Origin of the sequence: Thalassococcus profundi, from assembly GCF_003344785.1 — a bacterium.
Lineage (GTDB): Bacteria > Pseudomonadota > Alphaproteobacteria > Rhodobacterales > Rhodobacteraceae > Puniceibacterium > Puniceibacterium profundi.
On the sequence record NZ_QPMK01000013.1, the window covers coordinates 57,672 to 112,526 of the forward strand.

At 67.4% G+C, this 54,855-nt stretch carries 56 protein-coding genes (2 of these 56 running past the window's edge); 27 read left to right on the top strand and 29 right to left on the bottom strand.

Features of this window, described 5'->3' with window-relative positions; translation table 11 throughout:
- The 8 genes from xdhA to DU478_RS15520 all read left to right on the top strand — a co-directional run.
- On the top strand, positions 1-756 hold the 3' portion of the coding sequence (gene xdhA, locus DU478_RS15485; protein ID WP_114511877.1) for a xanthine dehydrogenase small subunit. Its footprint begins 606 nt before the window's first position; the window shows 756 of its 1,362 coding nt (coding positions 607-1,362); its start codon lies off the left edge, out of view; it ends in the stop codon at positions 754-756.
- Complete coding sequence (gene xdhB, locus DU478_RS15490; protein WP_114511878.1) at positions 753-3,173, top strand: xanthine dehydrogenase molybdopterin binding subunit; 2,421 nt, start codon at positions 753-755, stop codon at positions 3,171-3,173. The genes xdhA and xdhB overlap by 4 nt, the downstream gene beginning before the upstream one ends.
- Positions 3,174-3,293: 120 nt before the next feature.
- On the top strand, positions 3,294-4,235 hold the full coding sequence (gene xdhC, locus DU478_RS15495) for a xanthine dehydrogenase accessory protein XdhC (protein ID WP_114511879.1): 942 nt from the start codon (positions 3,294-3,296) through the stop codon (positions 4,233-4,235).
- Positions 4,202-5,725: an ABC transporter ATP-binding protein gene (locus DU478_RS15500; protein WP_114511880.1), complete on the top strand. Its 1,524-nt coding sequence runs from the start codon at positions 4,202-4,204 to the stop codon at positions 5,723-5,725. The genes xdhC and DU478_RS15500 overlap by 34 nt, the downstream gene beginning before the upstream one ends.
- Positions 5,726-5,812: 87 nt before the next feature.
- Positions 5,813-6,898: an ABC transporter permease gene (locus tag DU478_RS15505; protein ID WP_114511881.1), complete on the top strand. Its 1,086-nt coding sequence runs from the start codon at positions 5,813-5,815 to the stop codon at positions 6,896-6,898.
- Between the two features lie 91 nt (positions 6,899-6,989).
- Entirely contained in the window at positions 6,990-7,913 is a 924-nt protein-coding gene (locus DU478_RS15510) for an ABC transporter permease (RefSeq protein ID WP_199488357.1), read from the top strand.
- 34 nt (positions 7,914-7,947) lie between these two features.
- Complete coding sequence (locus tag DU478_RS15515) at positions 7,948-9,030, top strand: BMP family ABC transporter substrate-binding protein (RefSeq protein WP_114511882.1); 1,083 nt, start codon at positions 7,948-7,950, stop codon at positions 9,028-9,030.
- Positions 9,031-9,282: 252 nt separating this feature from the next.
- Entirely contained in the window at positions 9,283-10,221 is a 939-nt protein-coding gene (locus DU478_RS15520) for an aldo/keto reductase (protein WP_114511883.1), read from the top strand.
- 6 nt (positions 10,222-10,227) lie between these two features.
- Here DU478_RS15520 and DU478_RS15525 read toward each other — a convergent pair whose 3' ends face one another.
- Positions 10,228-10,899 (bottom strand): nitroreductase, encoded by a 672-nt coding sequence (locus DU478_RS15525; RefSeq protein ID WP_114511950.1) that lies wholly within the window; start codon positions 10,897-10,899, stop codon positions 10,228-10,230.
- Positions 10,896-11,978, bottom strand: coding sequence for a CaiB/BaiF CoA transferase family protein (locus DU478_RS15530; protein WP_114511884.1), 1,083 nt, complete (start codon positions 11,976-11,978; stop codon positions 10,896-10,898). The genes DU478_RS15525 and DU478_RS15530 overlap by 4 nt, the downstream gene beginning before the upstream one ends.
- 306 nt (positions 11,979-12,284) lie before the next feature.
- Here DU478_RS15530 and DU478_RS15535 point away from each other — a divergent pair, with 306 nt between their 5' ends.
- A complete protein-coding gene (locus tag DU478_RS15535; protein WP_114511951.1) occupies positions 12,285-14,729 on the top strand; it encodes a ligase-associated DNA damage response DEXH box helicase in 2,445 nt (814 codons plus the stop codon).
- 49 nt (positions 14,730-14,778) lie between these two features.
- On the opposite strand, the gene pheS is transcribed toward DU478_RS15535, so the two are convergent.
- Positions 14,779-15,852, bottom strand: coding sequence for a phenylalanine--tRNA ligase subunit alpha (pheS, locus tag DU478_RS15540; RefSeq protein WP_114511885.1), 1,074 nt, complete (start codon positions 15,850-15,852; stop codon positions 14,779-14,781).
- A 177-nt stretch (positions 15,853-16,029) separates the two neighbouring features.
- Between pheS and DU478_RS15545 the strand changes: the two genes are divergently transcribed.
- Positions 16,030-16,704, top strand: a complete 675-nt coding sequence (locus DU478_RS15545; RefSeq protein WP_114511886.1) for an SGNH/GDSL hydrolase family protein — start codon at positions 16,030-16,032, stop codon at positions 16,702-16,704.
- 250 nt (positions 16,705-16,954) lie between these two features.
- On the opposite strand, the gene rplT is transcribed toward DU478_RS15545, so the two are convergent.
- The 4 genes from rplT to pyk form a co-directional block, all read right to left on the bottom strand.
- A complete protein-coding gene (gene rplT, locus DU478_RS15550) occupies positions 16,955-17,320 on the bottom strand; it encodes a 50S ribosomal protein L20 (RefSeq protein ID WP_114511887.1) in 366 nt (121 codons plus the stop codon).
- 29 nt (positions 17,321-17,349) lie between these two features.
- Positions 17,350-17,550: a 50S ribosomal protein L35 gene (rpmI, locus tag DU478_RS15555; RefSeq protein WP_005981143.1), complete on the bottom strand. Its 201-nt coding sequence runs from the start codon at positions 17,548-17,550 to the stop codon at positions 17,350-17,352.
- A 141-nt stretch (positions 17,551-17,691) separates the two neighbouring features.
- A complete protein-coding gene (locus DU478_RS15560; RefSeq protein ID WP_114511888.1) occupies positions 17,692-17,916 on the bottom strand; it encodes a hypothetical protein in 225 nt (74 codons plus the stop codon).
- A gap of 57 nt (positions 17,917-17,973) precedes the next feature.
- Positions 17,974-19,419, bottom strand: a complete 1,446-nt coding sequence (gene pyk / locus DU478_RS15565) for a pyruvate kinase (protein WP_114511889.1) — start codon at positions 19,417-19,419, stop codon at positions 17,974-17,976.
- 151 nt (positions 19,420-19,570) lie between these two features.
- Between pyk and DU478_RS15570 the strand changes: the two genes are divergently transcribed.
- The 3 genes from DU478_RS15570 (at position 19,571) to DU478_RS15580 (ending at position 21,589) form a co-directional block, all read left to right on the top strand.
- A complete protein-coding gene (locus DU478_RS15570) occupies positions 19,571-20,308 on the top strand; it encodes an N-formylglutamate amidohydrolase (protein WP_114511890.1) in 738 nt (245 codons plus the stop codon).
- A gap of 17 nt (positions 20,309-20,325) precedes the next feature.
- A complete protein-coding gene (locus tag DU478_RS15575; RefSeq protein WP_114511891.1) occupies positions 20,326-20,640 on the top strand; it encodes a DUF1244 domain-containing protein in 315 nt (104 codons plus the stop codon).
- An 85-nt stretch (positions 20,641-20,725) separates the two neighbouring features.
- Positions 20,726-21,589, top strand: coding sequence for an MBL fold metallo-hydrolase (locus DU478_RS15580; protein WP_114511892.1), 864 nt, complete (start codon positions 20,726-20,728; stop codon positions 21,587-21,589).
- Between the two features lie 5 nt (positions 21,590-21,594).
- Here DU478_RS15580 and DU478_RS15585 read toward each other — a convergent pair whose 3' ends face one another.
- The 3 genes from DU478_RS15585 to dgcN form a co-directional block, all read right to left on the bottom strand.
- Complete coding sequence (locus DU478_RS15585; protein ID WP_114511893.1) at positions 21,595-22,458, bottom strand: D-amino-acid transaminase; 864 nt, start codon at positions 22,456-22,458, stop codon at positions 21,595-21,597.
- Positions 22,459-22,475: 17 nt separating this feature from the next.
- Positions 22,476-23,441, bottom strand: a complete 966-nt coding sequence (gene dgcA, locus DU478_RS15590; protein WP_114511894.1) for an N-acetyl-D-Glu racemase DgcA — start codon at positions 23,439-23,441, stop codon at positions 22,476-22,478.
- 75 nt (positions 23,442-23,516) lie between these two features.
- The gene (gene dgcN / locus DU478_RS15595) at positions 23,517-24,518 is read right to left on the bottom strand and encodes an N-acetyltransferase DgcN (protein WP_114511895.1); all 1,002 of its coding nucleotides are present in this window, start codon (positions 24,516-24,518) and stop codon (positions 23,517-23,519) included.
- Positions 24,519-24,790: 272 nt separating this feature from the next.
- Here dgcN and DU478_RS15600 point away from each other — a divergent pair, with 272 nt between their 5' ends.
- The 3 genes from DU478_RS15600 to DU478_RS15605 all read left to right on the top strand — a co-directional run bounded on the left by DU478_RS15600 (position 24,791) and on the right by DU478_RS15605 (position 27,129).
- On the top strand, positions 24,791-25,747 hold the full coding sequence (locus DU478_RS15600; protein WP_114511896.1) for an L-malyl-CoA/beta-methylmalyl-CoA lyase: 957 nt from the start codon (positions 24,791-24,793) through the stop codon (positions 25,745-25,747).
- A gap of 247 nt (positions 25,748-25,994) precedes the next feature.
- Complete coding sequence (locus DU478_RS23155; RefSeq protein WP_199488358.1) at positions 25,995-26,132, top strand: hypothetical protein; 138 nt, start codon at positions 25,995-25,997, stop codon at positions 26,130-26,132.
- 211 nt (positions 26,133-26,343) lie between these two features.
- Positions 26,344-27,129, top strand: coding sequence for a Hint domain-containing protein (locus DU478_RS15605; protein WP_233501349.1), 786 nt, complete (start codon positions 26,344-26,346; stop codon positions 27,127-27,129).
- An 8-nt stretch (positions 27,130-27,137) separates the two neighbouring features.
- Here the strand turns inward: DU478_RS15605 and DU478_RS15610 are convergent, their stop codons facing one another.
- Positions 27,138-27,638, bottom strand: coding sequence for an Lrp/AsnC family transcriptional regulator (locus DU478_RS15610; protein ID WP_114511953.1), 501 nt, complete (start codon positions 27,636-27,638; stop codon positions 27,138-27,140).
- 213 nt (positions 27,639-27,851) lie between these two features.
- Between DU478_RS15610 and trxB the strand changes: the two genes are divergently transcribed.
- The 3 genes from trxB to DU478_RS15625 all read left to right on the top strand — a co-directional run bounded on the left by trxB (position 27,852) and on the right by DU478_RS15625 (position 31,470).
- Complete coding sequence (gene trxB / locus DU478_RS15615; RefSeq protein WP_114511897.1) at positions 27,852-28,841, top strand: thioredoxin-disulfide reductase; 990 nt, start codon at positions 27,852-27,854, stop codon at positions 28,839-28,841.
- A gap of 64 nt (positions 28,842-28,905) precedes the next feature.
- A complete protein-coding gene (locus tag DU478_RS15620; protein ID WP_114511898.1) occupies positions 28,906-29,238 on the top strand; it encodes a ribonuclease E inhibitor RraB in 333 nt (110 codons plus the stop codon).
- Between the two features lie 162 nt (positions 29,239-29,400).
- Positions 29,401-31,470 carry a bifunctional sulfate adenylyltransferase/adenylylsulfate kinase gene (locus tag DU478_RS15625; protein WP_114511899.1) on the top strand — a complete coding sequence of 690 codons (2,070 nt, stop codon included), beginning with the start codon at positions 29,401-29,403 and terminating at the stop codon, positions 31,468-31,470.
- A 116-nt stretch (positions 31,471-31,586) separates the two neighbouring features.
- On the opposite strand, the gene DU478_RS15630 is transcribed toward DU478_RS15625, so the two are convergent.
- Together DU478_RS15630 and DU478_RS15635 are read right to left on the bottom strand one after the other, a co-directional pair.
- Positions 31,587-31,814: a DUF1150 family protein gene (locus DU478_RS15630; RefSeq protein ID WP_114511900.1), complete on the bottom strand. Its 228-nt coding sequence runs from the start codon at positions 31,812-31,814 to the stop codon at positions 31,587-31,589.
- A gap of 4 nt (positions 31,815-31,818) precedes the next feature.
- Positions 31,819-32,232 (bottom strand): Hsp20 family protein, encoded by a 414-nt coding sequence (locus tag DU478_RS15635; protein WP_114511901.1) that lies wholly within the window; start codon positions 32,230-32,232, stop codon positions 31,819-31,821.
- Between the two features lie 158 nt (positions 32,233-32,390).
- Here DU478_RS15635 and DU478_RS15640 point away from each other — a divergent pair, with 158 nt between their 5' ends.
- The 3 genes from DU478_RS15640 to DU478_RS15650 all read left to right on the top strand — a co-directional run bounded on the left by DU478_RS15640 (position 32,391) and on the right by DU478_RS15650 (position 34,542).
- Complete coding sequence (locus DU478_RS15640; RefSeq protein WP_114511902.1) at positions 32,391-32,615, top strand: YdcH family protein; 225 nt, start codon at positions 32,391-32,393, stop codon at positions 32,613-32,615.
- A gap of 273 nt (positions 32,616-32,888) precedes the next feature.
- A complete protein-coding gene (gene purE / locus DU478_RS15645) occupies positions 32,889-33,383 on the top strand; it encodes a 5-(carboxyamino)imidazole ribonucleotide mutase (RefSeq protein WP_114511903.1) in 495 nt (164 codons plus the stop codon).
- Between the two features lie 79 nt (positions 33,384-33,462).
- Complete coding sequence (locus tag DU478_RS15650) at positions 33,463-34,542, top strand: 5-(carboxyamino)imidazole ribonucleotide synthase (RefSeq protein WP_114511904.1); 1,080 nt, start codon at positions 33,463-33,465, stop codon at positions 34,540-34,542.
- Positions 34,543-34,641: 99 nt separating this feature from the next.
- Here DU478_RS15650 and DU478_RS15655 read toward each other — a convergent pair whose 3' ends face one another.
- A complete protein-coding gene (locus DU478_RS15655; protein WP_114511905.1) occupies positions 34,642-35,787 on the bottom strand; it encodes an alpha-D-ribose 1-methylphosphonate 5-triphosphate diphosphatase in 1,146 nt (381 codons plus the stop codon).
- Positions 35,777-36,535 (bottom strand): alpha/beta fold hydrolase, encoded by a 759-nt coding sequence (locus tag DU478_RS15660; protein WP_114511906.1) that lies wholly within the window; start codon positions 36,533-36,535, stop codon positions 35,777-35,779. The genes DU478_RS15655 and DU478_RS15660 overlap by 11 nt, the downstream gene beginning before the upstream one ends.
- Positions 36,536-36,596: 61 nt before the next feature.
- On the opposite strand from DU478_RS15660, the gene DU478_RS15665 reads away from it, so the two are divergent.
- A complete protein-coding gene (locus tag DU478_RS15665; RefSeq protein WP_114511907.1) occupies positions 36,597-37,037 on the top strand; it encodes an NUDIX domain-containing protein in 441 nt (146 codons plus the stop codon).
- On the opposite strand, the gene DU478_RS15670 is transcribed toward DU478_RS15665, so the two are convergent.
- The 3 genes from DU478_RS15670 to DU478_RS15680 form a co-directional block, all read right to left on the bottom strand.
- Complete coding sequence (locus tag DU478_RS15670) at positions 37,034-37,879, bottom strand: DMT family transporter (protein ID WP_114511908.1); 846 nt, start codon at positions 37,877-37,879, stop codon at positions 37,034-37,036. The two genes, DU478_RS15665 and DU478_RS15670, sit on opposite strands and share 4 nt — an antisense overlap.
- Before the next feature lie 181 nt (positions 37,880-38,060).
- Entirely contained in the window at positions 38,061-39,704 is a 1,644-nt protein-coding gene (gene groL / locus DU478_RS15675; protein WP_114511909.1) for a chaperonin GroEL, read from the bottom strand.
- Positions 39,705-39,751: 47 nt separating this feature from the next.
- Positions 39,752-40,063: a co-chaperone GroES gene (locus DU478_RS15680; protein ID WP_114511910.1), complete on the bottom strand. Its 312-nt coding sequence runs from the start codon at positions 40,061-40,063 to the stop codon at positions 39,752-39,754.
- A 299-nt stretch (positions 40,064-40,362) separates the two neighbouring features.
- On the opposite strand from DU478_RS15680, the gene DU478_RS15685 reads away from it, so the two are divergent.
- Positions 40,363-40,653: a hypothetical protein gene (locus DU478_RS15685; protein ID WP_114511911.1), complete on the top strand. Its 291-nt coding sequence runs from the start codon at positions 40,363-40,365 to the stop codon at positions 40,651-40,653.
- 71 nt (positions 40,654-40,724) lie between these two features.
- On the opposite strand, the gene DU478_RS15690 is transcribed toward DU478_RS15685, so the two are convergent.
- Positions 40,725-41,405: a DUF2161 domain-containing phosphodiesterase gene (locus DU478_RS15690; RefSeq protein ID WP_114511912.1), complete on the bottom strand. Its 681-nt coding sequence runs from the start codon at positions 41,403-41,405 to the stop codon at positions 40,725-40,727.
- Between the two features lie 78 nt (positions 41,406-41,483).
- Between DU478_RS15690 and DU478_RS15695 the strand changes: the two genes are divergently transcribed.
- The gene (locus tag DU478_RS15695; protein ID WP_114511913.1) at positions 41,484-42,476 is read left to right on the top strand and encodes a TraB/GumN family protein; all 993 of its coding nucleotides are present in this window, start codon (positions 41,484-41,486) and stop codon (positions 42,474-42,476) included.
- Between the two features lie 48 nt (positions 42,477-42,524).
- Here the strand turns inward: DU478_RS15695 and DU478_RS15700 are convergent, their stop codons facing one another.
- The 6 genes from DU478_RS15700 to DU478_RS15725 all read right to left on the bottom strand — a co-directional run bounded on the left by DU478_RS15700 (position 42,525) and on the right by DU478_RS15725 (position 49,068).
- Positions 42,525-44,546, bottom strand: a complete 2,022-nt coding sequence (locus DU478_RS15700) for a M3 family metallopeptidase (RefSeq protein ID WP_114511914.1) — start codon at positions 44,544-44,546, stop codon at positions 42,525-42,527.
- A 54-nt stretch (positions 44,547-44,600) separates the two neighbouring features.
- The gene (locus DU478_RS15705) at positions 44,601-45,641 is read right to left on the bottom strand and encodes a HesA/MoeB/ThiF family protein (RefSeq protein WP_114511915.1); all 1,041 of its coding nucleotides are present in this window, start codon (positions 45,639-45,641) and stop codon (positions 44,601-44,603) included.
- Positions 45,641-46,078, bottom strand: coding sequence for a dUTP diphosphatase (dut, locus tag DU478_RS15710; protein WP_114511916.1), 438 nt, complete (start codon positions 46,076-46,078; stop codon positions 45,641-45,643). The genes DU478_RS15705 and dut overlap by 1 nt, the downstream gene beginning before the upstream one ends.
- Positions 46,079-46,144: 66 nt before the next feature.
- Positions 46,145-47,338 carry a bifunctional phosphopantothenoylcysteine decarboxylase/phosphopantothenate--cysteine ligase CoaBC gene (gene coaBC, locus DU478_RS15715; protein ID WP_114511917.1) on the bottom strand — a complete coding sequence of 398 codons (1,194 nt, stop codon included), beginning with the start codon at positions 47,336-47,338 and terminating at the stop codon, positions 46,145-46,147.
- 54 nt (positions 47,339-47,392) lie between these two features.
- Positions 47,393-48,196: a ChaN family lipoprotein gene (locus tag DU478_RS15720; protein WP_114511918.1), complete on the bottom strand. Its 804-nt coding sequence runs from the start codon at positions 48,194-48,196 to the stop codon at positions 47,393-47,395.
- A complete protein-coding gene (locus tag DU478_RS15725) occupies positions 48,193-49,068 on the bottom strand; it encodes an RNA polymerase factor sigma-32 (RefSeq protein ID WP_114511919.1) in 876 nt (291 codons plus the stop codon). The genes DU478_RS15720 and DU478_RS15725 overlap by 4 nt, the downstream gene beginning before the upstream one ends.
- Positions 49,069-49,297: 229 nt before the next feature.
- Here DU478_RS15725 and DU478_RS15730 point away from each other — a divergent pair, with 229 nt between their 5' ends.
- Together DU478_RS15730 and DU478_RS15735 are read left to right on the top strand one after the other, a co-directional pair.
- A complete protein-coding gene (locus DU478_RS15730) occupies positions 49,298-50,179 on the top strand; it encodes a glutathione S-transferase (protein ID WP_407703170.1) in 882 nt (293 codons plus the stop codon).
- Between the two features lie 197 nt (positions 50,180-50,376).
- On the top strand, positions 50,377-51,891 hold the full coding sequence (locus tag DU478_RS15735) for a YifB family Mg chelatase-like AAA ATPase (protein WP_114511921.1): 1,515 nt from the start codon (positions 50,377-50,379) through the stop codon (positions 51,889-51,891).
- Here the strand turns inward: DU478_RS15735 and DU478_RS15740 are convergent.
- The 4 genes from DU478_RS15740 to rsmI form a co-directional block, all read right to left on the bottom strand.
- Positions 51,861-52,760, bottom strand: coding sequence for an alpha/beta hydrolase fold domain-containing protein (locus tag DU478_RS15740; protein ID WP_114511922.1), 900 nt, complete (start codon positions 52,758-52,760; stop codon positions 51,861-51,863). The genes DU478_RS15735 and DU478_RS15740 overlap by 31 nt on opposite strands.
- Positions 52,757-53,692 carry a glutathione synthase gene (gene gshB / locus DU478_RS15745; RefSeq protein WP_114511923.1) on the bottom strand — a complete coding sequence of 312 codons (936 nt, stop codon included), beginning with the start codon at positions 53,690-53,692 and terminating at the stop codon, positions 52,757-52,759. The genes DU478_RS15740 and gshB overlap by 4 nt, the downstream gene beginning before the upstream one ends.
- A gap of 102 nt (positions 53,693-53,794) precedes the next feature.
- The gene (locus DU478_RS15750) at positions 53,795-54,223 is read right to left on the bottom strand and encodes a YraN family protein (protein ID WP_114511924.1); all 429 of its coding nucleotides are present in this window, start codon (positions 54,221-54,223) and stop codon (positions 53,795-53,797) included.
- A gap of 69 nt (positions 54,224-54,292) precedes the next feature.
- Positions 54,293-54,855: the 3' portion of a 16S rRNA (cytidine(1402)-2'-O)-methyltransferase gene (gene rsmI, locus DU478_RS15755; protein WP_114511925.1), read on the bottom strand. The gene runs 295 nt beyond the window's last position; the window shows 563 of its 858 coding nt (coding positions 296-858); its start codon lies beyond the right edge, outside the window; it ends in the stop codon at positions 54,293-54,295.

The following is a 54,855-nucleotide window of genomic DNA, read 5'->3' on the forward strand; positions in this document are numbered from 1 at the left end:
GTCACCAAGGGATTGCGCGACCTGCCCGCGCCGATCTTCCTCAACCGTTGCGCCGATCTGGCGCAGATCGAGGTGAGCGATGACACGATTTGCATCGGCGCCATGGTGACAATGGACCGGGTGCGGGAGCTGATGCAGGAGCATCATCCGGGCTACGCCGAGATGATCCGCCGCTATGGCTCGGCCCAGGTGCGCGCCGCCGCCACCATCGGCGGCAACATCGCCAACGGCTCGCCGATCGGCGACAATCCTCCGGCGCTCATCGCACTCGGCGCCACGCTGCACCTGCGCTTCCGCGAGACCCGCCGCGAAATGCCGCTCGAGGACTTCTTCCTCGCCTATGGCAAGCAGGACCGCCATCCCGGCGAATTCGTCGAGGCGGTCAGCATTCCGCGCCAGCCCGACCGCCTGCGCGTCTACAAGCTGTCGAAACGCTTCGACCAGGATATCTCGGCGGTGTGCGGGGCGTTCAACATCCGCACCGAAGACGACCGCGTGACCGAGGCGCGCATCGCCTTTGGCGGCATGGCCGCCACCCCGAAACGCGCCTTGTCGGTTGAAAAGGCACTAACCGGCAAGCCCTGGAGCGACGACACGCTCGCCGCTGCCTGGGACGCCTGGGAGGACGACTTCCAGCCCCTTTCGGACATGCGCGCCTCGGCCCGCTACCGGCTGACGGCAGCGCGCAACATGCTCAGCCGCTGCCTGCTGGACGATCTCGGCGCCGCCACCTCGGTGCTGGAGGTGATGCCATGACCGTCGCCAAACCTCTGCCCCACGACGCCGCCCGACTGCACGTCACCGGACAGGCGCGCTACGTCGACGATATCCCCACCCCCGCGAACACGCTGCACCTGGCCTTCGGCCTCGCCACCATCGCGGCGGGCCGGATCACCGGCATCGACCTCGCGCCCGTGCGCGCCGCCCCGGGTGTCGTCGCGGTGCTCGAAGCTGCCGACCTGCCCCATGCCAACGACGTATCGCCCTCGGCCCATGACGAACCGCTGCTCTCGGGCAACACGATCCACTACCACGGCCAGCCGGTGTTCCTGGTGGTCGCGCGGTCCCACCTCACCGCCCGCCGCGCGGCACGGCTGGCCGAGATCCGCTACCAGGAACGCGACGCGATCCTGAGCATCGAGGATGCGCTCGCCGCCGACAGCCGGTTCGAGGACGGCCCGCGGATCTGGACCAAGGGCGACGTGGACGAGGCGCTGGACGACGCCCCGCACATCGTCGAGGGCAGCCTCGAGATGGGCGGGCAGGAGCATTTCTACCTCGAAGGCCAGGCCGCACTCGCCCTCCCGCAGGAAGGCGGCGACATGGTCGTGCACAGCTCGACCCAGCACCCGACCGAGATCCAGCACAAGGTCGCCGACGCGCTTGGCCTGCCGATGCATGGCGTCCGGGTCGAAACCCGGCGCATGGGCGGCGGCTTCGGCGGCAAGGAAAGCCAGGGCAACGCGCTGGCCGTGGCCTGCGCGGTGGCAGCGAACATGACCGGCCAGCCCTGCAAGATGCGCTACGACCGCGACGACGACATGGTCATCACCGGCAAGCGCCACGATTTCCGCATCGAGTACCGCGCCGGCTTCGACGATCACGGGCGGCTCTCGGGCGTCGAATTCGTGCAATACGCCCGCTGCGGCTGGGCGCAGGACCTGTCGCTGCCGGTGGCCGACCGCGCCATGCTGCATGCCGACAACGCCTATCACCTGCCGCATGCGCGGATCGAAAGCCACCGCCTGCGCACCAACACCGCCAGTGCCACCGCCTTCCGCGGCTTCGGCGGACCGCAGGGGATGCTGGGCATCGAACGGGTGATGGACCACGTCGCGCATACGCTGGGCCGCGACCCGCTCGAAGTGCGGCGGATCAACTACTACACCCCGCGCAAGGGCGCCCCCGCCCCGGCGCCGGCACCGGCCCCCGCTGCCGACGGCCCCGCCCGGAGCGACGCCGGCGACACCGACCTCGCCAGCCGCGGCGCCGCCGGCTCAGTGCCGCCTGCCCCGGCCCCGGTGCAGCCGGACGAGGCGCAGACCACCCCCTACGGCCAGCCGGTCACCGATTTCATCCTGCACGAATTGACCGACCGTCTGACCGCGTCCTGCGACTATGCCGCCCGCCGCGCCGCCGTCGCCGACTGGAACGACGCAAATCCGGTGCTGAAGAAGGGGATCGCCCTCACCCCGGTGAAATTCGGCATCTCCTTCACACTCACGCACCTCAACCAGGCGGGCGCGCTGGTGCATGTCTACCAGGACGGCTCGGTGCAGATGAACCACGGCGGCACGGAGATGGGCCAGGGCCTGTTCCAGAAGGTCGCCCAGGTCGCCGCCGCGCGCTTCGGCATCGACACCGGCGCGGTCAGGATCACCGCCACCGACACCGGCAAGGTGCCCAACACCTCGGCGACCGCCGCCTCGTCGGGGTCGGACCTCAACGGCATGGCCGTGCAGGCCGCCTGCGACACGATCCGCGACCGCATGGCCGCGCATCTCGCCAAGGTACACCAGGACGACCCCTCGGACGTGCGCTTTGCCGACGGGCTCGTGCATGTGGGTGGAAACCGCATTCCCTTCGCCGAGGCGGCGCAAATCTGCTACCAGGCGCGCATCAGCCTCTCGGCCACCGGATATTACCGGACGCCGAAGCTGCAATGGGACCGGATCCGCGGTTTGGGCCGGCCGTTCTTCTACTTCGCCTATGGCGCGGCCTGTTCCGAGGTGGTGGTGGACACCCTCACCGGCGAATACCGCATCCTGCGCACCGATATCCTGCACGACTGCGGCGCCTCGCTGAACCCGGCGATAGACCGCGGCCAGATCGAGGGCGGTTTCGTGCAGGGCGCGGGCTGGCTGACAACCGAGGAACTGGTCTGGGATTCCGAAGGCCGCCTGCGCACCCACGCGCCCTCGACCTACAAGATCCCCGCCTGTTCCGACCGGCCGCCGGTCTTCAACGTGGCGCTCTGGGACGGGCGCAACACCGAAGACACGGTCTACCGCTCCAAGGCGGTGGGCGAGCCGCCGTTCATGCTCGGCATCTCGGTCCTGATGGCGCTGTCGGACGCGGTGGCCGCCTGCGGTATTGCCTACCCGGCGCTCGACGCGCCTGCCACACCCGAACGGGTGCTGCGCGCCATCCGCCGGATGCAGAACGATGACTGAAAAACCTCCCCATCTCGCGCATCGGCCCGCAGGTGACGCGCAACCCCGGGCTTCATCTTGCCAAAAAACCTCCCGCCGGAGGCCCCCGCCCGCAACGGGCGACGCGCCGGGGCAGCGCGCATGAGCTTCGACCTCGCCCAGCTTCGCGCCGCCGTCGCGGCGCACGGCACCGTCGCCCGCGTCGTGGTCGCCGCCACCGCCGGCTCGGCCCCGCGCGAGGTTGGGGCGGCGATGCTGGTCTGGGACGGCGGACAGTCCGGCACCATCGGCGGCGGCGCGCTGGAATTCGCCGCGGCGAAGGCGGCGCTGTCCACCACCGGCCTCACGCGTCACCCGCTGGGCCCGGCGCTCGGCCAGTGCTGCGGCGGGGCCGTGACCCTGCTCACCGAACACTGGACCGCCGAAGCCATCGCAAACCTCGACGGGCGGGCCGTGATTGCCCGCGGTCCCGGCCCGCAACCCTTGGCGGTGGCCCGCCTCCTCGACCGCGCCCGCGCCCGCGGCGAACGGCCGTCACCGCAGCTGGTGCAGGGCTGGATGGTCGAACCGGTCTCGACCCCCGCGATCCCCGTCTGGATCTGGGGCGCGGGTCACGTGGGCCGCGCGCTCGTCTCGGTGCTGGCCCCCCTGCCGGACCTTGCGATCACCTGGATCGACACCGCGCCCGAGCGCTTTCCGCCCGACGTCTCCGACACCGTCACCGTTCTGCCCGCAACCGATCCCGCCCTGCTGGTGCCGCGCGCGCCCCGCGCCGCGCACCACCTGGTGCTGACTTACAGCCATGCGCTGGATTTCGCGCTCTGCCACGCGCTTTTGCAGCACGATTTCGCCTCTGCCGGGGTAATCGGGTCGGACACCAAGTGGGCGCGTTTTTGCAGCCGGTTGCGCAACTTGGGCCATGCGGATGCCCAGATCGCGCGCATCTGCTGCCCGATTGGGCAGAAACACCTTGGAAAGCACCCCCAAGCCCTTGCCCTCGGCGTCGCCGCGCGGCTACTCAATGACCTGCACGACAAGGACAGCGACCGGTGGCCGACCCACTCCTCCGTCTCAGGGGCCTGACCAAGGCCTATCCCGGCGTCATCGCCAATGACGATGTGTCCTTCGACATCGGCACCGGCGAGATTCACGCGCTGCTGGGCGAAAACGGCGCGGGCAAATCGACGCTGGTCAAGATGATCTACGGCCTGGTGGCGCCCGACCGGGGCGAGATGCGGATGAACGGCGCCCCCTTCGCCCCGCCCCGGCCCAGCGCCGCGCGCAGCGCCGGCGTCGCCATGGTGTTCCAGCATTTCTCGCTCTTCGACGCGCTCGACGTGGCCGAGAACGTGGCCCTGGGCATGGAAGACCCGCCCAAGCCCCGCGACCTCGCGCGCCAGATCCGCGAGGTGTCCGAGAATTACGGCCTGCCGCTCGATCCCTCGCGGCTCGTGGGCACGCTGTCGGCGGGCGAACGGCAACGGGTCGAGATCATCCGCTGCCTGCTGCAGGACCCGCGCCTGCTGATCATGGACGAACCGACCTCGGTGCTGACCCCGCAGGAGGTCGAGATCCTGTTCGAGACCCTGCGCAAGCTGAAATCCGAAGGCACCTCGATCCTCTATATTTCGCACAAGCTCGAGGAAATCCGCAGCCTCTGCGACACCGCGACGATCCTGCGGCTGGGCAAGAAGGTCGACACCTGCACGCCGGCCGAAAAATCCGCGCGCGAACTGGCCGAGATGATGGTCGGCGCCAGCTTTGCCACACCCGAGGCCCGCGCCCACGACCCCGGCGCGGTGATCCTGAGCGTCAGCAACCTGTCGCTGCCCGCGCCGGGCGCCTTCGGCACGCCCCTGCGCGACATCACCTTCGAGCTGCGCGCAGGCGAGGTGCTCGGGCTGGGCGGCGTCGCGGGCAACGGCCAGGACGAATTGCTGGCGGCGCTCTCGGGCGAGCGGCTGGCCCCGGCGGGCACGATCCGGCTTGACGGACAGGATATCAGCCGCGCCAATCCGGTGGCGCGCCGCGATGCCGGGCTGCTCTCGGCGCCCGAGGAACGTCTGGGCCACGCCGCGGCCCCCAACATGAGCCTGATCGAGAACGGCGTGCTGACCGCGGCGCGGCGCGAGGGCCTGGTGTCGAACGGCCTGATCAGCTGGCCCAAGGCCCGCGCCTTCGCCGAGAAGGTGATCGCGCAGTTCGACGTGCGCACCCCCGGTCCCGGCACCGCCGCCCGGGCGCTTTCGGGCGGGAATCTGCAGAAATTCGTCATCGGCCGCGAGATCCTGCAGCGGCCCCGGGTGCTGGTGGTGAACCAGCCCACCTGGGGTGTCGATGCCGCCGCCGCCGCCGCGATCCGCCAGGCGTTGCTGGACCTCGCCGCCGAGGGCGCGGCGATCCTCTGCATCAGCCAGGACCTGGACGAGCTCATGCAGATCTCCGACCGCTTCGGCGCGCTGAACGAAGGCCGGCTGTCGACCATCCACCCCGTCGCCGGCCTCAGCATCGAGAAGATCGGCCTGATGATGGGCGGCGCCCATGACATGGAGGTGGCGCATGTGGCGGAATGACCCGACACCCCGCGTGCGCGCGTTTTCGGAAAACGCGCGGCAAGACTTTTTCCAAAAGTCTTGCCCCCGGCCCCGGAGGCCGCGCCCATGATCCGCCTCGAGAAACGCCCGCAGCCCTCGCAGCTCTGGACGGTGCTGACGCCGGTGCTTGCCGTGCTGCTGACGATGCTCGTAGGGGGGATCATGTTCGCCTTCCTCGGCACGGACCCGCTGGAGGCGATCCGCACGATCTTCTGGGATCCGCTCTTCAACCCGCAATTCGCGGGCTTCACCCGGCCGCAGCTGCTGGTCAAGGCCGGGCCGCTGATCCTCATCGCCATCGGTCTGTCGATCGGCTTCCGGGCCGGCATCTGGAACATCGGCGCCGAGGGGCAATACATCATGGGCGCCATCTGCGGCGCCGGCGCTGGGCTGGCATTCTACCCCGCCGACAGCGTGCTGATCTTCCCGCTTATGATCCTCTGCGGCGCGCTCGGCGGCTTTGCCTGGGCGATGATCCCGGCGCTGCTGAAGGTGCGTTTCGGCACCAACGAGATCCTCGTGTCGCTGATGCTGGTCTACGTGGCCGAGAACCTGCTGGCCTCGGTCGCCTCGAACCTGCTTCGGAACCCGGAAGGCATGGGCTTTCCCGGCAGCCGCAATTTCAAGCAATGGCCCGCCGCCCATAATGCCGAATTGATCTCCGGCACCGGCATGCACTGGGGCGTGGCCTTTGCCTTCATCGCGGTGATCCTCGCCTACGTGCTGATGTCGCGGCACATCCAGGGCTTCAACATCCGCCTCACCGGCGAGGCGCCGCGCGCCGCGCGCTTTGCGGGCGTCAACCCCGCGCGGATCGTGATCCTCTGCCTCGGCATCTCGGGCGCGCTGGCGGGCATGGCGGGGCTTTTCGAGGTCACCGGCCCCGCCGGCCAGATCAGCATCGACTTCAACTCGGGCTACGGCTTCACCGCGATCATCGTCGCCTTCCTCGGCCGCCTGCATCCGGTGGGCATCCTGCTGGCGGGCCTGCTGATGGCGCTGACCTACATCGGCGGCGAACTGGCGCAGCTGATGCTGGGCGTGCCGGGGGCCGCGATCCAGCTTTTCCAGGGCATGCTGCTGTTCTTCCTGCTGGCCACCGACGTCTTCACCAACTTCCGCCTGTCCCTCGGCCGGAAGGAACCCGCATGACCCCCCGTTCTCCGGTTTCCAAATACCTCGGGGGAGTCGCCGCAGGCGACGGGGGCAGCGCCCCCTCCCACGCCCGCCACGGAGCACGCGCATGGATCTAGGCTCGATCAATCCGATCCTCCTCGTGGCCTCGATCATGGTTTCGGCCACGCCGATCCTGCTTGCCGCCATCGGCGAAATGGTGGTGGAGAAATCCGGCGTTCTGAACCTCGGCGTCGAGGGGATGATGATCACCGGCGCGGTGGTGGGCTTTGCCGTCGCGGTGAACACCGGCTCGCCTGTCCTTGGCTTTGCCGCCGCGGCGCTGGCCTCGGCGGTGCTGTCGCTCAGTTTCGGGGTACTCACGCAGGTGTTCCTGTCGAACCAGGTGGCGACGGGGCTGGGCCTCACGCTGGTGGGGCTGGGGCTGTCGGCGCTGATCGGCAAACCCTACGAGGGGATGAAAAGTCCGACCCTGCCCAAGCTCGACATCCCGCTGCTGGGCGACCTGCCGGTGCTGGGGCGGATGCTCTTTTCCCATGACATCATGGTCTACCTGAGCCTCGCTTTGGTCGCCGCGGTCTGGGCCTTCCTCAAGTTCACCCGCGCCGGACTGATCCTGCGCGCGGTGGGCGAAAGCCATGACGCCGCCCATGCGCTCGGCTACAAGGTCGTGCGCATCCGGCTCATGGCGATCTTCTTCGGTGGCGCCTGCGCGGGGCTGGGCGGGGCCTATCTGAGCCTCGTGCGCGTGCCGCAATGGACGGAAGGCATGACTGCCGGCGCGGGCTGGATCGCGCTCGCCATCGTGGTCTTCGCCTCCTGGCGCGCGGGCCGGGTGCTGATCGGTGCCTATCTATTCGGCGGCGTCACCGTGCTGCAACTGAACCTGCAGGCCGCGGGCGCCCGTGTCCCGGTCGAGCTCTTGTCCACCTCGCCCTATCTGATAACCATTCTCGTGCTCGTTCTCATCTCGGCCCGGGGGATCCATGGCGCACCCGCCTGCCTTGGCCGTCCGTTCCACGCCTCATCCTGAGGCCAAGCAAAACCGACCACTTCAGGGAGTTACCATGAACCGCAGAACCCTTTTCACCAGCGTCGCCGCCGCGACACTCGCCGCCACCGCCGCCTTTGCCCAGACCGACGGTGAGCCGGTCAAGGCCGGCTTCATCTACGTCGGCCCGATCGGCGACGGCGGCTGGACCTACGAGCACAACAAGGCCCGCCTCGCCGTCGAGGAAGAATTCGGCGATGCCGTCGAGACCGTCTACCAGGAAAGCGTGCCCGAGGGTGCCGATGCCGAACGCGCGATCACCCAGATGGCGCTGTCGGGCGCCGACATCATCTTCACCACCTCCTTCGGCTACATGGACCCGACCATCGCTGTGGCGGAAAAGTTTCCGGACGTGAAGTTCGAACACGCCACCGGCTACAAGCGCGCCGACAACGTCAGCACCTATTCCGCGCGCTTCTACGAAGGCCGCGCCATCCAGGGCCACATCGCGGGCAGCATGACCGAGACCAACAAGATCGGCTACATTGCCTCCTTCCCGATCCCCGAGGTCATCCGCGGCATCAACTCTGCCTACCTGCACGCCAAGAAGGTCAACCCGGACGTCGAATTCTCGGTGGTCTGGGCCTACACTTGGTTCGATCCGGCGAAAGAGGCCGACGCCGCCCGCGCGCTGATCGAGAATGGCAACGATGTGATCCTGCAGCACACCGATTCCACCGCACCGCAGGCCGCGGCACAGGAAGCCGGCAACGTCATCACCTTCGGCCAGGCGTCGGACATGGCGGAATATGCCCCGATGCCGCGCGTGAGCTCGATCATCGACGACTGGGCGCCCTATTACATCGACCGCGTCAAGGCGGTGATGGACGGCACCTGGGAATCGACCGACACCTGGGACGGCATCGGCCCGGGCATGGTCGGCATCGGCGAGATCACCGACGCGGTGCCCGCAGAGGTCAAGGAAGAAGCGCTGGCGCTGAAGGAGTCCATCGCCTCGGGCGACTACCATCCCTTCACCGGCCCGATCAACAGGCAGGACGGCAGCGTCTGGCTGGCCGAGGGCGAAACCGCGTCGGACGGCGACCTGCTGGGCATGGATTTCTACGTCGAAGGCCTGACCGGCGAGATCCCGAACTGATCGCAGCCGGATCGGCCGCCCTGACGCGGCATCGGAAAACTCCGCCCTCGCAGGTCGCTGCGGGGGCGGTTTCGTTTCGCAAAGCCGTGTCGTGTCGGTACACCGGGACACCCGGGCGGCGGCGTGGGATCCGGTGCCTTGCCCGTGCTCACAAGGATAGCCGTATGCAAACCGCGACGAGTGCCCCGCTTTGGCCGTTCTGATCGCCATCTTCCCGTTCCCAAGCGTCCGCGCAGCGCGTAAGCTGCGGCCATGACCCCGGAACTGACCACACATGACGGCACGGCCGTCGCGCCCTTCGCCTTCGGCACGATGCAGTTCGGCGGCCGCGCCGATGCCGGTGACAGCCGCGCGATGTTCGAGGCCTGCCGTGCCGCGGGCATCGCGCATTTCGACACCGCGCATGTCTACACCGACGGCTCGTCCGAAACCCTGCTGGGGGAATTCGCCCGGCCCGAGCGTGATGCGCTCTTTATCGCCACCAAGGCAGGGTACAAGGGCGGCGCGTCGCGCGACAACATCCTCAAGACCTTCGACGAAAGCCGCTGGCGGCTCGGCATGGATTCGGTCGATCTGCTCTACATGCACCGCTGGGACGACGACACGCCGCTGGCCGAGACCTTCGAGACGCTGGCCGATCTGCAGCAACGCCGCCTGATCCGGCATATCGGCGTGTCGAACTACGCCGCCTGGCAGGTGATGAAGGCGCAGGCGGTGGCGGCGGAGATGGGCACCCGGATCGACGTGATCCAGCCCATGTACAATCTCGTGAAACGCCAGGCCGAGGTCGAAATCCTGCCGATGTGCGCCTCGGAAGGCATCCTGCCGGTGCCCTATTCGCCCCTGGGCGGCGGGCTTCTGACCGGGAAGTACGCCTCGGGCGCCAATGGCGGGCGTTTGACCGAAGATGAAAGATACGCCGCACGCTACGGTCTGCCCTACATGCAGGACGCCGCGGACGGGCTGGTGGCGCTGGCGCAGGAGCTGGGCACCGATCCAGCGACCCTGGCGGTGGCCTGGGTCGCGCATCACGCCGCCCGCCCGGTACCGATCCTGTCGGCGCGCAATGCCGCGCAGCTGGCGCCGTCGCTCGCAGGAATGGACTATGCGCTGGACGACGATCTTTACGCCCGGCTCTGCGCGCTCAGTCCGACGCCTCCACCAGCGACGGACCGGCTGGAAGAGGCCTGAAGCCGTCTACCAGCGCCAGTCGACCACCTCGGCCTGCGGCGCACGTTCGGTGCGAAAGCCGTTCGCGGGGTGGTTCGGGTCCGGATGGCCGAAGGCGATGCCGCAGAGCACGTCGCGATCCGCCGCCACATCGAACCAGTCGCGCAGCAGCGGCGAGAACCCCGCGACCGAGGCCATGGCGATGCCGCCCAGGCCCCGCGCGGTCAGCCCCAGCAGCACCGCCGTGACGAAGGCGCCGCAATCCAGCACACCGTAGGGGCCCAGTGCCTTGGGCGTCTTCACCAGCATCATGTGCGGTGCGCCGAACAGCCGGAAATTCTCGGCGCTCTGGCGGGCCGATCCGGCGCGGTCGCCCTTTTCGACCCCCACTGCGCCGTAAAGCTGCCAGCCGCAGGTGCGGCGGCGGTCGCGGTAAATGCCCTCGTACGCGGTGGGAAAGGTCACGTCGCTGCCGGTGTGCGCGCCCGACTGCGCCGCTTCGGTGAGCGCCGCGCGCAGGCGGTCGGTTTCTTCGGTGCCGCAGACGGTGACCTGCCAGGGCTGGGAATTGCACCACGACGGCACGGCTTGCGCATCGCGCAGGACCGCGGCGATCACCTCTTGCGGGACCGGGTCGGGCAGGTAGCCCCGGCAGGAGTACCGCGCGACAAGCAGCGCGCCGAAATCGTCAGCCGTCATGTCCATCCGCCTGTTTTCAACTCCTCGAGAATTGCGGCCGTATCCGCCCCGCGGGCGGGCGCTGCGGAGGTAGGTCGGGGCGCCTGACCGTCGAAGCGCGGCGCCGGTGCGGGCGCGCCGTCCTGCCAGATCCGGCGTGCCGCGACATGCGGATCGGCCTGCGCCTCGGCCGGGGACAGCACCGGGGCGACGCAGGCATCCGTGCCCTCGAAAAGCGTCTCCCACGCGGCCCGCGGCTTGCTTGCAAAAAGCGCCTCCATCCGCGCGGTCTGCGTCGGCCACTGTCCTGCGTCGAACTGCGCCGCGAAGGCCGGGTCGTCGTCCAGGCCCAGCCGGTCGAGGAAGAGGGCGTAGAACTTCGGCTCCAGGCACTGCACGGCGATATGTCCGCCACAGGCACAGGCGTAGCACCGCGACCAATGCGGCCCGTCGAGCAGCGATTGCCCGCGCGCCGTCTGCGAAAACTGCCCCTGCATCGACACCAAGAGCGCCATGAGATGCGAGGCCCCGTCGACGATGGCGGCGTCCACCACCGTGCCCTGCCCCGTCTCCTTCGCGCGCAAGAGCCCCGCCAGCATACCCACCGCCAGGTACATGGCTCCGGCGCCCAGGTCGCCCAGCAGCGTCGGCGGTACGCCCGGCACCTGCCCCGGCAGACCGGCGTAGAAAAGCGCGCCCGACAGACCGAGGTAATTCAGGTCATGCCCTGCCTGATGGGCGCGCGGGCCGGTCTGGCCCCAGCCGGTCATGCGTCCGTAGACCAACGCTGGGTTCAGCGCGTAGGCGGCCTCCGGGCCAAGCCCCAGCCGCTCCATCACGCCGGGGCGCAGGCCTTCGGTCAGGCCCTGCGCCGAACGGATCAGCGCCTGCGCGATGGCAAGGTCGCCCGGGTCCTTGAGGTCGAGCGCGATGGAGCGCTTGCCGCGGTCCAGCAGGTTCGGCTCGGGCTTGTCCGGGGTCCGAGCGGCACCGGAGCGGTGCACCACGATGACCTCGGCCCCCAAGTCCGCCAGTAGCATGCCGGCGAAGGGCGCGGGCCCCAGCGCCTCGAATTCGATGATGCGGATGCCCTGCAGCATGTGGTTGCCTCCCTGCGGCCACTGAAGCGGATCGGGGCGGAGAAGGAAAGCGGTTTGGCAGGCGTCGATCGGGGGCTCTGCCCCCGTCCGCCTTTGGCGGACTCCCCCGAGGGTTATTGAAAACCAGAGAAGCTGGGAGCGCCGCTTGGGGTTGGCGGCGTGAGGCCTTGGGGTCGGGCCGCTCTTGGACACGTCGGGCGGGCGGTGCGGCGTATGCCCGGGTTCCGAGGCAACGCCAGAGAAGCAGGCCGGGGTCGGCGGCGCAAGGGTGTTTGCCTTTTGTTCATGGCGCGGTATCTCTGGCCCATGGTGGATTTACCGCATTCCCTAGAGGCATGGTTCGAGACGCGCGGCTGGCAGCTGCATCCGCACCAACGCGACATGCTGGCGCGTAAGGACGAATCCGCGCTCTTGCTGATCGCGCCCACGGGGGGCGGCAAGACGCTGGCGGGGTTCCTGCCGACGCTGGCGGAGCTTGGTGCGGCCCCCGCGCCTGGGCTGCACACGTTGTATGTCAGCCCTCTCAAGGCCCTAGCGGCGGACATCAAGCGCAACCTGCGCACACCCATCGACGAGGCGGGCCTCGCGATCCGGGTCGAGGACCGCACCGGCGACACCTCGTCCCATGTCAAGAAACGTCAGCGCGCCGACCCGCCGCACATCCTGCTGACGACGCCCGAAAGCCTCGCCCTGCTGACCTCCTACGAGGACGCTCCGCGGATGTTCGCGGGCGTACAGCGGGTGGTGATCGACGAGATCCATGCGCTGGCGGAATCGAAACGCGGCGACCAACTGATGCTGGCGCTGGCGCGGCTTGACGCGCTGTGCCCCGGCCTGCGGCGGGTCGGGCTGTCGGCGACGGTGGACGACCCCGCGGCCATCGCGGCGCTGATGGCGAAGCATCCCGAACCCTGCGCGATCCTCACCGCCGATCCGGGGCCGGAGCCCGACATCTCGATGCTGGTGACCGAAGAGGCCCCGCCCTGGGCCGGGGGCGGCGCGGCCTATGCGATCCCGGCAGTGCTGCGCGAGGTGAAGCGGCACAGGACCACGCTGATCTTCCACAACACCCGCGCGCAGGCGGAGCTCTTCTTTCGCAACCTGTGGCTTGCCAACGAAGAGGATCTGCCCATCGGCATCCATCACGGCAGCCTTGACCGGGCGCAGCGCGAGCGGGTCGAGGCGGCGATGGTGGCGGGGCAGCTTCGGGCCATCGTCTGCACCGGCAGCCTCGATCTGGGCATCGACTGGGGCGATGTGGACTTGGTGATCCAGGTCGGGGCGCCGAAGAACGTCAAGCGGCTGGTGCAGCGCATAGGCCGTGCCAACCACCGCTACAACGCGCCCAGCAAGGCGCTGCTGGTACCCGCCAACCGGTTCGAGGTGGTGGAATGCGTGGCCGCCCTGCAGGCGGTGCGCGACCGCGATCTGGACGGCGCGCCGCGGGGTCCGGGCCCGCGCGACGTGCTCTGCCAGCATATCCTCATCGCCGCCTGTGCGGGGCCTTTCGATGCCGATGCGCTTTATGCCGAGATGACCAGCGCCGGGGCCTATGCGGGCCTGAGCCGGGCGGAGTTCGACGCCTGCCTCGATTTCTGTGCCACCGGCGGCTACGCGCTGCGGGCCTATGACCAGTGGCAGCGGCTGGCGCAGCGCGCGGACGGGCTCTGGCAGCTGCGCGACCCGCGATCGGCGGCGCGCATCCGGCAGAACATCGGCACGATCCAGGACACCGACACGCTCAAGGTGCGGATGCGCGGGCGCGGCGGCACGCCGCTGGGCGAGGTCGAGGAAGGCTTTGCCGCCTCGCTGAGCAAGGGCGACACCTTCCTGATCGGCGGGCAGGTGGTGCGCTACGAGGGGCTGCGCGAACTGGTGGTCGAAGTGAGCCGCGATCCCGGCCGCAAGCCCAAGATCGCCACCTTCATGGGCACCAAGTTCGCCACTTCGACGCAACTCTCGGCGCGGATCACGCGGATGTTCCAGCAGGACGGCTGGCCCGAACTGCCCGCGCATACCGCCGACTGGCTGTCGTTGCAGCGCAAGGTCAGCCGCCTGCCGGAGCCGGGCCGCCTGCTGATCGAGAGCTTTCCGCATGACGGGCGCCAGCAACTGGTCGCCTACGGCTTTGCCGGGCGCAACGCGATGCAGACGCTGGGGCTCTTGCTGACCAAGCGGATGGAGGAGATGGGGCTGGCGCCCATGGGCTTCGTCGCCACGGACTACGCCACGCTGATCTGGGGCCTGGATGCGGTGACGGACCCCGCGCCGCTCTTCGACCTTGCCGCGCTCGAAGCGGGGCTGGACGGCTGGCTGGCCGGCAACGCATTGATGAAACGCACGTTTCGCGCCAGCGCCACCATCGCCGGGCTGATCGAGCGCAATCTGGGCGGGCAGCGCAAGACCGGGCGGCAGGCGACGATGTCCTCGGACATCCTGTACGACACGCTGCTGAAATACGACCCCGATCACCTGCTGATGCAGATCACCCGCGAAGAGGCGATGCGCGGCCTCGTGGATTTCTCGCGCATCCGCGAGATGTGCGCGCGGGTGGGCGACCGCATCGACCACATGGCGCTGGACCGGGTGACGCCGCTGGCCGCCCCGTTGCTGCTGGAGCCGGGGCGGGTGCCGATCCGGGGAACCGCGGACGAGCGGCTGCTGGAGGAAGAGGTGACGCGGCTGCTGGACGAGTCGGGCCTTGCGCAGGTGGATGCGCCGAAGACCCGGGCGTGGCGGGTGCCCTACTGAGGCAGGGTGGGTTCGAAACCCACCCTACGGATGGCCGGGAGCGACGCGCCTAGCGCGACAGCCCGCCGTGCAGGGTCGGCACATCCAGCGAGGCAAAGCCATAGTGCCGCAGCCAGCGCAAGTCGCTGTCGAAGAAGGCCCGCAGGTCGGGAATCCCGTATTTCAGCATCGCGATCCGGTCGATCCCCATGCCGAAGGCAAAGCCCTGCCACTGCTCGGGATCGACCCCGCCGGAGCGCAGCACATGCGGATGCACCATGCCCGACCCCAGCACCTCGAGCCATCCGTCGCCTTCGCCGATCTTAAGCTGGCCGTCCACCCAGGAACACTGGATGTCGACCTCGGCCGAGGGTTCGGTGAAGGGGAAATGCGAGGCGCGGAAACGGGTCTTGATGCCGTCGACCTCGAAGAAGGCGGCGAAGAATTCCTCGAGCACCCACTTGAGGTTCGCCATGGAGATGTCGCGGTCGATCGCCAGCCCTTCGACCTGGTTGAACATCGGCGTGTGGGTCTGGTCGTAATCGGCGCGGTAGACCCGGCCCGGCGCGATGATCCGGCAGGGCGCGCCGTGCTTTTCCATGTGCCGGATCTGCACCGGCGATGTATGGGTGCGCAGGACATGCGGCGGGCGGTCGTCACCCTCCGCACGGTGCATGTAGAACGTGTCCATCTCGGCCCGTGCGGGATGATGGCCGGGGATGTTCAAAGCGTCGAAATTATACCAGTCGGTGTCGATCTGCGGCCCCTCGGCGACCGAGAATCCCATGTCGGCGAAGATCGCCGTGACCTCTTCGGTCACCTGGGAAATCGGGTGGATGGTGCCCATGGGCCGCGCCCGGCCCGGCAGGGTGACGTCCAGCCATTCGCCGCGCAAGCGTTCATCGAGCGCCGCGTCCATCAGCGCCTCTTTCTTGGCGGCGAGGGCCGAATTGATCTCGTCTTTCAGAGCGTTGAGCGCGGGGCCCGCGGTCTGGCGCTCCTCGGGACTCATCTTGCCCAGTTCGCGCATCTTCAGCGCCACTTCGCCCTTCTTGCCCACGGCGGCGAGGCGGATGTCCTCGAGCGCCGCTTCGTCGGCGGCATCGGCGATACGGGAGAGGTATTTCTGCTTGAGATCGTCCATCGCGCGGTCCTTCGGTTCTTGCCGGACGGGTTAGCAGACTGGCGGCTGAATACAAGACATGGCGGATCGCCAGACCCGCGACGCACGAACGCCGAAGATGACAATCGACCTCGGGCGCTTGCCGGATGGACGCCGCGCATCACCTTTTCACGATGTGCCGTTAAAGAGGACCCACCCATGCGCCTGTTCACTGTTTTCTTTCTTGTCCTGCTCACCGCCGCCTGCGGTCGCGGGGTGCCGGACGGTGCGCGGATCGTCGTCGCCGGGGATTCGGTCATGGCCTGGAACCGCGGGCAGGACGCGGGCGTCGCGGACCGGCTGGCGCAGCAGCTGTCGCAGCCGGTGGGCGACGTGTCCCTGCCCTACGCCAGCGTGACCGGATCGACCGGGTCCGGGCCGCTGGACATCTCACGCCAGGTCAGAAGCCTGAGCGCACGCTGGGTGGTGATGAACGGCGGCGCCAACGACCTGGGCATCGGCTGTTCGGGGACGGAAACCGGCGCGATCCTGAACCGTCTGATCTCGGCCGATGGCCAGAGCGGCGCGATCCCGGAGGTGGTTGCGGGGCTGCGGGCGCGGGGCGTGCGGGTGCTCTGGGCCGATTACTACACGTCGCCGCGCTATGCCGGCACGCCTTGCGGACGCGTCTACGACCAGATGGCCGGGCGCACGGCGCGGATGGCGGCGGCGGATGCGGGCGTCGTCTACGTCGACATGGGCGATGTGGTGTCGCCCAACGACCTGTCGCTCTTTGCCCGCGACCGCATCCATCCCTCGCCCGCAGGATCGGCCCGCATCTCGACGCTGATCGCGGAGGCGCTGCGCAGGGCGGACCCGGCTCTGGCGCGCTAGGGTGCAGGCTCGAGCCGGTCGGCGCGCGTCGTCTGCGCAAAGCCGGCGCGGTCCGATCCGGTCGCGTCTCCTCACGATCCGGGAAGGAAGAAGAGACCGGGTGACGACCTGCGCCCCGACGCGTTGCGAAAGGCGCCCCTGATCGCGCAGCGGGATTCAGGCGGCGGACAGAAGCGCCACGCGGACCAATGTCCCACAAAAAAAGCCGCCCCCGAAGGAGCGGCCCCGATCCGTGACGCCTCTGCGCGGCTTAGGCCGGCAGCGCGGCCTTGGCCTGAGCGGCGATGGCGTTGAACGCCTCGGGCTCGTGCACGGCGAGATCGGCCAGAACCTTGCGGTCCACGTCGATCCCGGCCAGCGCCAGGCCGTTGATGAACCGCGAATAGGTCAGGCTGTCGTCGTACATGCGCACGGCGGCGTTGATCCGCTGGATCCACAGGGCGCGGAAGTTGCGCTTGCGGTTCTTGCGGTCGCGCGTGGCGTACTGGTTGGCCTTGTCGACGGCCTGTGCGGCCACCTTGAAGGTGTTCTTGCGGCGGCCATAGTAGCCTTTGGCGGCCTTGGTGACTTTCTTGTGACGGGCGTGGGTGACGGTCCCACCTTTGACTCGTGCCATGATCTAGGGCTCCTTTTCAGATGGGTCTATCAGCGGTCGTAGGGCATGTAGCCCTTGACGATCTTTGCATCGGGGGCCGACAGGGTCGTCGTCCCGCGCGCATCGCGGATGAACTTCTTGGTGCGCTTGATCATGCCGTGACGCTTGCCGGCCTGGCCAGCCATGACCTTGCCGGTCGCCGTCACCTTGAAGCGCTTCTTGGCGCTCGATTTCGTTTTCATCTTGGGCATTTCCGTCTCCTTGCTTTTGGGTCGGTCGGACGCGCGACTCGGCATGCCACTTGGGCCGGACGCGCGGAAAGAAGCCGCCGTATAGGCGCGGTCGGGCAAGGATGCAAGACCGTTCTGGCGACAGAGACCGCCTGCGGCGGATCAGCCGGTGAACTGGCCGACGACCCGGTAGATGACCTTTGGAACGTCGCCCATCCGGTAACCGCCCTCCTTGGCATTGATCGCATAGACGATCAGCCCGCCCGAAATCAGCACCGCGATCGAGGCGACACGCGGCGCGCGGCCGTCGGACATGGCCGATACAATGGCCGGGATCGCGAAGACCCCGATCACAAGACCCAGCACGAGGCTCAAATCCGGTTCCATCGAAAAGGCTCCTGCTCTTTTGCTGTCGGGACAGGATACGCCGGAACCGGGAAAAAGTCAGCCGGGATCGGTATGATAGATCAGCCGCTCATCACAGGGTGCGACGCGCAGGATGTTCGTGGTGCCAGCGGTGTTGAAGGGAACCCCGGCGGTCACGACGATCTGGTCCTGCGCCGTGGCGTAACCGCCCCGGCGCGCCTCGCGGGCGGCATTGACCACGGCCTCCTTGAAGCGTTCCAGAACGCCGGTCTGCACGCAGTTGGTGCCCCAGGTCAGCGCCAGCCGCCGCGCCGTGCCCTCCTGCGAGGTCAGCGCCAGGATCGGCACCCGCGGCCGTTCGCGGGCCACCAGCAGCGCGGTGGTGCCGGACTGGGTGAAACAGCAGATCGCCTTGATGTCGGTGGTCTCTGCAATCTCGCGGGCGGCGGCGACGATGCCGTCGGCCACCGAGTTGCGCTTGGCGGTGCGCGACGCCTCGATCACCTCGCGGTAGGTCGGGTCGGCCTCGACCTCGATGGCGACGTTGTTCATCGTCGTGACCGCCTCGACCGGGTAGGACCCGGCGGCGGATTCGGCGCTGAGCATGATGGCGTCGGAGCCTTCGTAGATGGCGGTCGCCACGTCCGAGACTTCGGCGCGGGTGGGCATCGGGCTGTCGATCATCGATTCCAGCATCTGCGTCGCGACGATCACCGGCTTGGCGGCGGCGCGGCATTTGCGGATCAGCTGTTTCTGGATCGGCGGCACGTTTTGCACCGGCAATTCGACACCCAGATCGCCGCGCGCCACCATGATGCCGTCGCTGGCGGCCAGAATGGCATCGAAGGCCTTGACCGCCGCCGGTTTCTCGATCTTCGACAGGATCGCCGCCCGGCCCTTGCAGAGCGCGCGCGCCTCGTTGACGTCCTCGGGGCGCTGCACGAAGGACAGCGCCAGCCAGTCGACGCCCAGTTCCGCGACGAAGGCGAGGTCCTTGCGATCCTTGTCCGACAGTGCCGCAAGCGGCAGCACCACGTCCGGCACGTTAACACCCTTGCGGTTCGAGATCGTTCCGCCGGTGACGACCGTGCAGTCGGCGAAGTCCTTGCCGCATTTCTTGACCTTGAGGCGGATCTTGCCGTCGTTGACCAGGAGCGAAGCGCCCTTTTCCAGCGCCGCGAAAATTTCGGGATGCGGCAGGTTCACACGGGTCGCATCGCCCTCGGACGGGTCGAGGTCGAGCCGGAACTCGGCGCCTTCCTCGAGCTCTTCCTCGCCGTTGGCGAAGACGCCGACGCGCAGTTTCGGGCCTTGCAGGTCCGCGAGGATGCCGATTGTGCTTTCGCAATCCTCCTCGACCTGGCGGATGATCTTGTGGCGCTCGGCGATCTCGTCATGGCTGCCGTGGCTCATGTTGAGGCGGAAGACATCCGCGCCGGCCTCGTGCAGGGCACGGATCATCGCGTAATCCGAGGAGGCCGGGCCCAGAGTGGCCACGATTTTGACATTGCGCATACGTTTCATGATCAAATCCCTGTCGTCAGTGTCGGACCAAAGCCTGCCGGACAGGCCTGATGCATGCGCGGCGTTACCGCTAACACCTCATCCGCGTTATTGCCTATTTCCCTTCGCCGCGCAACTCCTCTATGTCATCGGGAAATGAAATGACACCTGCATGACGTATCATCCCTTTAGCATCATCGGCCTCGAACGCAAAAGCCGTTGGCTGGTCACCTGCGATCACGCGGCCAATACCGTGTCGCCGGATCTGGGCGGGACTTTGGGCCTGCCGGAAGCGGACATGGCGCGCCACATCGCCTACGATGTCGGCGCCGCGGGCGTGGCGCAGGCGCTGGCCGAGGCGCTGGACGGCACGGCGATCCTGTCGAACTTCTCGCGCCTGGTGATCGACCCCAACCGCGGCGAGGACGATCCGACGCTGCTGATGCGGCTCTACGACGGGTCGATCATCCCCGGCAACCGCCACGCCGACGCCGCCGAGCGCGACCGCCGGCTCGACGCCTACTGGCGTCCCTACCATGCCGCACTCGCGGACCTGGCGGCGCGGCGCGACGACACGGTGATCGTCTCGGTGCATTCCTTTACCCGCCAGTTGCGCAGCCGGCCCAGCCGGCCTTGGCACGTGGGCATCCTGCACGCCTGGGATGCGCGGCTGTCGGACCCGCTGATCGCAAGACTCGCGGCTGAACCGGACCTGACCGTGGGCCGCAACCAGCCCTACCCCGGCCACCTGCCGGGCGACGCGATCGACCGCCACGCACTGCAGCACGGGCGCATGAACACGCTGATCGAGCTGCGCAACGACCTGATCGAGGATGCGGAACATCAGCGCCACTGGGGCCGGAGGCTGGCCCCGATCCTGCAAGCCGCGCTGGAGGACAGCGCCTATTGACCCGAAGGAGAGAGACCATGGACGACCAGACCCGGATCGAACTCGAAGCCGCCGCCTTCCGCCGCCTGCGCCAACACCTGATGGAAGACCGCACGGATGTGCAGAACATCGACATGATGAACCTCGCCGGCTTCTGCCGGAACTGCCTGAGCCGCTGGTACCAGGAGGCCGCCAACGAACGCGGCATCGAGATGACCAAGGACGAGGGCCGCGAGGCGTTCTACGGCATGACCATGGCCGAGTGGAAAGCCAACCACCAGACCGATGTCGGTGCGGAGAAACAGCAGGCCTTCGAGAAGAGCTTTGCCGAAAACGTCCGCAAGGACGGCTGAGGGGGTCTGGGGGCTCTGCCCCCGTCCGCCGCTGGCGGACTCCCCCGAGGGTTATTGAAAACCGGAGAAACAGGGGGTGAGCGCCATGACCGCACCGGAAGCATGGGTGGCGATCCTCGGCGCCAAGGGCGGGCCGGCGATCCGCCCCGGATCGCAGATGCCGACGTCGATCCTGATGCGGCTGGCCGGGCGGACGGTGCTGGTCGATGCGGGCCTCGGCGCGGCGCGCGGGGTCTGCGACCAGGGCGTGGCGCTGACGGAGATCGACCTGATCCTGATCACTCATCTGCATTCGGATCACTACCTCGAGCTTGGCCCGCTCTTGCACACCGCCTGGACGGCCGGGCTGAACCGGCCAGTGACGGTGGTCGGGCCGCCGGGACTCGATGCCTACTGGCAAGGGTTTCTGACCTCGATGGCCTTCGACATCGACCTGCGCATCGCAGACGAGGGACGGCCCGACCTGGCCGGGCTGGTTGACCTGCGGGAGCTGGCGGAAGGGCTGGTGCTGGATCTGGATGGTCTGCGGATCGACGCCTTGCGAAACGACCATCCGCCCATCATCGACAGCTTTGCCCTGCGCTTTGACGGATCGGGCCGGCGGGTCGCGCTCTCCGGCGACACCGCCTTTCTGCCGGCGCTGGCCGATTTTTCGACCGGCGCCGATCTGCTGGTGCACGAGGCGCTGCTGCCACAGGGCGTGGACCTGCTGCTGTCGCGGCTCGGCAATGGCGACGACCGTTTGCGCCGTCACATCCTGCGCAGCCACACGAGCGCCGAAGACGCCGGGCGGATCGCCGCCCTGGCCGGGGTGCGGCAATTGGTTCTGAACCACTTCGTGCCAGACGGGATGCCGGAATTCACCGATGCCAACTGGATCGCGGAGGTGCGCAAGGCCTGGGACGGGCCGCTGATCCTCGCCCGCGACGGGCAGCGCATCGCGCTCTGACCGGGTTACACGGCGGCCTTGCGGCTTTCGTCGAGGTAGATTTCCCGCAGCCGCACGGCGCGGTGTCCGGGCGTGCCTGCGCCCACGGCCACGCCGTCGATCTCGACCACCGGCATGACGAAGGCGCTGGCCGAGGTGACGAAGGCCTCGTCGGCGGCCTGCGCTTCCTCGATGGAGAAATTCCGCTCCTCGACCTCCATCTGCGCCTCGCGGGCGAACCGCAGCACGGCGGCACGGGTGATGCCGTGCAGGATGTCGTTGGACAGCGCGCGGGTGATGATCTTGTTGCCCTTGACGATATAGGCATTGTTGCTGGTGCCCTCGGTGACGAACCCGTCCTCGACCATCCAGGCATCGTCGGCGCCGGCCTTCTTGGCCATCATCTTGCCCATTGACGGGTAAAGCAACTGCACCGTCTTGATGTCGCGGCGGCCCCAGCGCTGATCCTCGATCGAGATGATCCGCATGCCGGTCTTTGCCGCGGGGCTGTCTGCGAGACCGGGTTTGTTCTGCGTGAAAAGCACCAGCGTCGGCTCGGTGGTCTCGGGGTCTGGAAAGACGAAATCGCGGTCGCCGGGCGCGCCGCGCGTGACCTGCAGGTAGACCAGCCCCTCTTCGATTCCGTTCAGGCGCACCAGTTCACGGTGAACCTCGAGCAGCGTATCGGTGTCGCAGGGCGCGCGCATGTCGAGCTCTTTCAGCGACCGTTCCAGACGTGCCGCATGACCGGCAAAGTCGATAAGTTTTCCGTCCAGCACGCTGGTGACCTCGTAGACCCCGTCCGCCATGAGAAAGGCGCGATCGAAGATCGACACCTTGGCCTCGTGCTCGGGCAGGTACTCTCCGTTGACATAGACGGTGCGGGTCATGGATCGGTCCTCGTGTCTCAGCCCCAGAGGGCGGGTTCGGGCGGGTGCACGCCCCGGTCGTCGAAGGTCAGGGCGTGGTCCCGGTCTTCGGCCAGAAGCAGCGGCCCGTCAAGGTCCGTGACCAGCGCACTCTGCGCCACCAGCACGGCGGGCGCCATGGCAAGCGAACTGCCGACCATGCAGCCGACCATCACGTCGTACCCCTCGGCCCGCGCCGCGTTGCGCAGGGCCAGCGCCTCGGTCAGGCCGCCGGTCTTGTCGAGCTTGATGTTGACCACGTCGTACTTGCCCTTGAGGGCCGCGAGCGACGCGCGGTCGTGGCAGGATTCGTCGGCGCAGACCGGGATCGGGCGGTCGATGCCGATCAGCGCGTCGTCTTCGCCCGCGGGCAGGGGCTGTTCGACAAGGCTCACGCCGAGGCGCAGCAGATGCGGCGCGAGGTCGGCATAGACCTCGGCCGACCAGCCCTCGTTGGCGTCGATGATGATGCGGGCCTCTGGGGCACCCGCGCGCACGGCCTCGAGCCGGGGCATGTCGTCGGGGGTGCCGAGCTTGATCTTCAGAAGCGGGCGATGCGCGTGTTTCGCCGCCTGCGTCTGCATCTTTTCGGGCGTGTCCAGCGACAGGGTATAGGCGGTGATCTCGGGCCCCGGCGCGGCAAGACCCGCGAGGTCCCAGACCCGCCGCCCCGCCTGCTTGGCCGCGAGATCCCAGAGCGCGCAGTCCACCGCGTTGCGCGCCGCCCCCGCCGGCAGCAGGTCGTAAAGCGCCGCGCGGTCGAACCGGTCCGGGAGGCCCTCGATCTCGGCCGTCACCGAGTCGAGCGTTTCGTCGTAGCGCGCGTAAGGCACGCATTCACCCCGGCCCGTCGCGCCGCCATCGGTGATCCGCACGGTCAGCACCTGCGCCTCGGTCCGAGACCCGCGGCTGATGGTGAAGACCTCGGCCAGCCGGAACACGTCGCGTGTCACCTCAACCTGCACAGACCCGCTCCTTCATCTTGCCCGTAAACTCCCGCCGGAGGCATCCGGCGCCCGCACCCTGCGCAAGGCTCCGCATCAGAGCGCTGCCAGCGCCGCTGCGAGCTTGTCCGCTCCGTGGCGGTAGGGGTCGACCGCGGGAAGACCCATGCGCGCCTCGACCTCTTCGAGATAGGCCCTGGCTTCGGCATCGCTCATGTGCTGGGTGTTGATAGACACTCCGACGGCCTGGCACTCCGGGTTGACGATGCGGGCCATGGCCAAGGCCGTGTCGCGCACCTCTTCCAGCGACGGCAGGCCGTAGCCCGGCAACCCGCGCATGTGGCGGCGGGTGGGTTCGTGACACAGGATTAGCGCATCGGGCGCGCCGCCATGGATCAGCGCCAGCGACACGCCGGAAAAGGACGCGTGGTAGAGCGAGCCCTGCCCCTCGATCACGTCCCAATGGTCGGGGTCGTTGTCGGGGGTCAGCCATTCGATCGACCCCGCCATGAAATCGGCGATGACCGCGTCGAGCGGTACGCCCTCGCCGGTGATCAGGATGCCGGTCTGGCCGGTGGCGCGGAAGGTCGATTTCATCCCGCGTTCGCGCATCGCGGCGTCCAGCGCCAGGGTCGTGTACATCTTGCCGACCGAACAATCGGTGCCGACGGCCAGCACCCGCTTGCCGGTCCGCTTTTCGCCGCTGGCGATGGGATATTCGACCTGCGGGATGCGCACGTCATGCAGGTTGCGACCGCAGGCCTTGGCGACCTCCACCAGGTCGCGTTCGTTGCGCAGAAGATTGTGCAGGCCCGAGGCGAGGTCGAACCCTTCCTCGAGCGCATTCACCAGAACCTTCTTCCAGGCCTGGCTGATCTTGCCGCCACGGTTGGCCACGCCGATCACCAGGGTCTTGGCGCCTGCCACCCTGGCCTCGGTCAGGGTCATGTCGGGCAGCTTCATGTCGGCATTGCAGCCGTCCATGCGAAACTGGCCCACGCAATTTTCCGGACGCCAGTCCTTGATGCCTTGGGCAACCTTTGCGGCCAGCCCGTCGGGCGCGTCGCCCAGAAACAGCAGATACGGTGTCTCGATCATCTATGTGTCCCCCTGTCGGTGTCGGCGCAACGCTAACCGCAGCGCAGGGTCAATGTCTTGCCCTGCCGCGAGATTTTTGATGCACGGTCGGTCTAGCAGACCGGCACCGCCGCCGCGATGCCAAAGAAACGTGCATCCGGCCAGCCTGTTCCCGCGGCTGCGACGATGAACCGGCCGCGATGCTGCGCCTGCAAATTGTGCTTGCGCAGCATCGGGTCATTTTATAACCCGTATGCGACCGCATACGAAATATCCTTTCAAGGAGAGCTCTCATGTCCTTCCGCATCCAGCCCGCGCCCGTCGCCCGACCGAACCGCTGCCAGCTGTTCGGACCCGGCTCCCGCCCGGCGATTTTCGAGAAGATGGCCAAGAGCGATGCGGATGTGATCAACCTCGATCTGGAGGATTCGGTCGCCCCCACGGACAAGGACAGCGCCCGCGCCAACATCATTCAGGCCATCGGCGATATCGACTGGGGCAAGAAGACCCTGTCGGTGCGGATCAACGGGCTCGACACGCCGTTCTGGTATCGCGACGTGGTGGACCTGCTGGAGCAGGCGTCCGGGCGGCTGGACATCATCATGATCCCCAAGGTCGGCTGCGCCGCGGACCTTTATGCGGTCGACGCGCTGGTGACGGCGGTCGAACGCGCCAAGGGCCGCACCAAGCCCATCGGCTTCGAGGTCATCATCGAATCCGCCGCCGGCATCAGCCATGTGGAAGAGATCGCCGCCGCCACCCCGCGCCTGCAGGCGATGAGCCTCGGGGCCGCTGATTTCGCCGCCTCCATGGGCATGTCCACGACCGGCATCGGCGGCACGCAGGAAAACTACTACATGGCGCACGAGGGCGCGAAATACTGGTCCGATCCCTGGCACTGGGCACAGGCCGCCATCGTCGCCGCCTGCCGCACCCACGGCGTGCTGCCTGTTGACGGCCCCTTCGGCGATTTCAGCGATGACGACGGCTTCCGCGCACAGGCGCTGCGCTCGGCGACGCTGGGCATGGTCGGCAAATGGGCGATCCACCCGAAACAGGTGGCGCTGGCCAACGAGGTCTTCACCCCCTCCGAGGCCGCCGTGGCCGAAGCGCGCGAAATCCTCGACGCCATGGAAAAAGCCAAGGCCAACGGCGAAGGCGCCACGGTCTACAAGGGCCGCTTGGTGGACATCGCCAGCATCAAGCAGGCCGAGGTGATCGTGAAACAATCCGAGATGATCGCCGGCTGAGCCGTCCGCACCCGGCGGGCGGCGAGACCGCGCCGTCCGCCGCGCCGGTGCCTTATTCTTGCCGCAGCTTGGTAAACAATCGCGCTGTTTTGGGGTGATTGTTTCCTGAAAGACGGGAAAAGCGCGCTGCCGCACCTCTCTCGATTATTTCCAATTTTCCGACAATCAGCCCAAAATTGTCCAAACCTTGCCGCATTGCGCCGTCAAATTGAGAGCATCGAACAACCGCACTCAAAGGATCGCCGCGATGAAAACCCGCTTTATCAAATCCATCGTCAAGACCGCACAAACCACCGAGGTGGAGATGCCCTGGACCCGCGGCGCACGCCGGACGGCCTTTATCGCAAAGCGCACTGCCGCCCCGGTGCAGCGCAAGAGCGCGTGACGCGATTCGACGCAAATGTGGCAGGCTTGACCGCCTGACACGAACAATTTCCCTCCCCTGGCCGGATTGGCCTCTCCTCCCGCGCCAATCCGGCCCAATTTTTGACACTTGTGCCGAAAATGAAGTTTAAACTAAGGACGATTTAGCCACAGTCCTTTCGGCGTTGTTGGTGGGGGCCAGCACGAATGTGACCAACCTCAGGGGTGTTCACATGGCCAGCCTACCGTTCAGCACCGCAGGTGCGACCCACGCTCTCCGTCACCCGGCCCCGGCCGAGCAGCGGATGCCCGTCGAACCGGCCAAGCGCGGCGTCTCGCTGATGCGGCGCTACGAGGTATCGGCGCTGCTGCCCGACCTGACACTCGTCCAGAAGACCCACGTCGCTCCGGCGAGCCCGCTGTTCGAAGGCACGGCAAGCGCCTTTGCGCGCGGCACGCCGATCCGGACAGTGCGCGGCCAGGTGGCGGTCGAGGACCTGCTGCCCGGCGACTACATCGAAACGGTGAAAGGCCCGGCACCGGTGGTCTGGATCGGCTCGACCACCTATGTGCCCGGCGTGGCCGACGCCAATTCCAGCCTCACCAGCCTGACCCGCATTACCGCCGACGGCTTTGGCATGGGGCGGCCGATGTCCGACCTGCTGCTGGGCCCCGCGGCGCGCATGATACTGCGCCGGGACAGGCTGCGCAGCATCCTCGGTGGTGACGCGGTGTTCGTCCCGGTCCAGGACTATGCCGACGGCGACCGGATCTTTGCGGTCGAACCGGGCGGATCGGTGCAGATGTTCCACCTGATGTTGCAGAAACATTCGACGATACGCGTCGGCGGGCTCGAGATGGACACCTATCACCCCGGCCGCGCGCTGTCGTCCACCCTCGGGCACAACATGCGCGCGCTGTTCCTGTCGATGTTCCCGAACATCGAACAGGTCGCAGATTTCGGAGAACTCTGCCTGCCCCGCACCACGCGCGAGGTGATAGACAACCTACCCTGCTGAGCCGTCCATCAAGCGGACTTGCTCAGCCTTTCCTCGAGCACTTCGAATGGCACGCCCGGTTCGTCCTTGGCGCCGCGGATCACCAGGCTGGTCTTGACGCTGCCGACGTTCGGCGCGGTCAGAAGCTGCGAGGTCAGGAAGGTCTGAAAGGTGCTGAGATCGGGCGCCACGCATTTCAGCACGAAATCCACCTCGCCGTTCAGCATGTGGCATTCGCGGACCAGCGGCCAGTTGCGGCAGCGCTCCTCGAAGGCCGAGAGATCCGCCTCGGCCTGACTCTGCAGACCGACCATGGCAAAGACCTGCACCTCGAAGCCCAGTTCGCGCGGATCGACATCGGCGTGATAACCGCGGATGAATCCCTGCTCCTCGAGCGTGCGCACCCGGCGCAGGCACGGCGGCGCGGAGATTCCCACGCGTTTGGCAAGCTCCACGTTGGTCATGCGACCGTCCGCCTGCAATTCGGACAGAATCTTGCGGTCGATCGGATCAAGCCTGTGTGACGGCACGTCGGGCACCCCTCCCTCGTTTTCGCATTTGTATACCATCGTCGCAGTTGCGCGCAATAATATTTCGCAAAAGCGCAAGATTATTAACAGATCGGCAAAGTGGGCGGCGCTGACCCCGCCTGTCGGTCCGGGGGTTTGCGCCGCCCGGCGCAATGGCTATATGCAGGGTCCAGTTTCCCGGCACAAGCGCCGCCAGACGACGAGGTTCAGCAGATGACCGACACGCGCCACACCAAGGTTCTCATCATCGGGTCCGGGCCTGCGGGCTACACCGCCGGTGTCTATGCCAGCCGCGCCATGCTCGAGCCGATCCTGGTTCAGGGGATCGAACCGGGCGGCCAGCTGACCACCACCACCGAGGTCGAGAACTGGCCCGGCGACACCGAGGTGCAGGGCCCCGACCTCATGGTCCGGATGGAGGCGCATGCCCGCGCCATGGGCTGCGAGATCGTCGGCGACATCATCACCTCGCTCGACATGGACCGCCGTCCCTTCGTGGCGCAGTCGGACAGCGGCACGGTCTACACCGCCGATGCGGTGATCCTGGCGACCGGCGCGCGGGCCAAGTGGCTTGGCCTGCCCAGCGAGGAAAAGTTCAAGGGGTTCGGCGTGTCGGCCTGCGCCACCTGCGACGGGTTCTTCTACCGCGGGCAGGAAATCGTGGTGATCGGTGGCGGCAACACCGCCGTGGAAGAGGCGCTGTTCCTGACCAACTTCGCCTCCAAGGTGACGCTGATCCACCGCCGCGACGAACTGCGCGCGGAAAAGATCCTGCAGGACCGGCTTTTCAAGAACCCCAAGATCGAAACCCTGTGGTTCCACGAACTGGCCGAGGTGACGGGTACCGAGATGCCGCAAAGCGTCGAAGGCGTGAAGGTGCGCAACGTCAAGACCGGCGAAATCACCGAAATCCCCTGCAAGGGTGTCTTTGTCGCCATCGGCCACGCGCCGTCCAACGAACTGGTCAAGGACAAGCTTGAAACCCACATGGGCGGCTATGTCGTGACCAAGCCCGACAGCACCGCGACATCCATTCCCGGCATCTTCGCCGCCGGCGACCTGACCGACCACAAGTACCGGCAGGCGGTCACCAGCGCCGGGATGGGCTGCATGGCGGCACTGGAGGCCGAGCGCTGGCTGGCCGAACAGGGCGAAGCCGCCGAGCCCGATCCCGAGGCGGCGAACGAACCCGAAAGCGCCTGATTCCCGCGCCCCGCCCCCGGCCCTTACAGGCCGGGCCCCTTTCCCGTGGCCTGAAGGCTGACCCATGACGCATGATTTTGCCGCGCAGAAGGCAGAGACCTTTGCCACCTTTGCCGAGATCACCGACGGCGCCGACCTGCCCGACACGGCGGATATCGACTTCTTCTTCCTCCCGGACAGCGAAGAGTCCGACTGGCGGCCGCTCGCCGACGCGCTGAGCCGCGACGGCTATGTCTGCGAATGGGCCGACCCGGAAGAGGACGACGGGCCCTATCTCGTCGCCACCCTGCCCGACCAGCCGCTGTCCGCCGGCAGCCTCTGGGCCGCCGAAGAGGTGGCGACTCGCGCCGCGCTCGATCATGGTTTCAGCCCGGATGGCTGGGGGTTCGAAAGCTGACGTCCGTCCCGGGCCGATAGCGCGCCAGCCTTCCCAATCCGCCATGCACGCCACGCAAAGCGGCTTTTCGGCAACAATGCACCGATCCGCGATTTTCGGGGTTTCGCGACAGCATTCGCCTGTGCGATGCGTTCATCCGTGAACACACTTTGAGTCGCCGCTATGAACGCGCATCCGACAACACCCGCCCTGCCCGAGGAAGACCAGCTCTTCCGGCTTCTGCGCCAGCTCGACCTGGCGCCGAACGCATCTCAGCGGGTGACGGCAGAAGCGCTCGGCATCTCGCTCGGGCGCCTCAACGCCTGGCTGCGTGCCGCCGCCGACGCAGGGCTCGTGCACATCACCGAACGCACCGGACCCGATCGCCGCCAGCGGTTCAGCTACGCACTGACCATGCGCGGCGGCGCTGAAAAGCTGCGACTCACCGACCGTTTCCTTGCCCGCAAATTCGCCGAATTCGACGCCCTTCACGCAGAGCTGACCGGCTCTGCCAGCGGGCTCGTCCCCCTCAAGTACAGGAGCACCCAAATGCAGAACAACCTCGCCCCCATCCCCGAGCTCTACGTGAGCTACGAGAGCGCGCAGAAACTCAAGGTCGAAGCCGCCGACCTGACCTCGCACGACCTCAGCCCGCGCCAGATCTGCGATCTTGAACTGCTGATGAACGGCGGCTTCAACCCGCTCAAGGGCTTTCTGAGCGAAGAGGATTACAACAGCGTTGTCGAAAACATGCGTCTGGCCAGCGGCGCGCTCTGGCCGATGCCGATCACGCTCGACGTCAGCGAAAAATTCGCCGAGACGATCGAGGAAGGCCAGGACATCGCCCTGCGCGACCAGGAGGGCGTGATCCTCGCCACCATGACTGTCACCGACAAATGGGTGCCCAACAAGGCGCGCGAGGCCGAACTGGTCTTTGGCGCCGACGACGTCGCGCATCCGGCGGTCAACTACCTGCACAACACCGCGGGCAAGGTCTACCTCGGCGGCCCCGTCACCGGCATCCAGCAGCCGGTGCATTACGATTTCCGCGCCCGCCGCGACACGCCCAACGAGCTGCGGTCGTATTTCCGCAAGGTCGGCTGGCGCAAGGTCGTGGCGTTCCAGACCCGTAACCCGCTGCACCGCGCGCACCAGGAACTGACCTTCCGCGCCGCCAAGGAAGCACAGGCCAACCTGCTGATCCACCCGGTCGTGGGCATGACCAAGCCCGGCGACGTCGATCATTTCACCCGCGTGCGCTGCTACGAGGCGGTGCTGGACAAGTATCCGCAGTCGACCACCTCCATGTCGCTCCTGAACCTCGCCATGCGCATGGCCGGCCCGCGCGAGGCGGTCTGGCACGGGCTGATCCGCGCCAACCACGGATGCACGCATTTCATCGTCGGCCGCGATCACGCGGGCCCCGGCAAGAACAGCAAGGGCGAGGATTTCTACGGCCCCTACGACGCACAGGAGCTGTTCACGAAGTACAAGGACGAGATCGGCATCGAGATGGTCGATTTCAAACACATGGTCTACGTGCAGGAAAAGGCACAGTACTACCCCGTCTCCGAAGTGCCCGAAGGCTCCACCGTGCTCGACATCTCGGGCACCGAACTGCGGCGCCGCCTGGCCGAGGGCATCGACATTCCTGACTGGTTCTCCTTCCCCGAAGTGGTGCGCGAACTGCGCCGCACCCGTCCGCCGCGGTCCAAGCAGGGCTTTACGGTCTTCTTCACCGGCTTCTCGGGATCGGGCAAGTCGACCATCGCCAACGCGCTGATGGTCAAGCTGATGGAGATGGGCGGCCGTCCCGTCACGCTGCTGGACGGTGACATCGTGCGCAAGAACCTCAGCTCCGAACTGGGCTTCTCGAAGGAACACCGCGACCTCAACATCCGCCGTATCGGCTATGTCGCCTCCGAGATCACCAAGAACGGCGGCATCGCCATCTGCGCTCCCATCGCGCCCTACGCCGCCACCCGCCGCGCGGTGCGCGAAGACATTGAAAGCTTCGGCGCATTCATCGAAGTGCATGTGGCGACCTCGATCGAGGAATGCGAACGGCGCGACCGCAAGGGTCTCTACAAGCTGGCGCGCGAAGGCAAGATCAAGGAGTTCACCGGCATCTCCGATCCCTACGACGTGCCCGAGCACCCGGAACTGCGTGTGGAAACCGAGAATGTCGACGTCGACAACTGCGCGCACCAAGTGATCCTGAAGCTCGAATCGATGGGCCTGATCGCGGGCTGACCTCCGCTATCGCAACCGGCGACCCGATCTTCGGCGCGTCGGTTGCGAACGATCCTAGAAAAACAAAGGCCGCCCGAAAAGGCGGCCTTTGGCATTTCGAAGCGGGTCGATCCGCCTCAGTGCACGGTCACCGGCGCCAGGTTGTTTTCTCGGGCCAAATGAAAGGCCATGTTCCGCTCGGTCACCAGTGCCAGGCGCTCGCCATCGGCGCGGTGCACGGCGTAGAGCGTGTCGATATCCTCGACCTCGCGCTGCACGTCCTCGGGCAGGTCCGCCACAAGCACCGGGCGCACGTAGACCAGGTTCTCCTCGTTCTGACCGTCGAATTCATACTTGGTGTTCATTGGCTTACCCTTTCCTGATCTGAATCGTCTGCACCACCGTTTCGGGTTTGTGCAGGGTGAGATCGACGTGCAGCAGCCCGTTTTCCATGACCGCCTCGCCCACCTCGACGCCTTCGGCCAGCACGAAGGAGCGCTGGAACTGGCGCGCGGCGATGCCGCGGTGCAGGAAGACGCGCTCGTGGCTGTCGTCCCGCGCCCGGCCGCGGATCACCAGCTGGCGGTCCTCCACGGTGATCGACAGCGTGTCCTCGGAGAATCCGGCCACGGCCAGCGTGATCCGGTACGACGCATCCGAGGTCTGTTCGATATTGAAAGGCGGGTAGCCTTCGTTGCCGGACTTGGCGGTCCGCTCCAGAAGCTGTTCCAGCTGCTCAAAGCCCAGCATATGGGGATAGGACCCCAGCGTCATCTTGGTCATCGACACGTCCTTTTTCACAAGCGACCGTCCACAAAAGCCCCGTTATGGCGGCTTTGCCTCATGAATATGGGAAGTGATGGACGGGGGTGCAAGGGCTTTGCGCAGAGGCCGAGAATCGCTATTCTTCGGCTCTGCAAGTCAACTTGAAAGCCTGCCCGATGAATGCGCCAAGCGATATCTCCATGAAGACCGACGATGTCCTGCGGATCGAGCTGGAGGTGTTCCGGCACGAGCATCGCGACCTCGACGAGGCCATCCGCGCGCTGCAGGAACGCGGGACGGCGGATCAGTTGACGCTGCAGCGGCTGAAAAAGAAAAAGCTCCACCTCAAGGACAAGATCGCCCTGATCGAGGACCGCCTGACGCCGGACATCATCGCCTGACCGGCCAGCCGGACCGCAAGCTGCGGCGCCGGAGCCTCCGGCGGGAGGTTTATTGGCAAGATGAAGCCGGGAGCGCGGCGCCCCTGCTTCATCTTGCCGATAAACTCCGGGGGTCCGGGGGCTGGCCCCCGGTTCGACCTACGTCCAGGGTCTGGCCCCGGTCTGAGCTGCGTCCGGAACTGGCTCTCTTGCCAGTAAAAACACCGTCATGCCGCGATTGCCGCGGCGCGCAGAGCAGCTATAGTGCGCGCTTCATAGCCACCGGAGGTCCGCATGTCCGCACAGCCCGTTCCCGTCGGTATCATCATGGGCAGCCAGTCCGACTGGCCCACCATGAAAGAGGCCGCCGACCTGCTCGACACGCTCGGCGTGGCCCATGAGGTGCGCATCGTCTCGGCGCATCGCACGCCCGACCGGCTTTGGGACTATGGCAAGAGCGCCGTGGACCGCGGGCTGCAGGTGATCATCGCGGGCGCGGGCGGGGCGGCGCATCTGCCCGGGATGATGGCGTCGAAGACGCGGGTGCCGGTGATCGGCGTGCCGGTGCAGACCCGGGCGCTGTCGGGGGTCGACAGCCTCTATTCCATCGTCCAGATGCCGCGCGGCTTCCCGGTGGCGACCATGGCCATCGGCGCCGCGGGTGCCGCCAATGCGGCGCTGATGGCGGCGGGGATCCTCGCCCTGCGGGACCCGGAGCTTGCCGCGCGGCTCGACGCCTGGCGTGCCGAACTCTCAGCCTCGATCCCCGATGCGCCCGAGCGCGACTGACGCCGCCGCATCTTTGCCGTTGCACCGGCCCCCGGCCCGCGCCTAAACACGCGCCAAACGTCCCAGACCGGAGCCTCGCATGACCAGCCCCCTGCCCCCCGGATCGACCATCGGCATTATCGGCGGCGGCCAGCTGGGCCGGATGCTGTCGGTTGCCGCAGCACGGCTGGGCTATCGCAGCCACATCTTCGAACCCGGCGCCAACCCGCCCGCGGGTGACGTGGCCCATGCGGTGACCACCGCCGCCTACGACGATGCCAAGGCACTGCGCGCCTTTGCCGAGGCGGTCGATGTGATCACGTACGAATTCGAGAACATTCCCACCGGCGCACTCGACCTTTTGCAAGAGGTGAAACCGATCCGCCCGGGCCGCGAGGCACTGCGGATCAGCCAGGACCGGCTGACGGAAAAGGACTTTCTGCGCGACCTGGGCCTCGCCACGGCCCCCTATGCGGACGTGCCCGACGCCGCGGCCCTGACCGCCGCGATGGAGGAGATCGGCGCGCCCGCAATCCTCAAGACCCGGCGCTTCGGCTATGACGGCAAGGGCCAGGCGCGCATCGCTTCCGTCTCCGAGGCAGCGGCCGCCTTCGAGGAGCTGTCGGGCAGTGCGCTGATCCTCGAAGGCTTCGTTGATTTCAGCACAGAGGTTTCGGTGATCGCCGCCCGCGGGCTTGACGGGTCGGTGGCCTGTTTCGATCCAGGCGAGAACGTGCACCGCGAGGGCATCCTGCGAACGACGACGGTGCCCGCGCGGCTGTCGGCGGCGCAGCGCACCGACGCGGTCCTGTTGGCGGCGCGTATCCTCAACGCGCTTGATTACGTTGGCGTCTTGGGTGTGGAGCTTTTCGTGACGCCGCAAGGCCTCGTCGTCAACGAGATCGCGCCGCGGGTGCACAATTCCGGGCATTGGACGCAGAATGGCTGTGCCGTCGACCAGTTCGAACAGCACATCCGCGCCGTCGCGGGCTGGCCGCTGGGCGATGGGCAGCGCCATTCCGACGTGCGGATGGAGAACCTGATCGGCGACGACTTGGACGGCGTGCCCGAGCTCGCCGCGACCACCCATGCCGCGCTGCACCTTTACGGTAAGGCCGAGGTCAAGGCAGGCCGCAAGATGGGCCACGTGAACCACGTCCTTCCGGCGACCAAAGCCTGAAGCGTTTCGCGGTGGATCTGACTCACGTGGCACCGCCTGAAATCAAAGATTTCAACGCGTTGAGTGGTGCAACGTGAGTCAAATGGCTCGCAAAACGCGCTAGGCGATAAACCGCGCCGCGGCGGTGCCGGTCATGTAGGTGACCGCGCCGTTCGCCAGCGTCGCGCCGACCTGGCCCGTGGCGCGGTCGAGCACCAGCAGGTCGGCGCGCATTCCCGGCACCAGCCTGCCGCGATCCGTCAACCCAAGCACCTGCGCCGGACCCGAAGAGACCAGCGCCCAGGCGGTTGGCATGTCGCAGACGCCCAGCTCGACCAGCCGCAACGCCGCGCGCAGGGGGGCCGGATAGTGGTAGTCCGACGCCAGCGCCGTCACCCGCCCGGCTTCGACGATCTCCAGCGCCGAAACCTTGCCGGCATGGCTGGCACCGCGCACCACGTTGGGCGCGCCCATGACCACCGGCTCGCCCTCGGCCCGCGCCGCCTCTGCCGCCGCAAGGGTTTCAGGGAATTCCGAAATCCGAACATCCCTCGCGCGCCAAGTCTCGCGCGTGGCGGCATCGGGATCATCGTGGCTCCCCAGCCGCACGCCCTTCGCCAAAAGCCGCACGCAGAGCGCGTCGAGCGCGTCGGGCACCTCGGCGGCGCGGGAGTGCAGGCCCTGCATCAGTGCCAGATGCGCCTCGGGGTTGCGGCCGCTTTTCAACGCCTGCCCGGTCAGCCGCGGCGGGCGGCGGCCCGCTGCCAGACGGTCATGCGGCAGGTGGTCGTTGAAGACCACGTAGCCGATGCCGAAGCGGTCGATGGCCGCCTCTGCGCGGGCGTAGTCGTCGAGCAGGAAGGTTTCCAGCCGCAGTTGCGGGCGCAGGTCGGTGGCGATCTTATGGGCAACTTCGGCGATGCTGGCAAAGACATGCTCGGCGAAATCCGGGCCGCGCATCCCGCCTTCCCAGCTGAAGAACTGCGCGAGGACGGCGGTGGTGATGCCGTTTGCGGCGATCTCCGCCGCGCAGGCGGCGACGCCGTGAGACGCCTCGCGCAGCGCCCCCCGGCGCGGGGCCATGTGCCGCTCGAACCCGTCGCCATGCACGTCCACGATGCCGGGCAGCAGGTCGAAGCCCGAAAGGTCCACGCTCTTGCCGCCCGGCCCGTCCGCGATGACGCCGCCCGACAGGGTCAGCGCGCCGCTGTCCCAGCCGCCGGGGCGCAGCACGCGCGCGCCGGTCAGCGTCAGGTCAATCGGCATCTGCGCAAAGCCCGAAAAGACAGGTGATTTCCTCGGCCGAGACCATCTTGGTCCAGTCGAGGTCGGCGTCGAACCGGCCTTCGCGCAGGAACAGCAGCGTCTGCGCCATAACCGCCGGCGCCTGCATGATGAAGGTATGCGTCACCGGCAGGATAAGCTGCGAGGTCATGCCCTCGACACGGGTCGAGGCGACCGAGACCTTGCCGTCATCCGCGCCAGGGATCAGCGCCGAATAGACCGGGTTCAGCGAACGGGTGCCGGCGATGACCCCCAGTTCGAAATCCACCGGCAGCAGGCGCGCGGGCAGATCCTCGGGCCCGGTGCCCAGCTGCTGGCCCGCGGGGCCGTTCACCCAGTCGAAGACCTCCCAGCTGCCCAGCTCGTCCACCAGTTCGCTGCCGTGGTTGGGCGGGGCGAGCATCACCACGCGGCCCAGGTTCGCGGGGCGATTGTCCTGCAGCCAGACCCGCAGCAGGATGCCGCCCATGGAATGGGTGACGAAATGCGTGGTCTCGTCGCCGCATTGCGCCACCGCTTGGGGCAGTGTCTCGTCCACCAATGTCTGAATGCGGGCGGAGGTCGACGGGTAGCCCGGCACCACGGTACGGTAGCCGCGAACCTCGAGCACCCGCGCCATCAGCGCAAAGGAATATTCGCTGCGCGCCAGACCGTGCAGCAGCACGACGCAGTCCGCCCGCGCCATGGGCGCGGCGAGCATCAGGGCAAGAGAGATCGACAGGGCACGCATGGCGCTTGAGATAGGCCCCTTTGCGCGCCTATGAAAGGGACGAGTTGGGAGATTTCGAACCATGACGCCCCGTCTTGCCGTGCGCGCGGTGCTGGTGCACGCGGACCGCCTGCTGCTGGTCAATGCCTACCCTCCGGAGGCGGGCAGCGACCTCTGGTGCGCGCCGGGTGGCGGCGTCGAACGTGGCGCTTCGCTGCCCGACAACCTGCGCCGCGAGATGTTCGAAGAGACGGGGTTGCGGATCGATGTGGGCGCGCTTTGCCTGGTCAACGAATTCCACGCGCCAGAGCGCGGATTCCACCAGGTGGAGGTGTTCTTTCGCTGCACTCTGTCGGGGGGCACACTCGATCCCGCATGGCGCGATCCCGAAGGCGTGGTGACAAAGCGGCGCTGGTTCACGCGGGACGCGCTGGCGGCGATCCGGCTGAAACCCGACCGGCTGCGCGCTCTGCCCTGGGAGGACGGAGTGTTCTACGACCCGCTGGAGCGGATCGTGCGCTAGCGCCGTTGCGGCAGGATCGAGAAGGCCACGCCGCCCAATACGACGGCAGCCGCCAGCACAACGCCCAGGCTTGGCACTTCGGCCAGCAACAGGAACCCGCCTGCCATCGCGATGACAGGCACCGTCAGCTGCGCCACCGCCGCGACGCTCGCCTCGAGACGCGGCAGCACCGTGTACCAGAGCGCATAGCCCAGCCCCGAGGTCACCGCCCCCGACAGAACGGCCAGCATCAAGCCGGGCGTCGCGATCTGCATTTGCGCACCGAAGAAGGCAAGGCTCAGCACCAGCCCGACCGGAACGGCAAGCATGAAGTTCGCCGCCGTCGCCATAAGCGGATCCGCCTCGCCGCGCCCAGCCAGCGAATAGATCCCCCAGCCCAGTCCGGCCGCCGCCATCATGGCGCCGTGAAACACGCTGACCTGCGGGCCAGTGCCGGGCCAGAGCAGCCAGACCAGTCCAGCGAAGGCCAGCGCCGCGCCGATCACGCGCCGGGGCGGCAGGCGGGCACCGTCGCGCAGGGCGCCCGCAAACATCGTGACCTGCACGGTGCCGAACAAGATCAGCGCGCCCACGCCCGCATCGAGTGATACGTAGGCCAGCGAAAATCCGTAGATATAAAGGATCAGGGACAGGACGCCTGTGACCCGTCCGCCTCCGCCGCCCAGTTGCAGCCTGCCGCGCGCCGCGACGGCCAACAGCGCCAGCATGGCCGCGCCGGAGGCCAGCCGCACGATGGCAAAAGTCCCGGCATCGATGCCGCCGTCCACCAGCGCCCAGCGGTTGAGGATGGAATTGGCGGCAAAGGCCACCATGGTCAGGGCGGTGAGGACAAAGAGGCGCATGGCGCGCAAGCTGGCCGAGCGTGCCCCGGTTGGCAAGAGCTGGTGCCGTTAACGCCCGGCACCAAAACGAAAAGGGGCCGCCCGAAGGCGACCCCCTGAAGATGCGAGCGAGGTTGGCTCTCATCGCTTTTCCGATGGAAAAGCGACTGTCGCCTGCCGTCGCATTCCTGCGGAATGCGACTTACATCATGCCGCCCATGCCGCCCATGTCGGGCATGCCGCCGCCGGCGCCTGCGCCTTCTTTCTGCGGCTTGTCGGCCACCATGGCTTCGGTGGTGATCAGCAGGCCGGCGATCGAGGCTGCATCCTCGAGAGCGGTGCGGACAACCTTGGCCGGGTCGATGACGCCGAACTTGAACATGTCGCCATATTCATCGGTCTGGGCGTTGTAGCCGAACTTGAGATCTTCGCTTTCGCGGATTTTGCCCGCAACGACCGATCCGTCGACACCGGCGTTTTCCGCGATCTGACGCAGCGGCGATTCCAGCGCCTTGCGGACGATGGTGATGCCGGCGTTCTGGTCGCTGTTGGCACCTTCCAGTCCGTGCAGCACCTTGGCCGCCTGGACCAGAGCCACGCCACCGCCGACAACGATGCCTTCCTGCACCGCCGCGCGGGTCGCGTTCAGCGCGTCATCGACGCGGTCCTTGCGCTCCTTCACCTCGGTTTCGGTCATGCCGCCGACGCGGATGACGGCAACGCCGCCTGCCAGCTTGGCCACACGCTCCTGCAGCTTCTCGCGGTCGTAGTCCGAGGTGGTTTCCTCGATCTGCGTGCGGATCTGGCTGACGCGCGCCTCGATTTCCGACTTCTCACCGTGGCCGTCGACGATGGTGGTCTCGTCCTTGGTGATGTTGACGGTTTTCGCGGTCCCGAGCATGTCCATGGTGACGTTCTCGAGCTTCATGCCGAGGTCTTCGGAGATGACCTGGCCGCCGGTCAGGATCGCGATGTCCTGCAGCATGGCCTTGCGGCGGTCGCCGAAGCCCGGTGCCTTGACGGCTGCGATCTTGAGGCCGCCGCGCAGCTTGTTGACCACGAGGGTCGCCAGCGCTTCGCCTTCGACGTCTTCGGCGATGATCAGCAGCGGCTTCTGCGACTGGATCACCTGCTCGAGCAGCGGAACCAGCGGCTGCAGCGAGCTCAGCTTCTTCTCGTGCAGCAGGATCATGCAGTCATCGAGTTCCGCGACCATCTTGTCGGCGTTGGTCACGAAGTAGGGCGACAGGTAACCGCGGTCGAACTGCATGCCCTCGACGACGTCGGTCTCGGTTTCGAGACCCTTGTTCTCTTCGACGGTGATGACACCCTCGTTGCCGACCTTCTGCATCGCATCGGCGATCTGGCGGCCGATTTCAGCTTCGCCGTTGGCAGAAATGGTGCCGACCTGCGCGACTTCGGCGCTGTCGTTGACGGGGCGTGCGGCGTTTTTGATCGCCTCGACGACCTTGGAGGTGGCGAGGTCGATGCCGCGCTTGAGGTCCATCGGGTTCATGCCCGCTGCGACCGACTTCATGCCTTCCTTGACGATGGCCTGGGCCAGCACGGTGGCGGTGGTGGTGCCGTCGCCGGCTTCGTCATTGGTGCGGGAAGCGACTTCCTTCACCATCTGCGCGCCCATGTTCTCGAACTTGTCTTCCAGTTCGATTTCCTTGGCGACCGAAACGCCGTCCTTGGTGATGCGCGGGGAGCCAAACGACTTGTCCAGAACCACGTTGCGGCCTTTCGGACCCAGCGTGACCTTGACCGCATCGGCGAGGATGTTCACGCCCTTGAGCATGCGCGAACGGGCGTCAGTATTGAATTTCACGTCCTTGGCAGACATCGGATATCTCCTGTTCTTTGGGTTGAGGGATCAGAGGAAGCGACGGCTCAGGCGGCCTTGGCCGCTTTGTCGTCCTCGATGATGCCCAGAATGTCGCCTTCTTTCATGATCAGCAGCTCTTCGCCATCGACCGTGACTTCGGTGCCGGACCATTTGCCGAACAGGACCTTGTCGCCTGCGGATACGGCCATCTCGATGAGTTCGCCGGAATCCTTGCGTGCGCCTTCACCACAGGCCACAACGATGCCCTCGGCGGGCTTTTCTTTCGCGCTGTCGGGAATGATCAGACCACCCTTGGTCTTCTCGTCGCTTTCCACACGGCGGACCAGCACGCGGTCATGAAGCGGTTTGAATGCCATCTTCGAGTCTCCTTGCTCAAAGTTTCCATGGCCCCCCGTCTTCGGCAGGGCCGTTATCACTCACCCTCGTCGAGTGCTAACGGCGCATAGGTATGGACACGCGCGCCCCCTGTCAACAAGCGAATATGCAAAAATCTTGCGGCGCTCCGGGCGGCGGAAATGAAGGTGTTTTCGCGCCTTTTCACCGCGTCCCTGCCGCCGCGAGAGCCGCGAATTCCGCACCGGCGCCGGAACCAGACCGATCACTGAAAAGTTATGTGGCTGAATGTCATAGATTATCGAACGAAAGAGAGACGTAAATGAGCACAGTTATGAAGGTCATCCTCGCGATCGTCGCGGTTCTGGTGATCGTCTTCGGCTTTTACATGGTCAATGTGGACGTCACGGATGAGGGGTCGCTGCCCGACGTGGACGTGTCGGTCGAGGAAGGCGAGATGCCCGAGGTCGACGCCGATGTGGGTTCCATCGACGTGGGCACCGAAACCGAAGAGGTCACCGTGCCGGATGTCGACGTGGATGTGAGCACGCAGGAAGAAGAAGTCGAAGTGCCGACCATCGAAGTCACGCCGCCGGAAGAAGAGAACAACTGATCCTGGTCGCCGTACGCGCCACCCGAAACAGATACAGCCCCTGCGCCCGTCCCGGCGCGGGGGTTTTCGTGTCAGTTCTCCGGCGCCTCTTCCCAGCTGTCGGCCCAGTGCACCAACCCGGCCCGGCCGTCGTCGGTCAGGGCGTAGATTCCTTTTTCCACCCGTGCGAACCAGCCGTAATGGTTGTCCGCCATGATCCGCGTCGCCGGTTTCACCGACACCGCCCTGGCCACCACCGCACCCTTGCTGGCGCCATGCTCGGCCAGGTAGGCGGCGCAGCGCAGGGCGTCCTGCCGATAGCCGGTGACGATGCCGTGGCGCGTCGCGCCGCCGTCGTTGGGATCGCCGCGCAGCCGGTCGAATTCGCGCAAGAGCTTGGCCTGTCCCTTGCGGTTCTTGCGCGGGGCGTAAGGACCCGGATCGCAAAGCACTTCGGTGACGCCGTCGGCGCGCACTGTGATGAACCCGAGGCCCAGCCGGCGGCAGAGCGCCAGGTTGTCCTTGAGCGCCCGCCGGGCCTGCGGGCCGGTGGGCCGGGGCACGGCGATATAAACGAGATCGGCCAGCGCCTGACGCGCCACCGCCTGGTGAAAGAGTGTGAGCGTGATGCGCAGTTTCAGCTCCACGATCACCGGCGCCTCTTCGCCGCGCCGCGCCACCAGGTCGGCATTGCCGACTTCGCCCTTGACGGCGTAGCCCTGCGCCTGAAGCAGGCGCTTGACCGGGCGATACAGATCACTTTCGCGTTTCATGCCGGCATCCTCGCCCGCCGGGTTGTCGCGGGCAAGACCGCATCCTAAGCTGCCGCGAAACCTCACGGAGCCCCTTCCATGCGCTTGGTTCTCGGCCTGATCGTCACCCTTTTCACCGCCGGGGCGGTGTTCGCGCAATGCTCCGGCGCCGACCTGCGCAGCAGCCTGAGCGACGCCGAACGGCAGGAGCTCGATACGCGTGTCGCCGCGACGCCCTATGCCACCGGCAACCATTGGCTGGCGACGCGCGGCGACATGCGCATCCACCTGATCGGAACGGTGCACCTCGACGATCCGCGGCTCGACGCACCGACCGAGCGGCTGCGCCCGCTGATCGAAGAGGCCGCCGCCCTGTTGCTGGAAATGACGCCCGCGGACGAACAGGCGTTGCAGCAGGACCTGGTCTCGGCGCCGGACAAGCTGCTGCTCACCGACACCACCCTGCCGGAGATCATGAGCGAAGAGGCCTGGGCGGCGCTGTCCGAAGCTGTGACCGCGCGCGGCCTGCCGCCCTTCATGGCGGCCAAATTCCAGCCCTGGTACCTGTCGATGCTGCTCTCGGTGCCGCCTTGTGCGACCGCCACGCTGACCGAGGGCGCCGGGCTCGACAAGCGTCTGGCCCGGATCGCGGAAGGCGCGGAGGTGCCGATGCACGCGCTGGAATCCTACGAGACGATCTTTGCCATGTTCACCGAAGCGCCGATGAGCGAACAGATCGCGATGCTGGAATCGGCGCTGGTGGCCCCGGACGAGGTCGAGGACATGTTCGCCACCCTGCTGGCCAGCTATGTCGATGAAACGACTGCCGAAGGCTGGGAAATCTCGCGCATTCTCGCGCGGCGCTCGGCACCGCTCGAGCCGGGCGAGATTGACGCGGTCTTCGACGCGATGGCGGACGGGTTGCTCACGGACCGAAACCGCGCCTGGATCCCGGTGATCCTCGACGCGGCCGGCACGGCCGAGGGCCGCCCGGTCGTCGTCGCCTTCGGCGCGGCCCACCTGGCCGGTGACACCGGCGTGCTGCAACTGCTGACCGACGAAGGGTTCGAGCTGACCCGCCAGCCGTTCTGACCCGCGAGGACGCCCGCAAGGGCGGAAGAGCGCCTCCCCCGCCCCGGTTCAGGCCGCGAGCCCGCGCCCCTTGAGCAAGGCCTCGACCCCCGGCATCCGACCGCGAAACTTGGTGTACAGCGCCTCGGCCTCTTCGGACCCGCCGGCGGAGAGGATGAACTCTTCGAGCCGCGCCGCGGTCTCCGCATCGAAGGCCGACCCGGCCTCCTCGAAGGCCGCGAAGGCATCCGCGTCCATCACCTCGGACCACATGTAGCTGTAGTAGCCGCTGGAATATCCGTCGCCGGCGAAGACATGCGCGAAATGCGGCGTCGCGTGCCGCATCGGGATCGCCGCCGGCATGCCCAGACCTTCGAGGATTTCCGCCTGCCGCGCCATCACGTCTTCGGGCGGCGGGCCGCTGTGCAACTCCAGGTCCACCAGCGCCGAGGCCACGTATTCCACCGTCTGGAACCCCATGTCGAAGGTTGCCGCCGCCAGTACCTTGTCGAGCAGCGCCTGCGGCATCGGCTCTCCGGTCTCCGCATGGGTGGCGAAGCCTTGCAGCACCTCGGGCACCTCCAGCCAGTGTTCGTAAAGCTGGCTTGGCAATTCGACGAAGTCCCGCGCCACGCTGGTGCCCGAGACCGAGCCGAACGCCACGTCCGACAGGATCTGGTGCAGCGCATGGCCGAATTCGTGGAACAGCGTGCGCGCATCGTCATAGGACAAGAGTGCCGGCTGGCCTTTCGACGGCTTGGCGAAGTTGCAGACGTTCACCACGATCGGCGTCTTCACCTCGGGCCGCCGGGCCTGTGACCGCATCGCAGAACACCAGGCGCCCGAGCGTTTTGAGGCCCGCGCGAAGTAGTCCCCGATGAACACCGCCCGATGCTGCCCGTCGCGCAGCACCTCCCAGACCCGGCAGTCTGGATGGTAGGCCTCGACATCCAGCGCACGGAATTCCAGCCCGAACAGCCGATGCGCGCAGTCGAACGCCGCCTCGATCATCCGGTCGAGCTGCAGGTACGGCTTGAGCTCCGCCTCGTCGAGATCGTGCAGGACCTTGCGCCGCTTCTCGGCGTAGTAGCGCCAGTCCCAGGGCTGCAGCGGGCCGTTGACGCCGTCCTCTTGCAGCAGGGTCTCCATCTCTGCGGCATCGGCCATGGCCTGCGCGCGGGCCGGCGTCCAGACCTGCATCAACAGATTGCGCACCCGGTCGGGGCTGCCGGCCATCTCGGTCTCGAGCTTGTACTCCGCGAAAGTGTCGTAGCCCAGAAGCCGCGCGCGTTCCTCGCGCAGACTCAGCACCTCTTCGGCAATGGCGCGGTTGTCGGTTTCGCCGCCATTGGCCCCGCGCGAGGTCCAGGCCCGCCAGGCGGTTTCGCGCAGGTCGCGACGCGGCGAGAATTGCAGGAACGGCACGATCAGCGACCGGCTGAGCGTGATCGCCGGACCGTCAGTGCCCAGTTCCTCGCCCGCCGCGCGGGCCGACGCCTTGACGAACTCCGGCAGGCCTTCGAGGTCCGTATCGCTCAGGGCCATGTGCCAGCCTGCTTCGTCCGCCAGCAGGTTCTGGGTGAACTGCGTGCCCAGCACCGCCAGGCGCGACTTTACCTCTTTCATGCGCTCCGCCTCGGCGCCGGTCAGCGCCGCCCCCGCTCGGACAAAGCCGCGATGCGTAAGCATCAGCACCCGCGCCTCCTCGGACGTCAGGTCCAGCCCTTCCCGCGTGTCCCAGAGCGTCCTCACCCGGTCGAACAGCTGCGCATTGCCGTAGATCGCCGAGGAATGCGCCGCGAGCTTGGGCGAAAATTCCCGCTGCAACGCCTGCCGTTCGGGGTTGCTGTCGGCCCCCGCCAGCGAGAAGAACACCGACAGCACCTTGTCCAGCGCCTCGCCCGCGCCCTCCATCGCCTCGATCGTGTTGGCGAAACTCGGCGGTTCGGGGTTTTCGGCGATGGCGGTGATCTCGGCCATGTGCCGGGCCAGCGCCGTGTCCAGCGCGGGCGCGAAATCGTCGTCGGAAATCTTGGCGAAGGGGGTGATGCCGAAAGGCGTGTCCCACGCGGCGAGCAGCGGATTGGTCATGTCGGAACTCCTTTGCCAGATAGCTAGGGCGTCGGGGCGCCCGGTGCAATCGCCTCAGCCGCAGACCGGGCAGTCGCCGCGCCGCTTCGTGGCGATCTTTCGGGTCTCGCCCCAGAGCGCGTCGTAGATCAGCATCTCGCCCCGCAGCGGCTGGCCCGCGCCGGTCAGCAGCTTCACCGCCTCGACCGCCATCATCGCGCCGACGACGCCCGGCAACGGGCCCAGCACCCCGGCCTCGGCGCAGGAGGGCGCGAGGCCCGGCGCCGGCGCTTCGGGAAAGAGGCACTGGTAGCAGGGGCCGCTCTCCTTGGGGTGAAAGACCGACAGCTGCCCCTCCCACTGGCTGAGCGCGCCCGACACCAGCGGCCGCCCCAGCGCCACGGCGGTGCGGTTCGCCAGATAGCGGGTGGCGAAATTGTCGGTCCCGTCGAGGATCACGTCGTACTCCGCGAACAGCCCTGCCGCGATGCCGTCGTCGAGCCGCCGATGATAGGGCTTCACGGTCACATGCGGGTTCTGCGCTGTTATCGCCGCTTCGGCGGAAAAGACCTTGGCCTTCCCGATGTCGCGGTCGCGGTGGATCACCTGGCGCTGCAGGTTGGCATTCTCGACCGTGTCGTCGTCGATCACGCCGATGGTGCCGACCCCCGCCGCCGCGAGATATTGCAGCGCCGGCGCACCCAGGCCGCCTGCACCGATCACCAGAACCCGGCCCGCCTTGAGCCGCTTCTGCCCCGGCCCGCCGATCTCGCGCAGGACGATGTGGCGGGCATAGCGGTCCAGCTCCGATTCGCCGAAGCTGCCGGGCGTCGGCGCCGGGGCCTCTGCGGCTTCCCTGGCTTGCGCCTTGCCGCGCAGCCAGCCCAGCCCGGCGCGATAGATCAGTACCAGCACGACCCCGCCGCCCAGGATCAGCCAGAGCGCCGCACTTTCCCCGGTCGCCATGCGCAGCGGATGGCCGTCGGGCAGCACCAGGTGCAGCATCAGCACGCCTACATAGAGCAGCCCGACCATGATCAGCCGCGCCTGCCGCGGCGCGCCCATCAGGTGCCCGACGCCCCAGAGCGCCGCCGCCATGGCCAGCACCAGCAGCATCAGCGCCTGCCCGTGGAGCCGAAGCCCCCGTCGCCGCGCGCCGTGCCCTCCAGCGCCTCCGCCACCGCGAAGTCCGCCCGCACGACCGGCGCGACGACCATCTGCGCGATCCGGTCACCGTGGCGGATCTCGAACGGATCGGAGCCCGCGTTCAGGACGATCACGCCCACCGGCCCGCGGTAATCGCTGTCGATGGTGCCGGGGCTGTTGGGCAGAGCGATGCCGTGCTTCAGGGCCAGCCCGGAGCGCGGCCGCACCTGCACCTCGTAACCCTCGGGCACCGCCATGCGCAGCCCGGTCGGCACCAATGCGCGCGCGCCCGGTTCCAGGTGCACGACGCCCCGGTCGGCGAGGTTCGCGCGCAGATCCGCCCCCGCCGCACCGGCGCTGGCATAGTGCGGCAGGCCCAGCGACCGGTCCGCCCCGTCGTCCCACATCAGATCAATCGTGACCACGCGATCCCCTTCATCTTGCCCCTAAACTCCCGCCGGAGGCATAAATCTCTACTGCAGCGCTTCGGCAATGCGCTGCGCCAGCCTTTGCGCCACCGCGTCCTTGCCCGCCCGCTCCCAGGTCTCTGAGCCATCGCCGGTGATCAGCGTCACCGCATTCTCGGTTCCGCCCATGATGCCGGTGCCGGGCGACACGTCGTTGGCGAGGATCCAGTCGCAGCCCTTGCGCGCACGCTTCGCTGTGGCATGGGCGACCACGTCATCGGTCTCGGCCGCGAAGCCCACGACGAGGTTCGGCCGCCCCTCCCCCATCTGCGCCACCTCAGCCAGGATGTCGGGGTTCTCGGCAAAGCGCAGCGCAGGCAGCGTGCCCGCGGTCTTCTTGATCTTCGACCGCGCCTCTTCCTCGACATGCCAATCCGCCACCGCAGCGGCAAACACCGCCGCATCGACGGGCAGCGCCGCTTGCACCGCGTCGCGCATCTGCCGCGCGGTTTCGACCCGCACAACAGTCACGCCGGCAGGCGGCGGCACCGTCGCCGGGCCGGTGACAAAGACCACCTCGGCCCCCTGTTCGGCCAGTGCCCGCCCGATCGCCGCCCCCTGCGCCCCCGACGACCGGTTGGCGATATAGCGCACCGGGTCGATGGGTTCGAGGGTCGGACCCGAGGTCACCAGCACGCGGCGACCCGTCAAGGTTCCCTGTCCCAGCGCCGCCTCGATCCCCGCGACGATCTCCAGCGGCTCGGCCATGCGGCCCGGGCCGAATTCGCCGCAGGCCATGTCGCCCTCGTTCGGCCCCACCACGCGCACGCCGTCGCCTTGCAAGGTCGCCAGGTTGCGCTGCGTCGCCGGGTGGTCCCACATCCGCACGTTCATTGCGGGCGCCACCAGCACAGGCGTGTCCGTCGCCAGCAACAGCGTCGTCGCGAGGTCCGAACACAACCCCTGCGCCATCTTCGCCATGAGGTCCGCCGTCGCCGGAGCGACCACCACGAGATCCGCCACACGGCTGAGCTGGATATGCCCCATCTCGGCCTCGCTGGTGAGGTCGAATAGCGCCGTATGCACCTTTTCGCCGGCCAGCGCCGCGACCGACAAGGGCGTCACGAACTGCTCTGCCGCCGCGGTCATCACGGGCGTCACCGACACGCTCCGTTCGCGCAGCCGCCGGATCAGGTCCAGCGTCTTGTACGCCGCGATCCCGCCCCCGATGATGAGAAGTATCCGCTTGCCCGCGAGCATGTCGCCACCCCGATCCCGTTACCGGCCCAGTGTTACGCCCAAGCGGCGCGAAGCTCAATCGCCCGCGGGGGCGTTGAAGGCCGCGCAGGGATCGCCGCGTTCGACATCCTCGGTGATGTCGACCATGTCGAACCCGCCATCCGGCGCACCAAAGGTCGCCTCGCCCTGACCGAAGGTGGCATAGGTCACGTCGGGGGCGGCCTGCGACAGCACGAAGGGCGCACCCCAGTCCGGGCGCGCATGGCCGTTGCCGGTGATGACCACCACAGGAGCACCCGCACTTTCCAGCGCCGCCAGCGCCTCCTGCGCCAGCCGCGCGTCGCGCAGCCGCTGGATGTCGACCATCATCGGCAGCATCTCTGCGGGCATGGCATCGCAATGAGCCGACAACTGCAGCGCCTCGCGTGCCGCCTGCTGGTCTTCGGGCAGCGCCTGGTCGAGGCCGAAACGCGCCGCCTCGGGTCCAAAGACGGCTTCGGTCCCCGCCTCCATCACGCGCCGCGCCTCGGCCCGCGGCAAAGCCGCGCCGAAATAGGCCGCCTCGGGGGCCGCGGCGAAAATCGGGTAATACATGGCGAAATCCGGCCAGCCGCTCTCGGCCCAGCCAAGCGCCTCTTCCAGCGCGTCCTCGTCGGCGATGAGATCCGGGGTCACCCGCGCCGCCTGCTCTGGCGTCAGCATTTCGAAGACCAGAGCCTGCGGTGCGATCTCGCCCACCAGTTCGGCCTGCTTGCGGTGATGCGCGGGGTTATCGTGCTGCTCGCCCAGGAACACCACGTCGCGGCCCGTGAAAAAGCCCCCGTCCGCAAATGCAGCGGGGGCCGTTCCCAGCGCCAGGAAAATGGCCAGCCGGATCACAGGAACGCGTAAACCTCGCGCGATTGCGACTCCAGCGTCTTGCGCATCTTCGCAAAAGCCGCTGCTTCCAGCTGTCGCACGCGTTCCTTGCTGAGACCCAGCTCATTGCCCAGAGACTCAAGCGTCCGGCCGTCGTCGCGCAGTTTGCGTTCCCGCACGATAAAGCGCTCCCGGTCATTGAGCGCGTTCATCGCCACCAACAGCCATTCCCGCAATTGATCGGTGTCGAGCGAATTTTCCACGATCTCGGAGGCCTGCGCACCGTCATCTTCCAGCGCATCGATCCACTCGCGGCCCTCGTCCTCGACAGACTGGGTGGCGTTCAGCGAATAGTCGGAGCCGGACAAACGGCCTTCCATCATTTCGACGTCGTGCAGCGGCACGCCGATCTCGGTCGAGATCATCTGCCGCAGCTGGTGCCGGTCGAGCGACTGACCCTCTGCCGCGGCCTCGCGTTCAAGACGCGCCTGCACGCGGCGCATATTGAAGAACAGCGATTTCTGGGAAGAGGTCGAACCGGTGCGCACCATCGACCAGTTGCGCATCACGTAATCCTGAATGCTCGCCTTGATCCACCACACGGCATAGGTGGAAAAGCGCACGCCGCGGTCCGGGTCAAACTTGTCGGCGGCTTTCATAAGCCCCAAGCCGGCTTCCTGGATCAGGTCGTTCATCGGGGCACCATAGCGCTTGAACTTGGATGCCATGGAGATGGCGAGCCGCATGTAGGCGGTGATCAGGCGATGCAGGGCAGCTTCATCGCGTTCGTCGCGCCAGGCATAGGCGAGCTTCAATTCGGTTTCGGCGTCAAGAAGTTCGGCCTTCATGGCCCGGCGGGATAATGTCTGGTCGTTGAAAACGTCTAATGCCATGTCAGCTCCCCAGAATGATATGCGTTAGGGCTCCGCGGCCCTTTTGCATGATCTTACGTACGGGTAACGTCGACGGATCACATTTGGTTGCAAAAAAGATGCATCACGACGGCGTGAGCCTTGCGAAACGATCAAGGACCGTGATCGCGAGCAACACAATAATGCGCTGTGCCAGCCGGAGAACGCCGGTTAACGTCGGCTCGACCTAAGTCTCATTTCGGAGATGACAATGCTTTTTCTCGGCGACTACGCCTATTCCAGCTGGTCTTTGCGCGCCTGGCTGCTGTTCCGCCGCTTCGGCATAGACACGGATATCACGCTGGTGAATTTCTCCGAAGCCGCGGTGGCCGAGCAGATGGCGGCGATCTCGCCGGCGCGCACCGTGCCCACCTACGTGGTCGCGGACGGCACGGTGATCTGGGACAGCCTCGCCATCGCCGAGGAACTGGCGGACCGGTTTCCCGCCGCGGGGATCTGGCCCGATGCGCCCGCCGCCCGTGCGACCGCCCGCGCTCTCGCCGCCGAGATGCACTCGGGCTTCACCGCCTTGCGCGGGTTTTGCCCGATGAACCTGCGCCTGGCCTATGCCGACTGCGCGCCGCCGCCCGAGGTGCTGGCCGACGTCGCCCGGATCGAGGCGATCTGGACCCACGCGCGCGCCCGGTTCGGCGCCGCAGGCCCCTGGCTCTGCGGCCGATATTCGGCGGCGGATGCATTCTTTGCCCCGGTGGCGGCGCGGATCGCGGGCTACAGCCTGCCCGTCGGGCCCGAGGCCGCGGCCTATGTCGCGGCCCACCTTGCCGACCCGGCGTTCCGCCGCTTCCGCGCCATGGGCCTGGTGCGCGGGCAGGACCTCGCCCGCTACGCGCAGCCCTATGCAGGGATCCCCTGGCCCGGCCCCGCGCCGCGCCCGGCCCGCGCGGTCGCCTCGGCTCCGTCCGAAAACGCCGCCTGCCCCTATTCCGGCGATCCGGTCACCGATTTCCTCGAATGCGAGGGCCGCGTCTTCGGCTTCTGCAACCCGTTCTGCCGCGACAAGACGGCCGCCGACCCCGAAGCCTGGCCCGACTTCATGGCCCTCCTCGGCGCCCCGCCCGCAGGACCGCGCTGAACGCCCCGTCCCGCCACCGCCTCTTCTTCGGTTCAAAATAACCCTCAGAGAGCACGAGAGACAGCGTCTCTCGTATCGCCGCAGGCGATTGCCCACCGCGAACCGGCAACACCGCGATTAACGCCGACCCCACGCCATTAACCATTCCGTAACCATCACGCTTGAAAGCTGGCCCGGGGACGCAAGGAGACCGGCGCTTGGTCGCACATGCCTATACCGTCGCCTTCGAAGGGGTGGAGGCGCGCACCGTGCAGGTGCAGTGCGCGGTGACCCCGGGCCTGCCGGCCTTCTCCATCGTCGGCCTGCCCGACAAGGCGGTGTCCGAAGCACGTGACCGGGTGCGCACGGCACTGTCGTCGATGGCCATCGCCCTGCCGTCGAAACGCATCACCATCAACCTGTCGCCCGCCGACCTGCCCAAGGAAGGCTCGCATTTCGACCTGCCCATCGCGCTGTCACTGCTGGCGGCGCTCGAGATCATCCCGACCGATGCGATTGCGGGGACCGTTTCGCTCGGAGAGCTGTCGCTCGACGGCACGCTGGTGCCGGTGGTGGGCGCCCTGCCCGCCGCCATGGCCGCCGCCGAAGAGGACCGCGACCTGCTTTGCCCCCGCGCCTCGGGCCCCGAGGCCGCCTGGGTCGGCGGCTGCACCGTTCTGGCGGCCGGGAGCCTGCTGGATTTCGTGCGGCACTTCTCGGGCCAGGCGGTGCTCAGCGCCTGCGCGCCCGGTGAGGTGAACGGCGCAGGCACCGACCGCGACCTGCGCGACGTCAAGGGCCAGGAAAAGGCCAAGCGCGCGCTCGAGATCGCCGCCGCCGGGCGGCATCACCTGATGTTCGTGGGCACGCCGGGGTCGGGCAAATCCATGCTCGCCGCGCGCCTGCCCGGCATCCTGCCGCCACTGAGCCCGGTCGAGGCGCTCGAGACCTCGATGGTGCATTCTCTCGCGGGGCTCCTGGACGACGGCGGCATATCCCGAATGCGCCCCTTCCGTGAACCGCATCACACCGCGTCCATGGCGGCCATCGTCGGCGGCGGCCGGCGCGCCCAGCCCGGCGAGATCAGCCTCGCCCACAACGGCGTGCTGTTCATGGACGAATTCCCGGAATTTTCACGCACCGTGCTGGAAACGCTGCGCCAGCCGATCGAGACCGGAGAGGTGATGATCGCGCGGGCCAATGCCCATATCAAATACCCCTGCCGCTTCATGCTGGTGGCCGCCGCCAATCCCTGCAAATGCGGCTTTCTCACCGATCCCGCCCGCGCCTGTTCGCGCGCGCCGGTCTGCAGCGAGGACTATCTGGGCCGCATCTCCGGCCCGCTGATGGATCGGTTTGACCTGCGGATCGAGGTGCCGCCTGTGGCCTTCACCGACCTCGACTTGCCGCCCTCGGGCAACGACTCCGCCACCGTCGCCGCCCGGGTGGCCGCGGCGCGCGACCTGCAGGCGGCGCGGTTTGCCGATCATCCCCAGGTCCGCACCAATGCCGATGCCAGCGGCCCGGTGCTGGACGAGATCGCGGCGCTGGACAGCGAAAGCCGGGCTCTGCTGCTCCAGGCCGCGGACCGCTTCGGCCTCTCCGCGCGCGGTTACCACCGGGTGCTGCGGGTGGCGCGAACCATTGCCGACCTGGCCGATGTTGAGGCCATCGCGCGGCCGCATCTCGCCGAAGCGCTGAGCTACCGGCTGGTGTCGTCGAGCAGCGACTGAACGAACCCCGCGGTGCGCCGAAGGGTCGCCCGCGCTTCGGGAATCCAGCCGTCCAGCAGCGGCCAGACGTGCGGGGCGGTGGCCTGCGTCTCGACCGTCACCTGCGCACCGAACTGTTCCAGCCGCGCGGCCATGCGCAAGGTGTCGTCGCGCAGGATCTCGGTCAGCCCGACAGACAGGCGAACCGGGGGTGCGCCGGGAAAGTCGGCATAGAGCGGCGACACACGCGGATCCCTCGCGTCGTGCCCGGCAAGGCAGATGTCGATCAGCTCGGCGATCCGCGCCACCGGCAGCATCGGATCGGCGCGGGCGTTCTCGACCAGGCTCGGCGCGGTGCGGGCAAGGTCGGTCCAGGGTGAAAAGGCAAAGGCCCCGGCCGGGGCCAGTCCCGCGCCGCAGCACCAGGCCAGCAGCGCCAGCGCCAGCCCGCCTCCGGCGGAATCGCCGCCCAGCACGATGTCGCGGGGGGCGTAGCCCAGGGCGAGCAAGGCGCGATAGGCGCCCAACGCATCGTCGAAGGCGGCAGGAAGGGCCGCGTCCTGCGCCAGGCGGTAGACCGGCAGGCAGACCTCAACCCCGCTCAGCAGTGACAGCCGCGCCACCGGGCCGCGATGGGTCTCGGGCGCGCCGGAGACGTAGCCGCCACCGTGGAAATACAGGATGACCTTGCGATCGCGGCAGGGCCCCGCGCTGATCCAGTGCAGACCGCCGGGTCGGATGACATGGCGCAGATAGGGCGGCTGGCGCAGGAACAGCCGCGCGGAGCGGCGCAGGTCGCGGTCCGCTTCGACGGGTCCGGGCGTGCGGGCGAGGTGCGGCTTCGCGAGCCAGCGCAGCTGCGCATTGAGCAGCCGAAGCTGCCAGCTCATCCGCGGCGCGCCTCGATCGCCTCCCAGATCTTCGCGGCGACGTTGATGCCGTCGAACCGCTCCAGTTCCTGGATGCCGGTCGGGGAGGTCACGTTGATTTCCGTGAGGTAGTCGCCGATCACGTCGATTCCGACGAAAACCTGGCCCTTTTCCTTGAGCAGCGGCCCGATGCGCGCGCAGATCTCGCGGTCGCGGTCGGTCAGCGCCACCTTCTCGGGCCGCCCGCCCACGTGCATGTTCGACCGCACCTCGCCTTTTGCAGGCACGCGGTTGATCGCGCCCACGGGTTCGCCATCGACGAGGATTACGCGCTTGTCGCCCTTGCTCACCGCCGGCAGGTATTTCTGCGCGATCAGCGGCTCGCGGCTGAACCCGGTGAACAGCTCATGCAACGAGCTCAGGTTGCGGTCGTTCTCGTCGAGCCGGAACACCCCCGCACCGCCGTTGCCGTAAAGCGGCTTCAGGATGATGTCGCCATGTTCGGCCTTGAAGGCGCGGATCGTTTCGAGATCGCGGGCGATGGTCGTTGGCGGTGTGAGGTCGGGAAAGGTCAGCACCAGCAGCTTTTCGGGGTAGTTGCGCACCCAGAACGGGTCGTTGACCACCAGCGTGCCCGGCGCCAGCAGATCGAGCAGGTGGGTGGTGGTGATGTAATGCATGTCAAAGGGCGGATCCTGGCGCAGCCAGACCACGTCGAAATCGGCAAGATCCACATGGGTCATCTCGCCGAGCGTGGCGTGATCGCCCTGTACCCGCTGCACGGTCAGGCTCTGGCCGCGCGCCGTGACGCGCCCGTTCTCATACGCCAGGTGATCCGGCGTGTAGTAGAACAGCTCGTGTCCCCGCGCCTGCGCCTCTTCGGCCAGGCGGAAGGTGCTGTCGGCAGTGATGTTGACCGGACCGATCGGGTCCATCTGAAAGGCGATCTTCATGGGCGTCCCCCGCTTCTGCGCGATGATACATGGCGCATGCGGCAGGTCCGTGCAATGCCCGGCACCCTTGTTTTGGCGGTGGGTCCGTCCGGATGCGGCCGGTTACATCAGACCGAAGGCATTTTCGACGATCTGGACCTGGCCGCGGTCGTCCAGCAGGGCGACGTCGAACCGCGTCTCGGTCAAGGATCCGTGCGGCTGCGTGCCCAGGAAGGCCTCGGCAGAGGTATAGATCCGCCGCATCTGCGCCGTGGTCAGGCGGTCGGCGGCGCGAGAAATGGAGCGGCTTTTCTTCACTTCGACGAAGATCAGGCCGGCGCCATCCCGCAGGATCAGGTCGATTTCGCCCGCGGGACCGCGCCAGCGTCGGTGCAGGATGTCATAGCCACGGCGGGTGTAGTCACGCGCCACGCTCTCTTCGGCCGCCTGGCCGGCATGATAGCCGAGCGTACCGCGCATCTGGCGCGACACGATCGGGGGAGGCCCCACCGGGGTCGCAGTGGAGAAGTCGAATGCCAATTGCTGACCCATGCAATCCTGCCCCCATCTTGGTCGGACCGGGCCAGTTCAACAGAAATTCGCTAACAGACACTGAACGCCTCAGAGTTTCAGCGCCATCGCCCGCTGGTAGACCGGTCGCCTCGACAGGCCCAGCTCCGCCGACACCCGGTCGGCGGCATCGCGCACCGACATCGTCTCGAGCGCTTCCATCAACGCCGCATCGACCTCGGCCTGGCTCGCCGGTTCGGCGGTGGCGCGCGCGACAATCACCACGACTTCGCCCTTGACCGGAGCCTCGGCAAGATCGGCGGCCAGCTCGGCCAGCGTGCCGCGGCGCACCTCTTCGAATTTCTTGGTCAACTCCCGACAGACCGCTGCCGGGCGGTCCGGCCCCAGCACCTCCGCGGCATCGGCCAGCATCGCCGCGACCCGGCGGGGCGATTCGTAGAAGGCGAGCGTGGCGGGCACCGCGGCCAGTTCCGACAGGCCCGACCGGCGCGCGCCCCTGGCATTGGGCAGGAAGCCCGCAAAGAGAAACCGGTCGGTCGGCAGACCCGCCACCGTCAGCGCCGCGATGACCGCCGCCGCGCCCGGAGCCGCGGTCACCGGCGCGCCGGCCTCGGTCGCGGCGCGGGCAAGGTCGAATCCGGGGTCCGAGATCA

Excerpts from the sequence above, each read along its gene's own strand:
- gshB (WP_114511923.1), bottom strand. The coding sequence starts at position 53,692 with ATGAAGATCGCCTTTCAGATGGACCCGATCGGTCCGGTCAACATCACT.
- DU478_RS15600 (WP_114511896.1), top strand. The coding sequence starts at position 24,791 with ATGTCCTTCCGCATCCAGCCCGCGCCCGTCGCCCGACCGAACCGCTGC.
- DU478_RS15605 (WP_233501349.1), top strand. The coding sequence starts at position 26,344 with ATGGCCAGCCTACCGTTCAGCACCGCAGGTGCGACCCACGCTCTCCGT.
- DU478_RS15530 (WP_114511884.1), bottom strand. The coding sequence starts at position 11,978 with ATGCTGCAGGGCATCCGCATCATCGAATTCGAGGCGCTGGGGCCCGCG.
- DU478_RS15635 (WP_114511901.1), bottom strand. The coding sequence starts at position 32,232 with ATGACCAAGATGACGCTGGGGTCCTATCCCCATATGCTGGGCTTTGAG.
- rpmI (WP_005981143.1), bottom strand. The coding sequence starts at position 17,550 with ATGCCCAAGATGAAAACGAAATCGAGCGCCAAGAAGCGCTTCAAGGTG.
- DU478_RS15630 (WP_114511900.1), bottom strand. The coding sequence starts at position 31,814 with ATGAACACCAAGTATGAATTCGACGGTCAGAACGAGGAGAACCTGGTC.
- pyk (WP_114511889.1), bottom strand. The coding sequence starts at position 19,419 with ATGAAACGTATGCGCAATGTCAAAATCGTGGCCACTCTGGGCCCGGCC.
- DU478_RS15520 (WP_114511883.1), top strand. The coding sequence starts at position 9,283 with ATGACCCCGGAACTGACCACACATGACGGCACGGCCGTCGCGCCCTTC.
- DU478_RS15730 (WP_407703170.1), top strand. The coding sequence starts at position 49,298 with ATGCTTTTTCTCGGCGACTACGCCTATTCCAGCTGGTCTTTGCGCGCC.
- DU478_RS15570 (WP_114511890.1), top strand. The coding sequence starts at position 19,571 with ATGACGTATCATCCCTTTAGCATCATCGGCCTCGAACGCAAAAGCCGT.
- DU478_RS15640 (WP_114511902.1), top strand. The coding sequence starts at position 32,391 with ATGAATGCGCCAAGCGATATCTCCATGAAGACCGACGATGTCCTGCGG.
- DU478_RS15535 (WP_114511951.1), top strand. The coding sequence starts at position 12,285 with ATGGTGGATTTACCGCATTCCCTAGAGGCATGGTTCGAGACGCGCGGC.
- DU478_RS15750 (WP_114511924.1), bottom strand. The coding sequence starts at position 54,223 with ATGGGTCAGCAATTGGCATTCGACTTCTCCACTGCGACCCCGGTGGGG.
- DU478_RS15585 (WP_114511893.1), bottom strand. The coding sequence starts at position 22,458 with ATGACCCGCACCGTCTATGTCAACGGAGAGTACCTGCCCGAGCACGAG.
- DU478_RS15525 (WP_114511950.1), bottom strand. The coding sequence starts at position 10,899 with ATGACGGCTGACGATTTCGGCGCGCTGCTTGTCGCGCGGTACTCCTGC.
- xdhC (WP_114511879.1), top strand. The coding sequence starts at position 3,294 with ATGAGCTTCGACCTCGCCCAGCTTCGCGCCGCCGTCGCGGCGCACGGC.
- DU478_RS23155 (WP_199488358.1), top strand. The coding sequence starts at position 25,995 with ATGAAAACCCGCTTTATCAAATCCATCGTCAAGACCGCACAAACCACC.
- DU478_RS15560 (WP_114511888.1), bottom strand. The coding sequence starts at position 17,916 with ATGGAACCGGATTTGAGCCTCGTGCTGGGTCTTGTGATCGGGGTCTTC.
- purE (WP_114511903.1), top strand. The coding sequence starts at position 32,889 with ATGTCCGCACAGCCCGTTCCCGTCGGTATCATCATGGGCAGCCAGTCC.
- DU478_RS15665 (WP_114511907.1), top strand. The coding sequence starts at position 36,597 with ATGACGCCCCGTCTTGCCGTGCGCGCGGTGCTGGTGCACGCGGACCGC.
- DU478_RS15705 (WP_114511915.1), bottom strand. The coding sequence starts at position 45,641 with ATGCTGCTGGTGCTGGCCATGGCGGCGGCGCTCTGGGGCGTCGGGCAC.
- DU478_RS15670 (WP_114511908.1), bottom strand. The coding sequence starts at position 37,879 with ATGCGCCTCTTTGTCCTCACCGCCCTGACCATGGTGGCCTTTGCCGCC.
- DU478_RS15515 (WP_114511882.1), top strand. The coding sequence starts at position 7,948 with ATGAACCGCAGAACCCTTTTCACCAGCGTCGCCGCCGCGACACTCGCC.
- DU478_RS15690 (WP_114511912.1), bottom strand. The coding sequence starts at position 41,405 with ATGAAACGCGAAAGTGATCTGTATCGCCCGGTCAAGCGCCTGCTTCAG.
- trxB (WP_114511897.1), top strand. The coding sequence starts at position 27,852 with ATGACCGACACGCGCCACACCAAGGTTCTCATCATCGGGTCCGGGCCT.
- coaBC (WP_114511917.1), bottom strand. The coding sequence starts at position 47,338 with ATGCTCGCGGGCAAGCGGATACTTCTCATCATCGGGGGCGGGATCGCG.
- DU478_RS15580 (WP_114511892.1), top strand. The coding sequence starts at position 20,726 with ATGACCGCACCGGAAGCATGGGTGGCGATCCTCGGCGCCAAGGGCGGG.
- DU478_RS15685 (WP_114511911.1), top strand. The coding sequence starts at position 40,363 with ATGAGCACAGTTATGAAGGTCATCCTCGCGATCGTCGCGGTTCTGGTG.
- dut (WP_114511916.1), bottom strand. The coding sequence starts at position 46,078 with ATGTGGGACGACGGGGCGGACCGGTCGCTGGGCCTGCCGCACTATGCC.
- DU478_RS15660 (WP_114511906.1), bottom strand. The coding sequence starts at position 36,535 with ATGCGTGCCCTGTCGATCTCTCTTGCCCTGATGCTCGCCGCGCCCATG.
- DU478_RS15620 (WP_114511898.1), top strand. The coding sequence starts at position 28,906 with ATGACGCATGATTTTGCCGCGCAGAAGGCAGAGACCTTTGCCACCTTT.
- xdhB (WP_114511878.1), top strand. The coding sequence starts at position 753 with ATGACCGTCGCCAAACCTCTGCCCCACGACGCCGCCCGACTGCACGTC.
- DU478_RS15680 (WP_114511910.1), bottom strand. The coding sequence starts at position 40,063 with ATGGCATTCAAACCGCTTCATGACCGCGTGCTGGTCCGCCGTGTGGAA.
- DU478_RS15545 (WP_114511886.1), top strand. The coding sequence starts at position 16,030 with ATGCGCCTGTTCACTGTTTTCTTTCTTGTCCTGCTCACCGCCGCCTGC.
- DU478_RS15505 (WP_114511881.1), top strand. The coding sequence starts at position 5,813 with ATGATCCGCCTCGAGAAACGCCCGCAGCCCTCGCAGCTCTGGACGGTG.
- DU478_RS15695 (WP_114511913.1), top strand. The coding sequence starts at position 41,484 with ATGCGCTTGGTTCTCGGCCTGATCGTCACCCTTTTCACCGCCGGGGCG.
- DU478_RS15510 (WP_199488357.1), top strand. The coding sequence starts at position 6,990 with ATGGATCTAGGCTCGATCAATCCGATCCTCCTCGTGGCCTCGATCATG.
- rplT (WP_114511887.1), bottom strand. The coding sequence starts at position 17,320 with ATGGCACGAGTCAAAGGTGGGACCGTCACCCACGCCCGTCACAAGAAA.
- groL (WP_114511909.1), bottom strand. The coding sequence starts at position 39,704 with ATGTCTGCCAAGGACGTGAAATTCAATACTGACGCCCGTTCGCGCATG.
- dgcN (WP_114511895.1), bottom strand. The coding sequence starts at position 24,518 with ATGATCGAGACACCGTATCTGCTGTTTCTGGGCGACGCGCCCGACGGG.
- DU478_RS15725 (WP_114511919.1), bottom strand. The coding sequence starts at position 49,068 with ATGGCATTAGACGTTTTCAACGACCAGACATTATCCCGCCGGGCCATG.
- DU478_RS15740 (WP_114511922.1), bottom strand. The coding sequence starts at position 52,760 with ATGAGCTGGCAGCTTCGGCTGCTCAATGCGCAGCTGCGCTGGCTCGCG.
- DU478_RS15650 (WP_114511904.1), top strand. The coding sequence starts at position 33,463 with ATGACCAGCCCCCTGCCCCCCGGATCGACCATCGGCATTATCGGCGGC.
- pheS (WP_114511885.1), bottom strand. The coding sequence starts at position 15,852 with ATGGACGATCTCAAGCAGAAATACCTCTCCCGTATCGCCGATGCCGCC.
- DU478_RS15655 (WP_114511905.1), bottom strand. The coding sequence starts at position 35,787 with ATGCCGATTGACCTGACGCTGACCGGCGCGCGCGTGCTGCGCCCCGGC.
- DU478_RS15575 (WP_114511891.1), top strand. The coding sequence starts at position 20,326 with ATGGACGACCAGACCCGGATCGAACTCGAAGCCGCCGCCTTCCGCCGC.
- DU478_RS15700 (WP_114511914.1), bottom strand. The coding sequence starts at position 44,546 with ATGACCAATCCGCTGCTCGCCGCGTGGGACACGCCTTTCGGCATCACC.
- DU478_RS15625 (WP_114511899.1), top strand. The coding sequence starts at position 29,401 with ATGAACGCGCATCCGACAACACCCGCCCTGCCCGAGGAAGACCAGCTC.